Source organism: Sphingomonas sp. NIC1 (assembly GCF_001638925.1).
Classification (GTDB): domain Bacteria; phylum Pseudomonadota; class Alphaproteobacteria; order Sphingomonadales; family Sphingomonadaceae; genus Sphingomonas; species Sphingomonas aquatilis.
The window spans coordinates 340,301-397,452 of sequence record NZ_CP015521.1 but is presented as its reverse complement, the minus strand read 5'-3'; the positions used below and the strand labels follow the sequence as shown (position 1 = coordinate 397,452).

Annotated in this window: 49 protein-coding genes, 1 tRNA gene and 1 pseudogene (2 of these 51 running past the window's edge); 26 read left to right on the top strand and 25 right to left on the bottom strand. The window is 66.9% G+C overall.

The annotated features are described in order from the left end of the window. From fumC to A7E77_RS01995, 3 genes are all read left to right on the top strand, one after another. Window positions 1–967, top strand: partial view of a class II fumarate hydratase gene (gene fumC / locus A7E77_RS02005; RefSeq protein WP_063685552.1) — the 3' portion only. It extends 422 nt beyond the left edge of the window; only the last 967 of its 1,389 coding nucleotides appear in the window; the start codon falls outside the window, past its left edge; its stop codon occupies window positions 965–967. 79 nt (window positions 968–1,046) lie between these two features. Continuing rightward, window positions 1,047–1,262, top strand: coding sequence for a hypothetical protein (locus tag A7E77_RS02000; RefSeq protein WP_063685550.1), 216 nt, complete (start codon window positions 1,047–1,049; stop codon window positions 1,260–1,262). Then, window positions 1,259–1,459 carry a hypothetical protein gene (locus A7E77_RS01995; protein ID WP_017979342.1) on the top strand — a complete coding sequence of 67 codons (201 nt, stop codon included), beginning with the start codon at window positions 1,259–1,261 and terminating at the stop codon, window positions 1,457–1,459. The genes A7E77_RS02000 and A7E77_RS01995 overlap by 4 nt, the downstream gene beginning before the upstream one ends. 58 nt (window positions 1,460–1,517) lie before the next feature. Here A7E77_RS01995 and A7E77_RS01990 read toward each other — a convergent pair whose 3' ends face one another. Beyond that, on the bottom strand, window positions 1,518–2,081 hold the full coding sequence (locus A7E77_RS01990) for a DUF2585 family protein (protein WP_078462327.1): 564 nt from the start codon (window positions 2,079–2,081) through the stop codon (window positions 1,518–1,520). A gap of 37 nt (window positions 2,082–2,118) precedes the next feature. On the opposite strand from A7E77_RS01990, the gene gmk reads away from it, so the two are divergent. Continuing rightward, window positions 2,119–2,784, top strand: coding sequence for a guanylate kinase (gmk, locus tag A7E77_RS01985; protein ID WP_024310297.1), 666 nt, complete (start codon window positions 2,119–2,121; stop codon window positions 2,782–2,784). 383 nt (window positions 2,785–3,167) lie between these two features. Here the strand turns inward: gmk and A7E77_RS01980 are convergent, their stop codons facing one another. The 3 genes from A7E77_RS01980 to rplU form a co-directional block, all read right to left on the bottom strand. Beyond that, window positions 3,168–3,710 (bottom strand): GNAT family N-acetyltransferase, encoded by a 543-nt coding sequence (locus tag A7E77_RS01980; RefSeq protein WP_063685546.1) that lies wholly within the window; start codon window positions 3,708–3,710, stop codon window positions 3,168–3,170. A gap of 255 nt (window positions 3,711–3,965) precedes the next feature. After that, window positions 3,966–4,235 (bottom strand): 50S ribosomal protein L27, encoded by a 270-nt coding sequence (gene rpmA / locus A7E77_RS01975; RefSeq protein WP_018250697.1) that lies wholly within the window; start codon window positions 4,233–4,235, stop codon window positions 3,966–3,968. A 27-nt stretch (window positions 4,236–4,262) separates the two neighbouring features. Beyond that, on the bottom strand, window positions 4,263–4,559 hold the full coding sequence (gene rplU, locus A7E77_RS01970) for a 50S ribosomal protein L21 (RefSeq protein WP_017979337.1): 297 nt from the start codon (window positions 4,557–4,559) through the stop codon (window positions 4,263–4,265). Window positions 4,560–4,813: 254 nt separating this feature from the next. Between rplU and A7E77_RS01965 the strand changes: the two genes are divergently transcribed. Further along, the gene (locus A7E77_RS01965; RefSeq protein WP_063685544.1) at window positions 4,814–7,600 is read left to right on the top strand and encodes a TonB-dependent receptor plug domain-containing protein; all 2,787 of its coding nucleotides are present in this window, start codon (window positions 4,814–4,816) and stop codon (window positions 7,598–7,600) included. Window positions 7,601–7,642: 42 nt separating this feature from the next. On the opposite strand, the gene hspQ is transcribed toward A7E77_RS01965, so the two are convergent. Next, complete coding sequence (gene hspQ / locus A7E77_RS01960; RefSeq protein WP_051066254.1) at window positions 7,643–8,041, bottom strand: heat shock protein HspQ; 399 nt, start codon at window positions 8,039–8,041, stop codon at window positions 7,643–7,645. A 131-nt stretch (window positions 8,042–8,172) separates the two neighbouring features. On the opposite strand from hspQ, the gene A7E77_RS01955 reads away from it, so the two are divergent. Next, a tRNA-Ser gene (locus tag A7E77_RS01955) sits at window positions 8,173–8,262 on the top strand. A gap of 199 nt (window positions 8,263–8,461) precedes the next feature. On the opposite strand, the gene A7E77_RS01950 is transcribed toward A7E77_RS01955, so the two are convergent. Next, complete coding sequence (locus A7E77_RS01950) at window positions 8,462–9,340, bottom strand: LysR family transcriptional regulator (RefSeq protein WP_063685542.1); 879 nt, start codon at window positions 9,338–9,340, stop codon at window positions 8,462–8,464. A 203-nt stretch (window positions 9,341–9,543) separates the two neighbouring features. Between A7E77_RS01950 and A7E77_RS01945 the strand changes: the two genes are divergently transcribed. The 7 genes from A7E77_RS01945 (at window position 9,544) to A7E77_RS01915 (ending at window position 17,545) form a co-directional block, all read left to right on the top strand. Then, window positions 9,544–10,239, top strand: coding sequence for a type 1 glutamine amidotransferase domain-containing protein (locus A7E77_RS01945; RefSeq protein WP_063685540.1), 696 nt, complete (start codon window positions 9,544–9,546; stop codon window positions 10,237–10,239). Between the two features lie 73 nt (window positions 10,240–10,312). Then, window positions 10,313–11,419, top strand: a complete 1,107-nt coding sequence (locus tag A7E77_RS01940) for an NADH:flavin oxidoreductase/NADH oxidase (RefSeq protein ID WP_063685538.1) — start codon at window positions 10,313–10,315, stop codon at window positions 11,417–11,419. Next, on the top strand, window positions 11,416–12,567 hold the full coding sequence (locus A7E77_RS01935; protein WP_063685536.1) for an L-dopachrome tautomerase-related protein: 1,152 nt from the start codon (window positions 11,416–11,418) through the stop codon (window positions 12,565–12,567). Before A7E77_RS01940 ends, A7E77_RS01935 begins: the two co-directional genes overlap by 4 nt. Before the next feature lie 229 nt (window positions 12,568–12,796). After that, window positions 12,797–14,308 (top strand): TolC family protein, encoded by a 1,512-nt coding sequence (locus A7E77_RS01930; protein ID WP_063685534.1) that lies wholly within the window; start codon window positions 12,797–12,799, stop codon window positions 14,306–14,308. Then, window positions 14,305–15,309, top strand: coding sequence for an HlyD family secretion protein (locus A7E77_RS01925; RefSeq protein ID WP_063685530.1), 1,005 nt, complete (start codon window positions 14,305–14,307; stop codon window positions 15,307–15,309). Before A7E77_RS01930 ends, A7E77_RS01925 begins: the two co-directional genes overlap by 4 nt. Next, a complete protein-coding gene (locus tag A7E77_RS01920; RefSeq protein WP_063685529.1) occupies window positions 15,306–16,439 on the top strand; it encodes an ABC transporter permease in 1,134 nt (377 codons plus the stop codon). The genes A7E77_RS01925 and A7E77_RS01920 overlap by 4 nt, the downstream gene beginning before the upstream one ends. Further along, a complete protein-coding gene (locus A7E77_RS01915; protein ID WP_063685527.1) occupies window positions 16,436–17,545 on the top strand; it encodes an ABC transporter permease in 1,110 nt (369 codons plus the stop codon). Before A7E77_RS01920 ends, A7E77_RS01915 begins: the two co-directional genes overlap by 4 nt. 17 nt (window positions 17,546–17,562) lie before the next feature. Here A7E77_RS01915 and A7E77_RS01910 read toward each other — a convergent pair whose 3' ends face one another. From A7E77_RS01910 to A7E77_RS01885, 5 genes are all read right to left on the bottom strand, one after another. Beyond that, the gene (locus A7E77_RS01910; protein WP_063689641.1) at window positions 17,563–18,513 is read right to left on the bottom strand and encodes a serine hydrolase domain-containing protein; all 951 of its coding nucleotides are present in this window, start codon (window positions 18,511–18,513) and stop codon (window positions 17,563–17,565) included. 274 nt (window positions 18,514–18,787) lie between these two features. Beyond that, on the bottom strand, window positions 18,788–19,798 hold the full coding sequence (locus A7E77_RS17200) for a serine hydrolase domain-containing protein (protein WP_078462326.1): 1,011 nt from the start codon (window positions 19,796–19,798) through the stop codon (window positions 18,788–18,790). A gap of 499 nt (window positions 19,799–20,297) precedes the next feature. Beyond that, window positions 20,298–21,548 carry an aminotransferase class V-fold PLP-dependent enzyme gene (locus A7E77_RS01895; protein ID WP_063685525.1) on the bottom strand — a complete coding sequence of 417 codons (1,251 nt, stop codon included), beginning with the start codon at window positions 21,546–21,548 and terminating at the stop codon, window positions 20,298–20,300. Then, a complete protein-coding gene (locus A7E77_RS01890; protein WP_063685523.1) occupies window positions 21,548–23,947 on the bottom strand; it encodes a TonB-dependent receptor plug domain-containing protein in 2,400 nt (799 codons plus the stop codon). The genes A7E77_RS01895 and A7E77_RS01890 overlap by 1 nt, the downstream gene beginning before the upstream one ends. Before the next feature lie 404 nt (window positions 23,948–24,351). Beyond that, entirely contained in the window at window positions 24,352–24,951 is a 600-nt protein-coding gene (locus A7E77_RS01885; RefSeq protein ID WP_063685521.1) for a retroviral-like aspartic protease family protein, read from the bottom strand. 176 nt (window positions 24,952–25,127) lie between these two features. Between A7E77_RS01885 and istA the strand changes: the two genes are divergently transcribed. Together istA and istB are read left to right on the top strand one after the other, a co-directional pair. Further along, window positions 25,128–26,639 carry an IS21 family transposase gene (istA, locus tag A7E77_RS01880; protein ID WP_010487546.1) on the top strand — a complete coding sequence of 504 codons (1,512 nt, stop codon included), beginning with the start codon at window positions 25,128–25,130 and terminating at the stop codon, window positions 26,637–26,639. Then, window positions 26,626–27,354, top strand: a complete 729-nt coding sequence (istB, locus tag A7E77_RS01875) for an IS21-like element helper ATPase IstB (RefSeq protein WP_062127353.1) — start codon at window positions 26,626–26,628, stop codon at window positions 27,352–27,354. Before istA ends, istB begins: the two co-directional genes overlap by 14 nt. 358 nt (window positions 27,355–27,712) lie before the next feature. Here istB and A7E77_RS01870 read toward each other — a convergent pair whose 3' ends face one another. The 3 genes and pseudogenes from A7E77_RS01870 to A7E77_RS18170 form a co-directional block, all read right to left on the bottom strand. Then, window positions 27,713–29,446, bottom strand: a complete 1,734-nt coding sequence (locus A7E77_RS01870; RefSeq protein ID WP_063685519.1) for a flotillin family protein — start codon at window positions 29,444–29,446, stop codon at window positions 27,713–27,715. Window positions 29,447–29,476: 30 nt separating this feature from the next. After that, window positions 29,477–30,094 (bottom strand): OB-fold-containig protein, encoded by a 618-nt coding sequence (locus A7E77_RS01865; protein ID WP_063685517.1) that lies wholly within the window; start codon window positions 30,092–30,094, stop codon window positions 29,477–29,479. A gap of 619 nt (window positions 30,095–30,713) precedes the next feature. Then, window positions 30,714–30,870 (bottom strand): annotated as a pseudogene (locus tag A7E77_RS18170) (transposase); the annotation flags it as partial. 95 nt (window positions 30,871–30,965) lie between these two features. Here A7E77_RS18170 and A7E77_RS01850 point away from each other — a divergent pair. Further along, a protein-coding gene (locus tag A7E77_RS01850; RefSeq protein WP_413243585.1) for an IS3 family transposase occupies window positions 30,966–32,095 on the top strand; the annotation gives its coding sequence in 2 pieces (ribosomal slippage) (window positions 30,966–31,221 and window positions 31,221–32,095; 1,131 coding nt in all). Between the two features lie 160 nt (window positions 32,096–32,255). Here A7E77_RS01850 and A7E77_RS01845 read toward each other — a convergent pair. Genes A7E77_RS01845 through A7E77_RS01830 form a run of 4 tightly spaced genes read right to left on the bottom strand, consistent with a single transcriptional unit; the run spans window position 32,256 to window position 37,385 of the window. After that, window positions 32,256–33,497: a DUF2254 domain-containing protein gene (locus tag A7E77_RS01845; protein ID WP_226341806.1), complete on the bottom strand. Its 1,242-nt coding sequence runs from the start codon at window positions 33,495–33,497 to the stop codon at window positions 32,256–32,258. A 57-nt stretch (window positions 33,498–33,554) separates the two neighbouring features. Then, entirely contained in the window at window positions 33,555–34,754 is a 1,200-nt protein-coding gene (locus tag A7E77_RS01840; RefSeq protein ID WP_063685515.1) for a cation:proton antiporter, read from the bottom strand. A gap of 25 nt (window positions 34,755–34,779) precedes the next feature. Further along, window positions 34,780–36,339: a DUF389 domain-containing protein gene (locus A7E77_RS01835; protein ID WP_063685513.1), complete on the bottom strand. Its 1,560-nt coding sequence runs from the start codon at window positions 36,337–36,339 to the stop codon at window positions 34,780–34,782. Continuing rightward, complete coding sequence (locus A7E77_RS01830) at window positions 36,336–37,385, bottom strand: potassium channel family protein (protein WP_063685511.1); 1,050 nt, start codon at window positions 37,383–37,385, stop codon at window positions 36,336–36,338. Before A7E77_RS01830 ends, A7E77_RS01835 begins: the two co-directional genes overlap by 4 nt. A gap of 398 nt (window positions 37,386–37,783) precedes the next feature. Between A7E77_RS01830 and A7E77_RS01825 the strand changes: the two genes are divergently transcribed. The 3 genes from A7E77_RS01825 (at window position 37,784) to A7E77_RS01815 (ending at window position 40,868) form a co-directional block, all read left to right on the top strand. Further along, on the top strand, window positions 37,784–37,990 hold the full coding sequence (locus A7E77_RS01825) for a TOBE domain-containing protein (protein ID WP_063685509.1): 207 nt from the start codon (window positions 37,784–37,786) through the stop codon (window positions 37,988–37,990). A 1-nt stretch (window position 37,991) separates the two neighbouring features. After that, entirely contained in the window at window positions 37,992–38,363 is a 372-nt protein-coding gene (locus A7E77_RS01820) for a winged helix-turn-helix domain-containing protein (RefSeq protein ID WP_017979311.1), read from the top strand. A gap of 102 nt (window positions 38,364–38,465) precedes the next feature. Continuing rightward, entirely contained in the window at window positions 38,466–40,868 is a 2,403-nt protein-coding gene (locus tag A7E77_RS01815; protein WP_063685507.1) for a TonB-dependent receptor, read from the top strand. A gap of 191 nt (window positions 40,869–41,059) precedes the next feature. Here A7E77_RS01815 and A7E77_RS01810 read toward each other — a convergent pair whose 3' ends face one another. From A7E77_RS01810 to A7E77_RS01800, 3 genes are all read right to left on the bottom strand, one after another. Then, on the bottom strand, window positions 41,060–41,764 hold the full coding sequence (locus A7E77_RS01810) for a hypothetical protein (protein ID WP_192930003.1): 705 nt from the start codon (window positions 41,762–41,764) through the stop codon (window positions 41,060–41,062). Window positions 41,765–41,863: 99 nt separating this feature from the next. Further along, the gene (locus A7E77_RS01805) at window positions 41,864–42,988 is read right to left on the bottom strand and encodes a metallophosphoesterase (RefSeq protein ID WP_063685505.1); all 1,125 of its coding nucleotides are present in this window, start codon (window positions 42,986–42,988) and stop codon (window positions 41,864–41,866) included. A 16-nt stretch (window positions 42,989–43,004) separates the two neighbouring features. Then, window positions 43,005–44,273: an MFS transporter gene (locus tag A7E77_RS01800; protein ID WP_063685503.1), complete on the bottom strand. Its 1,269-nt coding sequence runs from the start codon at window positions 44,271–44,273 to the stop codon at window positions 43,005–43,007. Between the two features lie 282 nt (window positions 44,274–44,555). On the opposite strand from A7E77_RS01800, the gene A7E77_RS01795 reads away from it, so the two are divergent. From A7E77_RS01795 to A7E77_RS01770, 6 genes are all read left to right on the top strand, one after another. Further along, window positions 44,556–45,068: an RNA polymerase sigma factor gene (locus tag A7E77_RS01795; protein WP_063685501.1), complete on the top strand. Its 513-nt coding sequence runs from the start codon at window positions 44,556–44,558 to the stop codon at window positions 45,066–45,068. Between the two features lie 3 nt (window positions 45,069–45,071). Next, on the top strand, window positions 45,072–46,031 hold the full coding sequence (locus tag A7E77_RS01790; RefSeq protein ID WP_063685499.1) for a FecR family protein: 960 nt from the start codon (window positions 45,072–45,074) through the stop codon (window positions 46,029–46,031). Beyond that, window positions 45,997–48,270 (top strand): TonB-dependent receptor, encoded by a 2,274-nt coding sequence (locus A7E77_RS01785; RefSeq protein ID WP_063685497.1) that lies wholly within the window; start codon window positions 45,997–45,999, stop codon window positions 48,268–48,270. The genes A7E77_RS01790 and A7E77_RS01785 overlap by 35 nt, the downstream gene beginning before the upstream one ends. 85 nt (window positions 48,271–48,355) lie before the next feature. Continuing rightward, window positions 48,356–48,922 (top strand): outer membrane protein, encoded by a 567-nt coding sequence (locus tag A7E77_RS01780; RefSeq protein ID WP_226341805.1) that lies wholly within the window; start codon window positions 48,356–48,358, stop codon window positions 48,920–48,922. 120 nt (window positions 48,923–49,042) lie between these two features. Further along, complete coding sequence (locus A7E77_RS01775; protein WP_063685493.1) at window positions 49,043–49,912, top strand: hypothetical protein; 870 nt, start codon at window positions 49,043–49,045, stop codon at window positions 49,910–49,912. Between the two features lie 39 nt (window positions 49,913–49,951). Further along, a complete protein-coding gene (locus A7E77_RS01770; protein WP_063685491.1) occupies window positions 49,952–50,470 on the top strand; it encodes a DUF4189 domain-containing protein in 519 nt (172 codons plus the stop codon). A gap of 124 nt (window positions 50,471–50,594) precedes the next feature. On the opposite strand, the gene A7E77_RS01765 is transcribed toward A7E77_RS01770, so the two are convergent. Together A7E77_RS01765 and A7E77_RS01760 are read right to left on the bottom strand one after the other, a co-directional pair. Continuing rightward, window positions 50,595–51,968 (bottom strand): sensor histidine kinase, encoded by a 1,374-nt coding sequence (locus A7E77_RS01765; protein ID WP_063685489.1) that lies wholly within the window; start codon window positions 51,966–51,968, stop codon window positions 50,595–50,597. After that, on the bottom strand, window positions 51,965–52,684 hold the full coding sequence (locus A7E77_RS01760) for a response regulator (protein ID WP_063685487.1): 720 nt from the start codon (window positions 52,682–52,684) through the stop codon (window positions 51,965–51,967). Before A7E77_RS01760 ends, A7E77_RS01765 begins: the two co-directional genes overlap by 4 nt. A 121-nt stretch (window positions 52,685–52,805) precedes the next feature. Here A7E77_RS01760 and A7E77_RS01755 point away from each other — a divergent pair, with 121 nt between their 5' ends. Continuing rightward, complete coding sequence (locus A7E77_RS01755; protein WP_151895441.1) at window positions 52,806–55,277, top strand: TonB-dependent receptor; 2,472 nt, start codon at window positions 52,806–52,808, stop codon at window positions 55,275–55,277. A 25-nt stretch (window positions 55,278–55,302) separates the two neighbouring features. On the opposite strand, the gene A7E77_RS01750 is transcribed toward A7E77_RS01755, so the two are convergent. Both A7E77_RS01750 and A7E77_RS01745 read right to left on the bottom strand, forming a co-directional pair. Beyond that, a complete protein-coding gene (locus A7E77_RS01750) occupies window positions 55,303–56,436 on the bottom strand; it encodes a DUF2252 domain-containing protein (protein ID WP_264177012.1) in 1,134 nt (377 codons plus the stop codon). A 288-nt stretch (window positions 56,437–56,724) separates the two neighbouring features. Continuing rightward, window positions 56,725–57,152 carry the end of a PQQ-binding-like beta-propeller repeat protein gene (locus A7E77_RS01745; RefSeq protein WP_063685481.1) on the bottom strand. Its footprint extends 898 nt past the window's final position, so the window shows 428 of its 1,326 coding nt (coding positions 899–1,326); the start codon falls outside the window, past its right edge; its stop codon occupies window positions 56,725–56,727.

Here is a 57,152-nt window from a genome sequence, read left to right as displayed (position 1 = left end):
CAGCTTCCCCACCGCACTGCACGTCGCCGCCGCACTGGCGGTGACGCAGCAGCTCTACCCGGCGCTCGACCGGCTGCATGCGGCACTCGACGCCAAGGCGGTCGAATGGCGCGATCTGGTGAAGATCGGCCGCACGCATTTGCAGGACGCGACGCCGCTGACGCTGGGGCAGGAGTTTTCGGGCTATGCGCAGCAGATCGCCAATGCGCGCGACCGGATCGCCGGCACATTGGACCGCAACATCATGCCGCTGGCGCAGGGCGGCACGGCGGTCGGCACCGGCCTGAACGCGCCCGGCGGCTTTGCGGAAGAGGTGGCGGCGGAGATCGCCGGCCTCACTGGCCTGCCGTTCGTCACCGCGCCGAACAAGTTCGAGGCGCTGGCCAGCAACGACGGCCTGGTCGATCTGCACGGCGCGCTTAACGTGCTCGCGGTGGCGCTGACCAAGATCGCCAACGATATCCGGCTGCTCGGCTCCGGCCCGCGGTCGGGCCTGGGCGAGCTGGAACTGCCCGCCAACGAACCGGGCAGCTCGATCATGCCGGGCAAGGTCAATCCGACGCAGGCCGAGATGCTGACCATGGTCGCGGCGCAGGTGATGGGCAACAACGTCGCCGTCACCGTCGGCGGCCTGCAGGGCCACATGGAGCTCAATGTCTTCAAGCCGCTGATCGGCGCCAACGTGCTGCGCTCGATCGCGCTGCTCAGCGTCGGCATGACCAGCTTCGCCGAGCGGACGGTGGAGGGGATGACTGCCAATCGCGCGCGCATCGCCGAACTGCTCGACCGGTCGCTGATGCTGGTGACGGCGCTGGCGCCCGAAATCGGCTATGACAATGCCGCCAAGATCGCCAAGCACGCCCATCAGCACGGCCAGACGCTGAAAGAGGCGGGGCTGGAGTTGGGACTGGTCGATGCCGAGACGTTCGACCGGCTGGTGCGTCCGGAGACGATGATCGGTCGCTGAGCGGCCGGACGGGTCCGCCGCGGAACTTCCCCGTGGTTCGCGCGCTTGCTGGGGGCGTAACAACCACGAAGGGCATGGCGTGAGTACGACGACCACGGGCGCGCTGATCGGCGCGGCAATCGATTCGATCTCGGGCGATGACGACAGCGTCGCGGACGGCGCGATCATCGGCGCCGTCACCGCGAACGTGCTGAAGGTCGTGCTCCCGCTGGCGGTGACCTACGCGGTTGGCTGGGCGGTGCTGCGTAGCGCCGAGCAGCTGAAGGACCAGGTTTTCGGAAAGGTGGAAGCATGATCGGCAAGATTATCGGTGCATTGGTGGGTCGCGAAGTCGAGCGCCGCAACGGCGACAGCGGCCTGAAGGGTGCGGCGATCGGTGCGCTGGCGATGGGCGCGATGCGGCGCATGGGGCCGCTCGGCATGATCCTGGGCGGCGGCTATGTCGCCAAGAAGGCCTATGATCGTCGCAAGGCGGCGCGCGGCCAGATCTGATCGAGGGTTGGTGTGGCCCCGGCGATATCGCAGGGGTCACGCTTCATACGGGCTGCCGCTAACCCATCTGCCACTGCCGGATCGCCTCGACCGGCGCGATCAGCATGATGAGGTTGAGCGTCAGATTGTCGCGGATCGCGACCAGCGCCACCAATTCCAGCAGCACGACCAGTACCGCGCTCGCCCACCAGGGCAGACGCCGCGCGATGGCGAACCCCAGCATCATGCAGCCGATGTCGCTGAGCGAATTGAGGATGCTGTCGCCGCTATAACCCCAGGCCATCGTCACGCTGCGATAGCGATCGATGATGAGTGGCGAGTTTTCGAGGATTTCCCAACCCGATTCGATCGCCACGGCCAGGACGAGCCGGGCGGTCCATGGCCAGCGGCGCAGCGCCAGCCAGCCCGCCGCGTAGAAGAGCAGACCGTGGACGATATGGCTGAGGCTGTACCAATCGGCGATCTGCTGGCTGTTCTGGTCGGATTGTACCGCCCCATGCCACAGCGTGATTCGGCCGCAGGGGCAGATCGGCGAGCGGCCCATGACGAACAATGTCGTGGCGGTCAGCACCAGCACGGCGGCGATCAGCCAGCCACTTTTCGCCGCCAACCATGCGCCCACGCTTGACGCCCGGCCCGCGGCTACGCCAGTAGCGCGCATGCCGTCCTCCTCCCCCAATGATCCGCACAACTTCCGCCGCCGCGGTATGTTGTTCGTTCTGTCCTCGCCTTCGGGCGCCGGCAAGTCCACCATCGCGCGCAAATTGCTCGCGGATGAGCCCGGCCTCGAAATGTCGGTGTCGGCGACGACGCGCGGCATTCGTCCGGGTGAGACCGACGGCAAGGACTATCACTTTGTCGGCCTTGAGGAATTTCGCCGCATGGTGGCGGACGACGAATTCCTGGAATGGGCCCACGTCTTCGGTCATCGCTATGGCACGCCGCGGGCGCAGGTCGAGGCGATGCTGGCCGCGGGCAAGGACGTGCTGTTCGACATCGACTGGCAGGGCGCACAACAGCTGTTCCAGATCGCCGGCGGCGACGTGGTGCGCGTGTTCATCTTCCCACCCTCGATGGAGGAATTGCGCGCGCGGCTGACGAATCGGAACACCGATTCGGCCGAGGTGATCGACGCCCGCATGGCGCGCGCCGCCAACGAGGTGAGCCACTGGGACGGCTATGACTATGTCCTGGTCAACGACGATGTCGAGGAATGCTTCCGCGGCGTGAAGACGATCCTCGCGGCCGAACGCCTGAAGCGCTCGCGCCAGACCGGGCTGATCGGCTTTATCCGCAAGCTGACGCGGGTCGCGGAGAAGCATTGAGGGGCGGGGGCGCCTTGCGCTGTTCCGTCATTCCCGCGCAGGCGGGAATCCATAACCGCTAACGCGTCTGAGCCCCACCACCGTCAGCCAGTCTGGATTCCCGCCTGCGCGGGAATGACGCGATCGGTGAGGGCAGGCCGCTCCCACGCGGCGATGGCTGATCCTCAGCCGCCGCCTTAAGATCGCGCACATAGTCGATCGTCGGCCTTCAATCGCACCACATATCCCGTCACCCCGGACTTGATCCGGGGTCCCGCTTCTTCGTCGACGCCTGCATTTTAGCGGGACCCCGGATCAAGTCCGGGGTGACGGTGGAGGTGGGGCCAGCCGGCAGCGCATCGGCGTGACGAGGTGACGGGCCGGCGAGTCGCGGCACGCCCCCCTCACGCCGCGATACGCAGTGCCGGGTGATCCTCCTCTGCCGCGTCCAGATCGAGCGAATAGGCGACCGACGGCGCCGGTTCGGTCCGGCCCAGCGAAGGCTTGACGGCCGTCTGTCCGGTCGACCGGAAGCCGAGCTTGCGCAAGACGGCGCCCGACGCCGGATTGTCGGCGAAGTGCCAGCCGGCGATGCGCCGCAGACCCAGCGCGTGCCGCGCCATCGCGATGACGGCATGGCCTGCCTCGGTCGCATAGCCGCGGCCCCAGGCGGCGGGGGTGAGCCAGTAGCCAAGGTTGGGCTGGCCATCCATTTCCGAAATGCCAATGCCGCCGACGATGGCCGGGGCGCCATCGGGCCAGGCGAGGTCGTGGCTGACGATCAGGAAGCGCGCTTCGTCATGCGCCCGCGGACGCGTGCAGAACTCCTGCGCGTCGGACAGTGTATAGGGGTAGGGGACCCGGCTCAGCATCCGGGTAACTGCTTCGTGATCGATCGCCGCGGCCAGCTCGGCCGCATCCTCCGGCCACGCCGGCCGGAGCGTCAATCTGTTGGTTCTCGCGAACATTCCTGCTCTCTCCTTGGCCACGCCGCTGCCACGCGCCTGTGACGCGGCAGGGACAGCCGGGGTCGGGGAGCAAGAAAAAAGGGAGCCGGGGGGCTCTAAGCTTTCGATGCTCCCAGCATCGAAAGGGCTCCCCGGGGTGGGAGCCCGAGCTTAGAGCCCGTCTCCCTTGTTTGGTTGGCATCTTGTGGAAGATGCGACCGGGTCACCCTGGTGGGCAACCCGGCTGGTTGCCCGTTATTCTGCGGCTTCCGCCATAATCTGCACCGAGCAGAATTTACGGCCGAGCTTGCCTTCGTGGAACGCCACGCGGCCGTCGACGAGCGCGAACAGGGTATGGTCCTTGCCCATGCCCACGTTGGCGCCCGGATAGAACTTGGTGCCGCGCTGACGCACGAGGATGTTGCCCGCGATCGCTTCCTGACCGCCGAACTTCTTCACGCCAAGACGACGGCCGGCCGAATCACGACCGTTGCGCGACGAACCGCCTGCTTTCTTATGTGCCATGCTGCTCTACTCCTGTTCGCGCTGGGCTCAGCCGACCGAAACGATCTTGAGGATCGTGTGGTTCTGGCGATGGCCGTTCTTGCGGCGATAATTGTGACGGCGGCGCTTCTTGAAGACGATGACCTTCTCGCCCTTCGCCTGTGCGACGATCTCGGCGGCGACGGTCAGACCCTCGACGCTCTTCAGCTCCGAGCCTTCGCCCGCGAGCAGGACATCACCCAGCGTGATCGATGCGCCGGCTTCGCCGTCCAGCTTCTCGACGACGATCTTGTCTCCGGCGGCGACGCGATACTGCTTGCCGCCCGTGCGCACGACTGCGAACATGGCTCTAGTCACTTCCCAAAAAACATGTGCCCGCACAGGGAGACCCGGCGGGATGAGCGGCGGCAGCTAAGGAATGTGCAGGCTTCTGTCAACCTTTGAAGCGGGGCGCGCCGACATTCATCATGTGGCGGCGCAGCAACAGCGGTATGACAAACGTATGAAAGGTCTGTGACGATGACTTGCCCGGCCCTCAGCGCGACATAAAGTGTCGTCGATCGTGACGGTAACTAAACCGCGCGAAACAGGGGAATATCATGAAGCGCGCAATCTTGCTTGCCGGCGTCGCCGTGCCGGCATCCCTGGCGGTCTTCGCCGCACCCGCCTGGGCGCAGGCCGTGCAGTCGGCGCCCAGCCAGGAAGCGACGGCCGATACGTCGACGCAAAGCGACGAAGCGGCCAACCAGATCGTCGTCATCGGCAGCCGCGTCGCCAACCGGACCGCGATCGACAGCCCCGTGCCGATCGACGTCATTTCGGGCAGCGCGCTGCAGGCGTCAGGCACCGGCGAGCTCAACAAGACGCTGAACCAGCTGGTCCCCTCGTTCAACTTCCCGCAGCCCTCGATCGCCGACGGCTCCGACGTGACGCGGCCCGCGACCTTGCGCGGCCTCAACCCCGACCAGACGCTGGTGCTGCTCAACGGCAAGCGTCGCCACGTGTCGGCGTTGCTCAACATCAACGGCACCGTCGGGCGTGGTTCGGCGGCGGTCGACATGAACATGATCCCCGCGCTCGCGATCCAGCGGGTCGAGGTGCTGCGCGACGGCGCCTCCTCGCAATATGGCTCGGATGCGATCGCGGGCGTGATCAACGTCCAGCTCAAGACCGCGAGCGAAGGCGGCCGCGCGCAGGTGAGCTACGGCAAATATGTGACGACGCTGGACGGGGTGGCCAATTTCAACGGCCTGCTCGGCAATTCGCCGTCGCTCGACCCGACTGACTCGCGCTACCTGCAAGCGAACAGCAACGGTGAGCGCAAGGCGCGCGACGGTGCGATGCTGACCTATGGCGTCAACGTCGGCCTGCCGATCGGCAATGGCGGCTTCTTCAACTTTACCGGCGAATATCGCGACCGCGACTTCACCAACCGCCAGGGCTACGATCTGCGGCCCAATTACATCCGTCCGTCGTCGACCACGTTCGATTCGCGCGAAGCGAGCTTCAACCGCCTCGACTTCCGCTACGGCGATGCGAAGACACAGGACTTCAACTTCCTCGTCAACATGGGCCAGCCGCTGGGTTCGGCCGACTTCTACGCCTTCTTCACCTATGGTCACCGCGACGGCCTGTCGGCGGCGAATTTCCGCCAGCAGTCGGCGGCGACCAACCGCGACTTCTCAGCGATCGCGCCCGGCACGACGCCGACCAACGCCAATTTCGTCGGCCTGACCCCGGACGGCTACTTGCCCAAGATCCAGTCGAGCATCGACGATCTGTCGGCGACCAGCGGCATCCGGGCCGACGTCGCGGGCTTCAAGGGCGACTTCTCGCTCGGCTTCGGCCGCAACGAGCTGAGCTACCGCACCGAAAATAGCGTCAACGTCTCCTTCGGTCCGCAGAGCCAGCGTTCGTTCGATGCCGGCGGTCTCGCCTTCTCGCAGATCCTGGCCAACGCCGATCTGTCGCGCCAGTTCGACGTCGGGCTGGCGGGGCCGCTGACCTTCGCCTTCGGCGGCGAATATCGCCACGAGATCTTTCAGATCCGCCCCGGCGATCCTCAGTCGTACCAGACCGGCCCGTTCTTCCAGGCGACGCGGACGACGACGCCGGCGAACTGCACCACGCTGGGTGGCGTGTACGGCGGGGGCGCCGCAGCGACCGGGTCTTGCTCGTTCCCGGGCCGTACCGCGGCGGCGGGTGCGCAGGGCTTCGGCGGCCTGCCTGCCTCGGCCCGGACCAACGTCAACCGCAACAGCTATGCCGGCTATCTGGAGTTCGACGCCGACCTGTTCACCGGCTTCACCGCGACCGCGGCGGGCCGTTACGAACATTACAGCGACTTCGGCGATACGGTGAACGGCAAGCTCGCGCTGCGCTACGAACTGACCGACGGGTTCGCATTGCGCGGATCGGTGTCGAACGGCTTCCGCGCGCCGTCGCTGCACCAGCAATATTTCACCACCACCTCGACCAACTTCCTGTCGGGCGTGCCCGTCGACGTGTCGACCGTCGCGGTGAACAGCCCGGTGGCGCGCGCGCTCGGCTCGCAGCCGCTCAAGCCTGAAAAGTCGGTCAACCTGTCGGGCGGTGCGACGCTCAATCCGTTCCGCGGCTTCAACCTTACGGTCGATTATTTCCACATCAAGATTCGCGACCGCATCGTGCTGTCGGAAAATCTCGGTGCGGCGGGCGTCGGCACGGCGGCGCAGAATGCCGCGGTGCAGCAGGTGCTGGTGGCGAACGGCTTCAATACCGTCGGCGCGGCGCGCTTCTTCATCAACGGCCTGGATACGACCACGCAGGGCGTCGATGCGGTTGCGACCTATCGCGCCAATCTGGGCGGCCTGGGCGCCTGGAATTTCTCGGCGGCGTATAACTACACCAAGAACCAGATCGACAAGCGGCTGAACACGCTGGGATCGCTGGCGCAGATCCCCGGCCTCGTCCTGTTCGGACGCGTCGAAGGCTTCCGCTTCGAACGCGGCCAGCCGCGCACGAAGGTGGTGCTGGCGACCGACGGCAAGATCGCCGGTATCGGCGTGTCGGCGCGGACGACGCGCTATGGTTCGGTGATCTCGCCCGAAACGACCGCGCCGATCAGCGATGCGACCAGCCTGACGCTGCTCGGCCCGGACGATCAGGTACTGCGCCCGAAGTGGATCACCGATTTCTCGCTGAGCTACGAATATCAGGGCGTGCAGCTGACGCTGGGCGTGGACAATGCCTTCGACGTCTATCCCGATCGCCGGCCGTTCGGCCTGCGCCCGGCGAGCGTCGGCGGCAGCTATCCGACGACCTATCAGTTCCTGCCGTACAGCAACTTCTCGCCATTCGGCTTCAACGGGCGCTTCCTGTACGCGCGCGCGGCGATCAACTTCTAAGGAGACGCGGAGGGGCGCTACGGCGTCCCTCCCGCAGACCGATCAGTGACGGTGTTCGCGGCGCAGCGCGTAGCGCCCGTCGGTGAAATCGTCGAACAGGCCGGCGATCGCCGGATGGTCGACCGGCTCGTCGCTGTCGTCGACGACCAGATTCTGCTGGCTGACATAGGCGACGTAGCTCGAGTCCACATTCTCGGCGAGCAGGTGGTAGAAGGGCTGATCCTTGCGCGGGCGCACCGCTTCCGGGATTGCCTCATACCATTCTTCGGTATTGGCGAAGACCGGATCGACGTCGAAGATCACGCCGCGAAAATCGAACAGGCGGTGCCGCACGACATCGCCGATCGAGAAGCGTGCATGCGCGATCGCGGGCGCATCGATCTCGACGACATTGGGGCGCCCCTGCGCGGGCAGGGTGCCGATAGGGTCATGACGGGGCATGCCCATAATTTAATCGTCTTTCCGCGCTGCACAAGCACAACGGCGCTTGCCACCGGAAAACCGAGCCGCTAAAGGCCCGCCCTCGACCGACGGATTGCGGGTCTCAATGACCTGCCAAGGACGTCTTCTGCGGAGAGGTGGCAGAGTGGTCGATTGTACCGCACTCGAAATGCGGCGTGCCTTTACGGGCACCGAGGGTTCGAATCCCTCCCTCTCCGCCACTTTGGCCTTTTTGGGCCTTATCCGTACCATTCGAAAATTGATGTAAACTGGCAGAAATCCGCGGTTTTTGCGTCCGCTGATGTATGCGGGGATCCACGTCAATCCGCGTTCGGGGTCCATCGACGAATGTCCACGTCAATCGAGGCCGCCATCGATTGGGTTGAGAAGTGAGCCCCACGATGTCGTGTCGACTTGACCTCAAATCCTGAGCGCAGCGATCAAGGCATCGCGGGCGAGCGCAACGCGGGGGTGCCGCAGCGACGAACGCGCCCAGACGAGGTAGAAGGTGTTGCGCGGCACTCTGATCGGCGCGGGTATCTCGACGAGCGTGCAATCGGCCCGCTCGGCACGGGTCAGATAACCGGGCAGGACCGTCCAGCCGAGCCCCGCGCATAACCCAGATCGCAGCACGCGAAGGTCGGGAGCGGTCAGGGCAGGCTGACCGACCAGTGCGATCCGGTTGGCCTCAAGCCAGGCGCGCAGCAGCGGCCGGTCGAGATCGTACGCCAGATGCGGTATGCGTGTCAGCGCATCGGCCAGCGGCAGGCCCGCCATCCGCTCGATCACCGCCGGCGCGGCGACGGCGCGCAAATCCTCATCGCCGAGACGGTGAAAGGCTAGCCGGGGGTCGTCCGGTTGCGATGCCGTCACGGCCAGATGCACCTTATCTTCCAGCAACAGGCTATACAGCGCGTCCCGCCCGCCGATGTGGAGGCGCAGGTCGAGGCCCGCGTCGAGCAGCGGCCCCAGCCGGGGGGCGATCATCTCGCCCAGCAGATCCGACGGCGCGGCGATATGCACCGTCCCGGACATCCGCGAGGATCGCGCCCGCGCCGTGGCGAGGGCCGTTTCCGCCGTATCGAGGCTGTCGCCGATGGCCGCAGCCAGGTCGTCGGCGATCGCCGTGGCGCGCACACCGCGCGAATGCCGATCGAACAGGGGATGGCCGAGCTGCGCCTCGAGCGAGGCAATATGCTGCGACGCGGCGGGCTGTGTGATGCCGATCGCGCGGGCCGCGTCGCTCAGCGAGCGGCGGCGATAGACTTCGACAAAGGTGCGCAACTGCAACAGGGACATTGGGTTTCCATAACCTGTCTTATGGCGGATCGCCATTCCGCTTGGATTTGCTGATGCCGGCGAAGGCCTATCTGACTGGGCACAAGGACGGACACGAACGCCCGGTCGCCGCTGCCGGACCGCAGAGCCCTATGGCCTCGTTGTCGTGGGTGCGGCGGCGGGCACTCCGCGTTCGCGACGTCCACGCAGCAGGAGTTTTGACGATGATCCGTATCCTCATGGTGACTACGTCCGCCGATCGCATGACCCCGGGGACCGAACCGACCGGCGTCTGGCTGGAAGAGCTGACCACCCCCTATTACGTCTTCCGCGATGCCGGTGCCGACGTGACGCTCGCCTCGATCAAGGGCGGCGCGGTGCCGGTCGACCAGCGCAGCGTCAATGCGGATGGCGAGAACGATGCCTCGGTCGAACGCTATCTGAAGGACGAGGCGCTGAAGGCCGAGGTCGCCGATACGCCGGTGTTCACCAGCATCGATCCCAGCGGCTATGACGCGCTGTTCCTGCCCGGCGGCCACGGCACCATGTTCGATTATCCCGGCAGTGCGGAACTGGCGCAGCTGGTGGAGCGGTTCGACCGCGCGGGCAAGATCGTCGCTGCCGTCTGCCATGGCCCGGCGGGGCTGGTCTCGGCCAAGAAGGCGGACGGCACGCCCTTCGTCGCCGGTCGGCGTGTCGCGGGCTTCACCGATAGCGAGGAGCGCGCGGTCGGACTGGATCAGGCCGTGCCCTTCCTGCTCGAAACCCGCCTCAAGGAACTCGGCGGCCAGCATGAGGCAGGCCCGGACTTCGCCCCCTTCGCCCTGCGTGACGGCAATCTGGTGACGGGCCAGAACCCGGCGAGCGCGACCCGTACGGCGGAACTCGTGATCGAGGCCCTGAAGGGCCAGGCGGCGTGATCGTGCGGAATCTCCAGCCCATGTTGCGCGTCGCCGATCCTGCGGCGTTGCTGCCCTCCACGGGAGACGCCTGATGGCCCGACTGTTCGAGCCGCTGACGGTCGGTGGGCTCAGCCTCGCCAACCGCATCGTCATCGCGCCGATGTGCCAATATTCCGCCGAGGACGGCGCGATGACCGATTGGCACCAGATGCACTTGGGCCAGCTCGCCATGGCGGGGGCGGGCGCCCTGACGATCGAAGCCACCGCGGTCAGCCCGGAAGGGCGGATTACCTATGGCGATGTCGGTCTGTACGACGACCGTACCGAAGAGGCGATGCGGCGCGTGATCGACAGTGTGCGCCGCTGGTCGGACGTGCCTCTCGTCGTCCAGTTGGCGCACGCGGGCCGGAAGGCGAGCTGTGCCAAGCCGTGGCACGGGGGCGCGCAGATCGCGCCGGATGCGGAGAATGGCTGGCAGACGGTTGCGCCGAGCGCGGTGCCCTATGCCGCGACCGATCATGCGCCCGTCGCTCTGGACGAGGCGGGCCTAGCGCGAATCCGCGATGCCTTCGCCGATGCCGCCCTTCGGGCAGCGCGGCTTGGGATCGAGGCGATCCAGATCCATGCCGCGCATGGCTATCTGCTGCACGAATTCCTCTCGCCGCTCTCCAATCATCGCGAGGACGCCCATGGCGGCAGCCTCGCCAACCGGATGCGGTTCCCGCTCGAGGTATTCGACGCGGTGCGTGCGGCGTTTCCCGCCGACCGACCCGTCACCGTCCGCGTGTCGGGGACCGATTGGGTCGAGGGCGGCTGGACGGCGGACGAAACTGCGCAATTTGCCGAAGCGCTGGAACAGCGCGGCTGCGCCGCCATCCACGTGTCGAGCGGCGGTCTCGATCCGCGCCAGCAGATTCCGGTCGGTCCCGGCTATCAGGTGCCGCTGGCACGGACGGTCAAGGATGCGGTCACGATGCCCGTCATCGCGGTCGGCCTGATTACCGATCCGCAGCAGGCCGAGCAGATTTTGCAGTACGGGCATGCGGACGCCATCGCCATCGCGCGCACCGCCTTGTGGGATCCGCGGTGGCCCTGGCACGCCGCCGCCGCGCTCGGCGCTTCGGTCAAGGCGCCGGCGCAATATCTCCGGTCCGAGCCACATGAGGCGGGCCGTATCTTGAAGGAGATGACGCGATGACACGATCCGCCACATTGCTCCTCGCCGCCGCTGCCGTCGCCTCGATCACGGTCGGGGCGACGGCCCGCGACACGGCTCCGGCGCCCCGGATCGAGCGGGTTGCCGCCTTCGACGGCGCGATGCCGACCGGCGTGACCGTCGCGCCCAACGGCCGTATCTTCGTCAACTTCCCGCAATGGGGCGACCAGGCGCCGTTCACGGTCGCCGAGCTGGTCGACGGCACGGCGGTGCCCTATCCCGACGCCGCGACCAATCGCCCCGATCCCGCCAACCCGGCTGGTCATTTCATCTCGGTGCAGAGCGTCGTCGCCGATGGCGCAAATCGTCTGTGGGTGCTCGACACGGCTGCACCGAAGTTCTCGCCGCCCCAGGCGGGTGGCGCGAAGCTGGTAGCGATCGACCTCGCGACCAACCGGGTGGTCAAGACGATCGTCCTGCCCCCAAGCGTCGTGCTGCCGACGACCTATCTCAACGACGTCCGCTTCGACTTGCGGCAGGGGGAGCAGGGCACCGCCTATATCACCGACAGCAGCAACGCGGGCATCGGCGGCATCATTGTCGTCGACATCGCCAGCGAGCGGGCGATCCGCCGCCTGTCCGGCCACGCGACGACCAACCCGGAGCCGGGCTTTACGCCGATCGTCGACGGCGAGGTGCTGATGAACCGTCCGGCCAACGGGCCTGCGACGCCGGTCGCCATCGCCAGCGACGCGATCGCGCTGAGCGCCGATGGCAGCATGCTCTATTACGGGCCGCTGTCGGGCCGCACGCTCCATGCCGTGCCCACGGCGCTGCTGCGCGATCCATCGGTGTCCGAGGAGGCACTGGCCCGCGCGGTTCGCAGCATGGGGCGCAAAGGCGCGTCGGATGGCATTGCCGAGGATGATCGGGGCCGCGTCTTCGCCGGTGATTACGAACATAATGCGATGCGGGTGCTCGATCGCGGCCAATGGTCGACCTTGGTCAGCGATCCGCGGATCAGCTGGCCCGATACCCTGTCGATCGGCCCCGATGGCTATCTCTACTTTACCGCGAACCAGCTTCACCGCCAGCCCGGCTTTCATGGCGGCCGCGACCTGCGCCGGAAACCGTATGAACTGCTTCGCATCAAGGTCGGTAGCGGCCCGGTGCTGCTGACGCGGCGTTGACGCCGCCGCTGTCGGAATGGTCTCCCGGGCCGGTGGCGGAGAAGCCGGTCTGGCCCGCCGGATTGCGATCGTGACGCTATTGTAACCACCGTCCACTTCTGCGACATTTCGTGCTCTGTCAGGCACATGGGTGGAGGGGGATCGCATGCGGGAACCAATCCTGTCGGAGCGAGCGCCTGACGACCGGCCTGTGCGGGGTCTGTCCGCACGACGGCAAGGCAATGGTATGATGCGGCGTCCGGCGGCACGGCTGGCGCTGCTGGTATCCGTCGCCTGTGCCGCGATCGTGCAGGCGGAGGCCCAGACCTTGGCACAGCCGGATGCGGCGCCGCCGCCGCTGGGGCTCAGCTTCGATGCGGCCCTGGCCAGGCTCGACGACGCATCGCCCGGCCTTTCCGGCGAGGACCATGCCGTCCGCGCGAGCGAACTGATCGCCGACGCCACGCGCAGTCTTCGCCGCCCGGTCGTCAGCGCCTCTGCCAGCGTCATCGCTTATCAAAAGACGCTGTCCGTCGATCTGACCGGCGCGAGGGACAATGCGGCGACCGGCGCCGCCGACTTCCTGTCGCAGCTTCCGGGCAATTTCCCCGTCGGTCTGCAGCAGATCGTCGGGCAGGTGGTCCAGCGGGTCGGCGCGGCGCTGCCGACGATCTTCGGGGCCATTCCCGACACCCTCCAGTATCAGACGCGCGACACGGTGTTCCGACCCGCCGTGACCGCGGCCATGCCCCTGTACACCGGCGGAGCGATCCCGGCGGTTCAGGCTGGCGCCGATGCCGCCGTCGACGTGGCGCGCGCCAAGCAGGCCGGGGGCCGCGACCTGGCCCGCGTCGGCCTGGTTCGCAGCTATTTCGGGCGGCAGGTGGCGTCGCAGCTGACGCGCTCGACCCGCGAGACGCTGGCGGGGTTCGATCGCCATCTGTCCGACGCCCGCAAGCTCGAAAAGAACGGCGTCATCCCGCATGCCCGCGTGCTTCAGGTCCAGGTGGCCCGCGACGCCGCCGAGCGGGCCTATCTGCGCGCGCAGCTCGAGGAATCGAGTGCGGCGGATGCGTTGGCGCGGCTGCTCGATCAGCCGCAGGGCATAACGGCGCTGACGCCGCTGTTCGTCAATTCGACGCCCTTGCCGCCGGTCGACACGTTCCTCGGCGGGATCGACACCTCGCCGCGCGCGCAGGGTGCCGATGCCGCACGCGGCATCGCGCGGGCGGGCGTCGACCTGGCGAAGGCGCGATACCGTCCCCAAGCCTTTGCGTTCGGCAGCTACAATGCGAACCGCGACCATGCGCTGCCGACCGAACCCGACTGGGTCGCGGGCGTCAGCCTGCGCTACACGCTGCTGTCCAACTTCGACCGCAAGAAGTCGCTGGAGGCGGCGCGCGAGCAGGAACGCGCCGCGGCCGATGCGGCGGCACAGGCGCGCAAGGACGTCGCGGGCGAGATCGTGCGCGCCTGGAATTTGGTCGAGGCGGCGCGGCGCTCCTTCCTGCTGCTCGACAGCAACCTCGCGGCGGCGCGCGAAAATCTGCGGGTGCAGCAGCTTTCCTTTGCGGAAGGGGAGGCGCCGTCCTCGTCGCTCGTCGATGCCCGGGCGGTGCTGGCGACGACGCACAGCCAGCGGATCGCGGCGGCCTATGAATATGATCTCGCGCTCGCCGGATTGCTCGCGGCCAGCCACCGGGTCGACGACTTCACCACCTATCTGGCGCGCGCCGATCGACGTTTGGGGGACGAGCAGTGACCGACGAAGCCACCACCCCGCCGGCGCGTGGCAAGCGGCCGCTCGCGATCGTCGCGGGGCTGATCGTCGTGATCGTCATCGGGCTGGGACTGTGGCTGGCGAGCCGCCCGGCGCCCGAGCAGTTGCAGGGCATGGTCGATGCCGATGAGGTCAATGTCGGAACGAAGGCGCTCGCCCGCGTCGATCGGCTGATTGCGGAGGAGGGGCAGCGGGTCTGGCCGGGGGCGCTGCTCGCCACCTTGTCCAGCCCCGAGATCGCGGGCGGGCAGGCGCAGGCGCAAGGGGCGCTCGACGCGGCGCGCGCCATCGCCTCCGAAACCAACGAGGGTGCCCGGGCGGAGGATATCGCGTCGCTGCGTGCGACGTGGCAGGCGGCGCAGGCGGCGGCGGATCTGGCGGCGGTGACCAGCCGACGCACCGCCAACCTCTATGCCGAGGGCGTAGTCGCCGCCCAGCGCCGCGACGAAGCGGCTGCGGCGCGCGACAGCAGCGCGCGCAATGCGGAGGCCGCCCGCCAGCAATATGCCAAGGCGCTGGCGGGCGCGCGGCCGCAGAACCGGCAGGCCGCCAACGCGCAGGTCCGCATCGCCGAGGCTGCGCTGCGCACCGCCGACGCGCTCGGGCGCGAAACGCGGCTGGTGTCGCCGATCGCGGGAGAGGTCGCGCGCAAGCTGGTGCGGCCGGGCGAGGTCGTCAGCCCCGTCATCCCCGCCTATCAGGTCATCGACATCGACCACCCCTGGGTCGCGCTCAACCTGCGCGAGGACCGGTATCACGCGATCGGCATCGGATCGGTGCTGCACGGCCATATCCCCGCGCTGCAACGCGACGCCGCCTTCAGGGTCTATCTCGTCGCGCCGCGCGGCGACTTCGCAACGTGGCGCGCGACGCGCGAGGCGTCGGGCTATGACGTGCGCACCTTCGAGATTCGGCTGCGTCCCGTATCCGCGATACCCAAGCTGCGCCCGGGCATGAGCGTGCTGTTCGACTGGCCGCAATGACCGCCTTCCGCCGGGCGCTGGACCGCGAGATGCGGCACCTTCGCCGCGATCGCTGGGATCTGACGGGGATCACGCTGCTGCCCGGCATCCTGATATTCCTCGTCGCCGCGCTATTCTGGCAGGGGCCGTTTCGCCAATTGCCGCTCGGCATCGTCGACAGCGACGGCAGCGGCGCGAGCCGGGCGATCATCCGTGCGCTGGACGCATCGCCGCTCATCCGCCGCGGCGGCAGCTACCGCGACGAGGCCGCCGCAGTGCGCTCCGTCCGCACCGGCACGATCATGGGCTTCGTGCACATTCCCGCAGGGCTTGGCGAAAGCATCGCCCGGCATCGCGAGCCGGTCGTCCGCATCCTCTACAATGGCAGCTTTCTGACCGCCGGCGGGCAGGTCGCGCGCGCGGCCGGAGATGCGGTGACGGCGGCGCTCCCCACGATCGCGGCCGGCCAGTTGCCGAACCATACCGTGCCGGCCAGCCGCGTCCGGCGTCTGGAGGTGGAGGCGACGGCGCTGGGCAATGCGCCGGTCAGCTTCGAATGGTTTCTGGGGCTGCTGATCTTTCCCGCCGTCCTGCATCTGATCGCGGCCTGTGTCTGCGCGATGGCGCTCGGTCGTGAACTCGAGGACAAGTCGCTGTCGGCCTGGGCGAAGGACAGCGGCGGGGTGGGGGCGGCGATGGTGGGCAAGTTGCTGCCCTATGTCGTGGCGATTAGCGGCTGGGGGCTGGTCTGGCTCCTCTACCTCACCCTGGCGCGGGGCTGGCGTGTCGAGGGCAGTCTTGTTCTCATCGCCTGTGGTCAGACGCTGTTCTATGTCGCGACCGCCGCCATCGCCGCGTTGCTGGTGGCGGTCACGCGCGAAACGGCCACCGCGCTGTCGGCCAGCGCCGTCTATGCGGGCTCCGCGCTCGCCTATTCGGGCGCGACGCTGCCCCTGAACGGCGGCAATGCCTTTGCGCGGATCTGGAGCGAGGTGCTGCCGCTCACCCATTATATCGCGCTCCAGATGGGGCAGGTGAGCGGTCAGACGGTCGCCGCAGCGGTTTCGCCGACCCTGGCGCTCATCGCCTATGTCGTCGTGGCGGGCGGCGGCGCGCTGGCCGTCATCCGGGGGCGGGCAGGGCGGACATGACCTTCGATGCGGCCTTTATTGCGACATGGCGCGCGATCCTCACCTCGCGCACATTGCTCAGCACGATGCTGCTCGCGGTCGTCCTCTATGCCTTTTACTATCCTGCGCCCTATGCGCACGAAGCACCGCGCAAGCTGCCCGTGGTGGTGGTCGATCAGGATGCCAGTGCCCTTAGCCGCGCGATGATCCGCGACCTGGATGCGACCCGCGCGGTCCACGTAGTCGCGGTGACCGGCGACCAGCCGGCCGCGCGCGGCGACATGCGCAGCGGCAAGGCCGACGGGATCATCCTGATCTCCGATGGTCTGGAGCGCCAGTTGCGGGCCGGGACGGCCGGATCGGGGATCGCGGTCTGGGTCAACGCCACCTATCTGCTCCGCGCCAGCACGATCGGCGAGGCGGTGACCGCGGTCATTCAGGATATCGCGAAGACCCGTCTCCTGCCGGGAGGGCAGCTCGATCGCGGTGGTCCGCCGGTCACGGTCGTCGAGGAGCCGCTGTTCAACCGAACCGGCGGCTACAAGGGCTATGTCTTTCCTTCGGTCGCCGTCATCATCATCCAGCAGACGCTGCTGTTCGGCGCCGCGACCTTCATGGGCGGGCGGCGGCGGCTGGGCTGCTGGCGGATGAGGCGCGCGGAATTTGGCGGCACGCTCGCCGCCTTCGCCTCGGTCGGCATGCTGGGCTGCTATTTCCTTTTCGGTCTGATCTTCTGGGTCCAGGGGGTGCCCGTCGACGGGAATGTCCCCGGCATGATCCTGGTGGTGCCGATCTTCGCGACCGCGGTCGCTGCCCTGGGTCTGCTGGCGGGCAGCACCTTCGACCGGGCGGAGCGGGCTATATACATTCTCGGCCCGACGTCGGTGCCTTTCTTCTTTCTGACCGGTGCCACGTACCCGCTCGATCAGATGCCGCGCTTCGTCGCCGCCTTCGCGCAGCTGATACCGTCGACGGCGGGGGTGCATGCCTTCGTCCCGCTCAATCAGATGCGAGCGTCGATCGGCGAGGTCGCGAACCCGTTGCTGACGCTGGTCGTGCTGGCGGTTGGCTACGCCGCTTTCGCCTATCTGCGACTGATCGACCGATCGCCTCGGCGTCGCGGCTGACGGCGCGAGCGCTCCCGTCAGCTCATCTGGCCACGGAGGAAGGCGATCAGCTTTGGATCGCTGCCCGTGCGTTCGAGGATCGGCAGGATCACCCGCCAGCCATTGTCGCTATTGGTGAGGATGACGATACCGTCGCCACTCGCCCGGTCGATCGCGGCGAAGGTGAATGCCCCGGCATCCTTGCCAGTGTGGAGCATCGTCGTTCCACCGGGAAAGCCCAGAAGCTGCCAGCCAAGGCCAAAGCCGGTCCAGGGCGGACAGGTGTTCGCTTTCGTTCCGGTACATAGGTCGGGCGTCAGATCGGCCTGCGACCTGCTGCGTTCGGCTGCAATGACCCTGGTCAGACCGCGGTCGTTGCGGGCAGCGATTAGGAAACGCGCATAATCCCGCGCGGTGGCATGCGCCAGATCGGCGGCATTGTATCGCGTCACCCGCTCGACCGGCAGCGGCTTGCCCGCGTTGTCATGGGGCACGGCGATCGGCGCCGTCTCGCCCTGCGCCGAAACATAGCCCGAGGCGCGCATGTGAGCGGGGGCGAACAGCCAGCGCCCGGCCAGCGTCTCGAACGATTGCCCGGTGCGGTGCTCGGCATAGCGCGCCGCATATTGATATCCCTCGCCCGAATAGCCGGTGGTCGTGCCGGGATCGTGATCGAACGCCAGCCCCTTCGCATCGCGCCAGTTCGGCAAGCCGGTGCGATGGCTCAGCGCCATGCGCACCGTCAGCTGCATCCGCCGGGGATCGCGCGACAGGTCGGGATCGCTCCAGTAGCGGTCCATCGGTTCGTCCAGCGACAGCGTGCCGGCCGACACCAGCCGCAGGATGACCTCCGCCGTAAACGGCTTCGTCAGCGAGGCGAGATTATAGGGTGTGGAGACGGTCGCCGCGCGGTTGGGGCCGGCCATGCCCCAAGCCCCGGTCGAGACGATCCGCCCATCGCGGATCAAGGCGACCGAAGCGCTTTCCACGCGCTGCTCCCGCAGCGTTGTGGTCAGATCCGGCAGCGTGGTGTTCGTCCTGGCGTCCGCAATCGAAGACCAAACCACCAGCGCGACCAAACCGCGATAAACTGCCTGCTTCCGCACAAAGACTGTATTACCCATATGCAACAGCTAGCGATATTGAAGCGTGGCGGTAATGTCGCTGGTGGCGAGCAGAGCTAAGCTACGGCTCTATGTCGTTGCCAACACGAATGGATGGCCGAAAGCCGCAGGCTGTACGGAGGCGGGAGCAACCTCGACGTCACGGCTGCAACCACGTCAAGGCGTCAAACTCACGTCCGAACCGAACGCGGGCGGCTCGTTCATAGACCCGCTGCCCCCCGGCCCCGTTCGTCAGCACGACCAGTCCGTCGTTGCTGACGAGGTCGAGAAGGAACAGGTTGGCGACACCGTCATTGGCGCCCCAGTGCCAGGCGAAGCGGTCTGAGCCCGACTGCTCCAATCCCCACCCCAGGCCCCAGGCAAGACTGCCTTCGACGGCCACCGTCGGCGTATTCATGGCCGGGTAGCGGCGTGCGAAACGGGCGAAGCGGGCATAGTCGCTCGCGGTCGTCCACAGTCCCGCCGCCATGTTGGGAATCATAAAGACCGGCAGGGCCGGCTTGCCGAGCGCCTGCGCCCCCGCAACGCGATCATCCTGGGTCCACGCCTCTACGGACCGGTGGGGGCCGGCGTCCCGGCTCCTCTGGAACTGCGCGGGTCCCTTGTCCGCCATCAACGCGCCGCCGGCATCGTGCGCCCACGCCACCAGAGGCGATTGGCCGGCTGACCAGCCATAGCCGCTCCGCGTCATTCCCGCAGGCGTCAGAATTCGGGAACGGACGACCTCTGCTGCGGTCTGACCGGTGACTTTTTCGGCGAGGCGAGCAAGCAGTACGTAGCCCTCTCCCGAATAGCGAAAGTGAGAGCCTGGCTTGAACCGGCTCACCAGATCGCTGCCGGCCTCGGTCCGCCAATTCGGCAGACCACTGGAATGCGATAGCAGGTGACGAGGCGTGATAGCCTTGGTCGCGACATCCGCCGTGAAATCGATGTGCTTGGCCACAGGCTCGTCGAGATCGACGCTGCCGTCGCGGACAAGGTCGTGGATGGCAGCCGCCAGGACCGGCTTTGACAGGGAAGCGGCTTCGAACAGCGTCTCCGTCGTCGCGTTCGCCTCACCGACTTCGGCGTATCCTATCGCGGAACTGACGGGCTCCGCTTCGCCGTCGAACACGGCCCAGCTTGCCCCCGGCACGGAAGCAAGCGCCATCCATGACTGGACTGGCATCGCCGTACGCCTCTGGCTCCTGGCCAGCGCCGGCACGGAGGCACAGCCGGCAGCGACTGCGGTGCCGATCAGGATCGTTCGCCGTGTCGGGTTCATTCGGGCATTCGCGAGGACGTCATGACATTACCGATCGCTTGGTGTATTGTGCCTACAATACGGTCCGTCCTGCTATTTGCAATTGACCTTCGTGCGTTACCGGAAGGTCTGACGTACGGCGTACTCAGCTCTCGAACTGCACCAGACCGGATGACCAAACGTCCGCTTCTGCGCAGTGGCGGTGTCACGGCGAACGTTTACTTTTGGGTCAGGGCAGCGACGTCGAATTGGTACTGCCTATGTGATCCAAGCTCTGAGACATATCATCGTCAGCGCCGTCTCATGCTCAAACGTTTTACGATCGCTAAGTGCCGCGGTCATTCTTCGGCAGTGTGGCGATCAATAGCGACCTCAACAGCCCATCACATACCCGCCCCCCGTGCCTTCAATGAACGGCTGACAGAGCCTGCGCCAGATGGTCGACGTCGCTCGCCGAATTGAACAAGGACGGCGTTACCCGGACACATGCGCCATGGGCGGCTCCTGTCCGATGAACGGTGAAGATACGATGGTGCTCAAGCAGTCGCTGGGCGAGGGCGGCATTCGCCTGCGGGCTGATTACCCCTTTGAACCGGAACGAGGTGATAGCGCCATGCGACGCGGGGTCGTCCGGCGTCAGTATCTCGATGCCGGGGATCGCCCGCGCCTGCCGGACCCAGCGGTCGCGAAGCGCGCGCAGCCGAGCGGCGCGGGCGGCACGGTCGATCCGATGCTGAAAGGCGAGTGCGGCGGGGACGGTGAGCCAGGACGCATAATCGAGCGTGCCGGTGTGGATCCGGGCCAAGACGGTGTCGGGGCCGCCCGCGTCTTCGGCGGGATCCCGGTCGATGCGAGACAGCGCGCCTTTGCGGATATGGAGGATGCCGATGCCCAGCGGCGCGCCGAGCCATTTGTGGCCGTTCAGTCCGACGAAATCGCAATCGAGGTCGGGCAGCGCGAAGTCGAGCTGTTGCCAACTGTGCGCGGCATCGACGATGACGTCGATACCGCGGGCATGGGCCATCGCAGTGATCTCGCGAACCGGGATCACCAGGCCGGTCCGGTGGCTCAGGTGGGTGAGGAGGATGAGCTTCAGCCGCGGTTCTTCGGCCATCACCTGTGCATAGGCGTCGATCAGGCTGGCGCGCGTGGCGGGTTCGGGTAGCGCAATGCGACGAACGCGCACGCCACGCCGCGGCCCAAGGCTCTCCATGCACGCCTGCATGCTGTCATAGTCGAGGTCGGCATAGACGATCGCATCGCCTGCGGTCAGACGATTGTAGCCGAGGATCAGCGCCTTCAGCGCCTCGGTCGCATTGCGGGTGAAGGCGATCTCATCGGCAGGTACGCCCAGTTCCGCCGCGACGGCGGTGCGGGCGGCGCCAAGGTCGGCGAGCATGCCGCGCCGGGCGTAATAGCTGGTATCGCGGTTCACACGCGCAACGGCCTGTTCGTAGGCGGCGCGGACGGGGCGGGACATCGCGCCCCAATTGCCGTTTTCGAGCTGAATGACGTCCTGGGGCAGGTCATATTCTGCGGCGACGGTCGCCCAGAACGCCTCGTCGTCCGGGGCGGGATGCGCGGGTGCAGCGGCGCGCGCGGGCAGGGGGAGGGTGGCGGCCATCCCGCCGGCCAGAAGCGCGCGCCGATCGATCATCAGAAGCTTAACCCGAGCCGGACATCGTACCGGCCACCATCGGTATCATAGGGGGCGTTTCGCGAATAGATGAGGCCGCGATTGGCCTGATTGGTCGCCTCCGCCGGATAGGTGTCGAACAGGTTTTCGGCACCGCCACGGATCGAGATGTTCGGCGTCATGCGATAGGTGAGCGAAGCGTCGAAGAGGGCGATGCCGCCGAAGCGCTGGAACAGCTCGCCGGTCGCATTGCCCGTCACATCGGTCCAGGGTCCATAATAGCGACCGCGCAGGATCACGCCGATCGGACCGATATCGTAGCCGAGCGTGCCGGTCGCATTATGCTGGGGCAGGCGCTCCTGGAAGATGCGGCGTTGCGTGTCGTTGGCGATCGCCGCACTCGTCCCGCTACGGACGGTGGTGCGGTTGTAATTGTAAGCCAGCGTGGCGCTGGCCCGACCGCCGCCGAGCGCGCGAGCATAGCTGACGACGACATCGACACCCCGGGTCCGGGTGTTGAAATCGTTGGTAAAGTAGCTGATCGAGGTGAAGCGGTTGGGGTTGGCGAAGCCCGCCGGGATGGCGATGGTCGCCGACTGGCTGAAGCGGTCGTCGACATCGACCTGGTAGAGATCGACAGTCCCGCCCAGCCCGATATGTGTCTGCGCGACGAGGCCCGCGCTGATGTTGCGCGAGGTTTCGGGGCGTAGCGGCTTGGCGCCGAGCGCGACCGCAAGCGGGTCCGTCGGCGCGAGGCGTCCCTGATTGAAGACTTGCAACGTCCGGGTGTCGAGACCCTGGCTCACGACACGGGTGTTGAGCTGCGCCGGGGTCGGCGCGCGGAATCCGGTGGAATAGGTGCCGCGCAGCGCAAGCCATTGGACCGGCTCGACCCGGCCGGAGAATTTGTAGGTGAACTTGTCGCCGAAGCTCGAGAAGTCCTCGTAACGGCCCGCCGTGCCGAGGGTGAGCATCGTGATCGGATGCCATGTGAGGTCGACGTAACCCGCGTTGCTCGTCTGTTTGAAGTTGCCCGCCTGTTGCGGGCCGAAACCGGGGAAGCCGTTGGCGTTGGGGGCAAGACCCGTCGCGGCCCCCGCTCCGATCGCATAGGAGGCCGGATCGCCGACGCCGACCGCGTAACGCTCGATCCGCCGTTCCCCACCGAAGGCGATATTGAGCGGTTCGATGCCGCCGACGGGCAGGCGATAGACGAAGTCCGCGTTGAGGTTCGTCTCACGCTGCGTCAGGCGGCCGAGGTAGAAGCTGGTCGGGCTGGCCGGCCCCAAGGAGGCGTTGAGCGTTTCGCCGATCGTATAGTCGATACGGCTGCGGCCGGCCGAGGCGCTGAGGTCGTAGCTCAGCGCGTCCGACAGGTCGCCGCGTAGGCCGCTGACGAGTTGCAGGTCGGCGAACTGCGTGCCGAAGCGCGGGGTGAAGCCGGCCGGGTAGATGCTGCGGAAGCTGAAACCGGGGAAGACGCTGCTGGCGTTGTAGACGCTGCCGGTGTTGCTGGGATTGCGCCAGTTGAAATCGGTCAGCCCCTCGCCCTGCTGCACCGTACCGAAGGCGTAGACCTTCGCCGCATCGCTGATGTCATAGTGCATGTCGATCGCGCCGCTGATGCGCTCTTCGTCCGGCTGCCCCCAGCGCTGTACCGGGTTCGGCACCGCGAGCGTCGGATTCGCCGCCTGGAACGCGACAGCATCGGGACGCTGGCGGGTGCGCGAGGTGGCCTCCCCATGCGCGAACTGGCCGGTGAAGACGATCGCGCCCTTGTCGTCCAGCGCGATGCCCCCGCGGGCGCCGGACTGGTAGCTGTTGCCGTCCCCGGCATAATATTGGCTGAACTGGCCATAGGCTTCCATCCCCGGCTGGTCGTCGAGCATGATGTTGATGACGCCGGCGATCGCGTCGGAGCCATATTGGGCCGACGCGCCGTCGCGTAGCACCTCGATGCGCTTGATCGAGAGGGTGGGGATGCTGGCGAGATCGGGGGCCTGTGCACCGCGCGTTCCCAGCAGAGCCGAGCGATGATAGCGCTTGCCGTTGACGAGGACGAGCGTCTGGTCGGCGGACAGGCCGCGCAGCGTCGCCGGGCGCACGAACGCCTGTCCGTCGGCGGCGGGCAGGCGCTGCACGTTGAAGGACGGCAGCAACTGCGCCAGCACGGTGGTGAGATCGCTCGATACGCTGGACTGCACCAGCGCTTGCGGCAGCACATCGACCGGTGCCAGCGTATCGAATTGCGTCCGGCCGCGCTCCCGCGTGCCGGTCACGACGATGTCATCTCCACCAGCATCATTCGTCGTGGCCTGACTGACCTCCGAACCTCCCTGCGAGGCAGTGACCTGCGCCGAAACGGCAGGCGCGAGAAGAACGTGCAGCGCCGCAACGGCGCTGGCGGTAGCGAATTTCATGATGACACAGTCCCTTAAGGGCGGCTCTCTCGGCGCCTGTGGACTGCGCGCTAGAGCAGCTTTGTTGCAGTGGCGTTGTGCTTCGAATGCAAAGACGCGTCAGGCCGATGACCGTTATGTGTCACTTCCAACCGGCAGCATCAGTCGCGACGGGAGGATTGGCGCGAGCCGTTCTCCAAACGGGCCCGGTCGCCGCGAACAGCCTCGTTACTGTTCTTGCCGAAATCGAACCGAGCGTTCGGCACAGTCAGGCGCCAGAACCAACGTTGGACGTGGTCCGACACCCACAGCACGTCCCTCTTGTGGCTGCGACCACCGAGTCCTGACCTCAGTCCGATGCGAGCTGCCAGAGTCCAATCAGCCTGGCCTCCGTACGGGACAGGTATCAGAACACCGCCCGCATATCACCGGGTCCCAGCCCTCGTCTTCAGCGTGCTGCCCGGCAGCTTGATCTGCAATTCGCCGCGTGGAAAATCGACGGCATAGCCAGGGAACAGGTTGAGCAGATCGTTGCCGAGGATCAGCGAGGGCGTTGGCTCGCCATCGTCGGCGATCATGATGGGTACGTTCGACAGCGCGATTTTTCCGATCAGCACTTTGGCGATGCGGGCGGTGCGGATTTTCTGGTTGCCGGCGGAGGCGCCACGGATTTCGCCGCCGTCGCTCAGGCGCGGATCGGTATCGCTCCAGCCGAGCAGGCGAATGGCGGCGGCATTGGCGATCGTCACGGCGGCGCCCGTGTCGATCAGGGCCGGCGCCTGCACGCCATCCAGCGTGACGGGCACCGTGACGAAGCCTTCGCCGGTGCGCTGGCCCCGGATCGTCGCGAAGCCCGGCTCGGCGGGGCCGGACGGCGCGGTCGCGATCCGCGCGGTGCTGCGGTCGATCAGCAACTTGCCGCGGCCCAGCCGCTCCATGCCGATGATCCCGCGTGCGTCGGTCACGTTGGCGTTGGGCAGTTCGACGAGTGCGACGTTGCGTGCGTCGAGCAACGCATTGTGCATCCGGTCGATGGGGTACAGGCGGCTCTGCCCGCCGCCGGTCGCGCCGTTGACCTGGATACCTGTGGATCGGCGTGGAAAAGGGACCCCGTTAGCGGGGTGATCGGCGTCGAAAAGGGACCCCTCATCCTGGTGTTCTAGGCTGTTCGCTTGGCGGTGTGTCAGGCGGCGAGATCGGGATGCTGGTATTGGAGACGGTGTTGAGGATCCGGCGCGAGCACGCGTCGGGCAAGGCCATCAAGGCGATAGCGCGGGACCTGCACCTGTCGCGCAAGGTGGTGCGCAAGGCGATCCGGGCGCCGGAAGCGGACATGGGTTATCGGCGAGAGGTGCAGCCGCTGCCGAAGCTGGGGCCGTTTCAGGCGCGACTGGATGCGTTGCTGGAGGAAGATGAGGCACGGCCGCGGCGCGAGAAGCTGCGCCTCACGCGCATCCACGACCTGCTGCTACGCGAGGGGTTCGATGGCTCGTACGACGCGGTTCGCCGTTATGCGGCGCGCTGGCGGCAGGCGCAGCGTCGCGACGTGATGAATGCGCCGGCGTTCATCCCGCTGCTGTTCCGGCCGGGCGAGGCTTACCAGTTCGACTGGAGCCACGAGGACGTCGAGATCTCGGGCAAGCCGATGCGCGTGAAGGTCGCGCATGTCCGGCTGTGCGCGTCGCGGGCAATGTATGTGCGGGCCTATCCCCGCGAGACACAGGAGATGCTGTTCGACGCGCATGCACGGGCGTTTGCTTTCTTCGGAGGCGTGCCGACGCGCGGCATCTACGACAACATGAAGACGGCGGTGACGAGCGTGTTCACCGGCAAGGAGCGGGTCTTCAACCGTCGCTTCCTGGTCATGGCCAACCATTACATGGTCGAGCCGACCGCCTGCTCGCCGGCGTCGGGCTGGGAGAAAGGTCAGGTCGAGAACCAGGTGCAGACCGCACGCGGTCGCTTCTTCCAGCCGCGCCTGCGATTTACCGGCCTCGAGGAGTTGAACGGCTGGCTGGAGGCGGAGTGTCGGCGCTGGGCAGAGTTGCACCAGCATCCCGAGCAGAAGGAGCTGACAGTCGCCCAGGCATGGGCAGCAGAACGGGCGGTGCTCCAGCCTGTTGTCGCACCCTTCGACGGCTTCCACGAGAGCGAGCATGCGGTAAGCGGCACATGCCTCATCAGCTTCGAGCGCAACCGCTATTCCGTTTCTGCCAGGGTGGTGCGACGTGCCGTCCAGGTCCGCGCCTATGCCGACCGCATCGTCGTGCGCTGCGACGGTGAAGTCGTCGCCGACCATCCCCGGTTCTTCGGCCGCGACCGGACCATCTACGACCCGTGGCACTATCTGCCGGTGCTGGTGACCAAGCCGGGTGCCCTGCGCAACGGCGCACCGTTCCAGGGCTGGGAGTTGCCGCCTGCGCTGGCACGACTGCGGCGCAAGCTTGGCACCGGCGACGATGCCGACCGGCGGTTCGTGCGGGTGCTGGCAGCGGTGCTCGACGACGGGCTGGAGGCGGTAGAAGTGGCCGTGCGCGAAGCATTGCTGGCCGGCGTCGCCAGCGACGACGTCATCGTCAACATCCTGGCCCGCCGGCGCGAACCGCCGCGACCGCTGACTATTGTCACGCCAGAAGATCTGGCGCTGCGCCATCCGCCCCGTGCCGACTGCAACCGCTATGACAGCCTGCGAGGTCTCCATGCAGCGGCATGAGATGATGACGGCCATGGCCGAGTTGGGGCTGAAGGGCATGGCTGGCGCCTTCGACGAGGCGGTCACTACCGGTCTCCAGCGCAAGCGCACGACCATGGAGGTCCTGACCGACCTGCTGCGTGCCGAGGCGACGCACCGCCATGCAGCCTCGGTCCGTTACCGGATGTCGGCCGCCAGGTTACCCGCGGTGAAGGACCTCGACGCCTTCGTCTTCGGCGACACTCCCATCAACGAGGGACTGGTGCGCTCGCTGTACAGCGGCTCGTTTCTTCCGGGCCAACGCAACGTCGTGCTGGTCGGTGGAACGGGTACCGGCAAGACGCATCTCGCCACCGCCATCACTGCCAATGTGGTACGAGCCGGCGCCCGCGGACGCTACTTCAACACAGTGGACCTGGTGAACCGGCTCGAGGAGGAAACGCGCCTCGGCAAGGCCGGCACGCTGGCGGCCCAGCTTTCGCGCCTCGATCTCGTGGTGCTCGACGAGCTTGGCTACCTGCCGTTTGCACGCTCGGGCGGTCAACTGCTCTTCCACCTCGTCAGCAAGCTCTACGAGAAGACCTCGGTCATCGTCACCACCAACCTGGCCTTTGGTGAGTGGCCGACCGTCTTTGGCGACCCCAAGATGACCACCGCGCTGCTCGACCGCATTACCCACCATTGCGACATCGTCGAAACCGGCAACGACAGCTGGCGCTTCAAACATCGAAGCTGAAGCCTGGGGCACCGGCAGAGAACGCTTCGTGCTGGTTGCGCCTCCGGTCGGGCTACGCCCGCCCTACGCCGCAACCAGCACGAACAGTGCGCCCGTCATACCCGTTACGCTGCTCGACGAAGGGGGTCCCTTTTGCACGCCGATAGGGGGTCCTTTTTGGACGCCGATTGACAACGAACCGGTCGATCGAGCGCAGCAGATGATCCGCCGGCACGTGTCGCTCTAGGCTGAAGCTGTAGAACAGCGCCTCCTGCGCCACCGTCCGTTCGCCCATCATCGGCCCGTCTCCGCTCACTTGGGCAAGATTGAATCAGACCACCAACATCACTGCAAGACGGCCTTTTTCGACACAATCGGGTCAGGCTGGTCTTGAAGCAGGATCATTCTTTGTCGGGCCCACGCCGTTGAGCGGCATGGACCTCTGTGAAGGTTCAACGGCTGCGCTTGTCCCCGAGAGCATCCCGTTGAGAGAGCCTCCAGCGATGCCGAGCTCCGCCATCAATCCATCGATCAACGGACCGCCCACCCGATATCGCATCGCTGCCGAGACTGCCGCATCTGCCAAATTGACCTGACCGCCGTTGCCGCCTGGCTCGCCGGCCGGCGCCTCGCCGTGAAGGCCGCGAGCATCGACGATGCTGATCCGATCGATGTTCTCCATAGGCTTGCTGGCAGCGGCTATGATCGCGGGCAGGGCCTCTAGCATAGCCTTGCGGATCAGGAGTGCGGTCTGTGCATCGCTGAGGATGTTGGTGGCTTCGTTCAGCGAAGCTTGGCCGGCCGCATCAACCTTGAAGGCAGCCTCACGCCCTTCGGCGCGTGCCTTTTCGGCATCGGCTTCGGCTACGGCCTCCGTGCGAAGCGCACTTGCGCGGGCTTCCGCAGCCTCTTTCTCAGCAGTGGCGGCGACGGTGATCTGAACGGCCTCTTCTTGCGCGCGCTGTGTCGCTGCGATCACTGCTACGTTCTTGTTGCGATTGGCGATTTCCGTCGCCTTGGCGGTAGCGACACTTTCCTCGGCGCGGACTGCAAGCGCGCGCGCTTCGTTAGCGGCGGCCGTTGCGGTGGACTCTTCCTCAGACTTTTGCGCGGTCTGCACAGCGGTCGTGATGCGCGCGATCTCGATCGTACGGTCGCGCTCAATCGTCGCCGTCTGGATCGCGCCATCGCGCGCGATCGTGGCGGTCTTGATCACCTTGTCCGCCTCGGTCTGCGCTACGGTCTGTGCCTGGGTGGCCGTTATCCGGGCAATTTCGGCGAGGCGGGTCTGTTCCGCTTCAGCCGTCGCGATCGCGGTGGCCTGCTCGGCGCGGCGCGCGGAAAGCGTCTGTTCCTGAAGCAACCGCGCCTGTTCGGCAGCCTGAGCGATCTCGAGCGACTGGTTGTTGGCTTCCAGGTTTCGCTGCTCGATCGCCACTCGGTTGGTCGCGACGATATCGTTGCGGGTCTTCTTGCGCTCCTCAATGGTGCGCGTCAGCACCGTCAAACCTTCGGCATCGAAAGCGTTGTTTTCGTTGAAATGCTCGAAGGCAGTCTGGTCGAAATGCGTGATCGACACCGACTCCAAGTGGAATCCGTTCATATCGAGATCGGTGAGTAGCGCCTCCTGTACCTTCTGGATGAAGTCCGCGCGATTGGCGTGGAGGTGCTCCATCGTCATCGTCGCGGCTACCGACCGTAACGCCGAGACCAGCTTGCCATCGAGCAGCGACTTGACCGCATCCGGATTGTTCACCGAATCGCCCAGCGTCTGTGCGGCAGCTGCGATTGACTCCGCGTCGGGCTTGACCTTGATATGGAACAGGCCGACGACATCGACCCGTAGCTTGTCGAGCGTGATCAGCGCATCCTTGTTGAGCCGCGACACCTCCAGCTTCACTGTCGTCAGGCGGACCTGCATCAGCTCGTGAAGAACGGGGATGACCATGATGCCGCCGTTCAGCACCACCTTTTCGCCGCCAAAACCCGTTCGGATCAGCGCGACATCTTTGGTCGCACGGCGGTAAAGACGGGTCAGGATGATGCCGATGACCAGGAAGGCAAACAGCACGATGCCTGCGTAGATCAGGACGTTCAGTAGCGATGCAGGCATGTGTTTCCCCCCTCTTATTCGTCACATGTATCAGATCGATCGAAGAAGAGAATCATCTTCGGCCAGGGCGAAAAATATCTGCCCCTCGCGGCGGACTAGTAACGCACGCTCACCCGTCCTGATGACGGCCGTATCGTCGTGTGGCTCAACCATGATGATATGGGCCTGTCCGTGCTGGTCGACGACTTTCGCCCGGGCAGGGGCCCCGCGCCGCGCGGCGCCTTCCAGAATGGTGCTACGCCGTCTCAATAGATCGTCAGTCGAGATCACGCTGCTCTCAAAGCCCGGCATGATCCGGGCAAGGCCATGAGCAGCGCCGATGTTGAGGAGGCCACCGCCGATCAGCGCACCGATACAAGCCAGCGGCCATGGCATCGGTGCACCGGAAAAAGAGGAAGCCCCCTGCTGAATGGCAACCCCGGTCAGGGTGAAGCATCCAAGTAGAGAGGTCAGCCAGATCAGGACTGGCAATTCGCCGCTCAGTCCCAGCCAGTCTAGCACACCGTGATGTCCATCGACACCGACGTCAGCACTCAGGTCGAGATGGCCAAGCCCCAGCCCGACAGCCTCGATCAGGCCAATTCCGATCATGACGAAGAACGCTATCGCGAACGGTAGATAGGCCGGCGTTAGAAAGTTGGCTAGCATCCGTCGAGACTATCATGATGGCGTACCGATACCACCCGCTACGTGACTGTATTACCCGGCTGCGAATCGCCATCGATGACCTCTGAAGCCGCCAGCTGGCTCCGCTGCCTATCCTTTTTGGGAGAACGAACGGCAGAAGTCGAAAACATCGAACCGGCCTGTGAATGGCCGTTTTGGGGTCCTGCCCTTGGCAGGTGTCGGCCACTAGCGAACATTGCGTAAGCCGTAGTCTGCCAGCGATGATCGATCTTGCCGGGTAAACCTTCCCGGACAACCGGGCGTCAGTCGTATGCACCTACGTTTGTGACGAGTAGCCGGTGCGGCTATTCGTTCATAAAAGGGATTGTGAAATTCAGTTTTACTGTGATGAGGAAAGCCGCTTCGGGGCCGATGCGTTGGTGTTGGGCTTGGGCTTGGGAGAGGTAAGAAGTCATCTAGACCTGATGCTGGACATCCCGACCGTAAGGCCAAGTTATTATGCGGAGCGGCCCCGCCTTGGTGAGACTTGGACCTCTCATCGGATTGAGAAATAAACGTCAGATGCGACCTGCTCCCCGTTTTAGGCCGTTAATAAAATAGCTTGCTTGTCCTCACGCCCGTGGCTGGGACGGTTCGCGAACTCGGCGGGTGCCATGCCGCCGAACTTCGCCTTCCACGCATAGTAGGTCGCGCTCGACTTCCCGTGCTTGCGGCACAGCTCCATCACCACCGCACCTGCCAGGAGCCTCCTTCAGGATGCCGATGATCTGCTCTTCCGAAAACTGCTTCCGCCTCATTCCGTCCGTCCCTTCGTGACGTCCTCCCTATTTTTTCATCCAAGCTGAGTGAGAGTTTTCCGGCCCTTTGAAGCCTGCGGGCAAGGAGCTGGGACATGAAGAAGTCGAGATACACGGAAGAGCAGATTGCGTTTGCGCTGAAGCAGGCGGAGACGGGCACGCCGGTGGCGGAGGTCATCCGCCGTATGGGCGTATCGGAGCAGACCTTTTATCGCTGGAAGAAGGTGTATGGCGGGCTGGGCGTCGGCGAGCTGCGGCGGGTCAAGCAACTCGAGGACGAGAACCGCAAGCTGAAGCAGCTCGTCGCGGATCTGAGCCTGGACAAGCATATCCTGCAGGATGTCCTAGCAAAAAAGCTCTGACGCCTGGGCGACGGCGCGAGATCGTCGCGTACGTCCAGGCGTCCCACGGCGTCAGCGAGCGGCGCAGTTGCCTCGCGCTCGGCGTCGACCGCTCATCGGTGCGCTACGTGTCGCACAAGCCGGACCAGGCGCCGCTGCGGCTGCGCATCCACGATCTGGCGGCAGCACGGGTGCGCTATGGCTATTTTCGGATCTACATCCTGCTGCGCAGGGAGGGCTGGCTGGTGAATCACAAGCGGGTTTACCGGCTATATCGGGAGGATGGATTGAGCCTTCGGCTCAAGCGTCCCCGTCGCAACGTCAGCGCGGCGAACCGCGAACGCCAGCCTGCGGCCTCGGCGCCCAACGAGATGTGGTCGATGGACTTTGTCTCGGATGCCTTGTTCGATGGCCGGCGGCTGCGGGCACTGACGGTGGTCGATGCGTTCACCCGCGAGGCGCTGGCGATCGACGTCGATCAGGGCATCAAGGGCGAGCAGGTTGTCGCGGCGGTGACGCGGATCGCGTCAGTACGTGGTGCACCGAAGACCATTCGGGTGGACAATGGCCCGGAGTTCATCTCGAAGGCGCTCGACCGATGGGCGTATGAGAACGGCGTCACGCTCGATTTCTCGCGGCCGGGCAAACCGACCGACAACGCCTTCGTCGAGAGCTTCAACGGCCGGCTTCGCGACGAGTGCCTGAACAGCCACTGGTTCCTGTCGCTGGCGGACGCTCGTGCCAAGATCGAGGCCTGGCGGCGGGACTATAACGAGAGCCGTCCTCACACGGCGCTTGGCTGGCTCACGCCAGCCGAATATGCTGCATCCGTCGGGGTTAACCCCGACGGATGCAAACCGGAAACTCGCATCATGCCCGGATGAGAAACCGGGGGACCGTCATTCGAGGGCCGGTCTCTAGTTCCAGATGGATGAAGAAACGGGGGGCACGTCAGAACTAATCCATCCGAAATGGCCGCCCTCAGCGTCCAGGAGCAGCTCGCTTGGGGAACACGGACATCGCCGCTAAACGACTGTTTGTGGGTCAACCCTGACCGAAACAGGACGCATACGCCCGCTCGATTGCCGCCCGGTCAGCGCCGCTCGTCAATGCCGCCTTTGCGCGCTCAACGGCATCCTGCGCCTCCCGTCGGATGAGGGGACGGGCGTCCTCGGCATGCCCGGCTAGCGCACCGAGAGCCTTTTGCAGACGTATGCCGACTTCGATCGTGGCGGCACCGTCGCGTGCGATAGGGCGGCACCAATCGTCGAGCAGGTCGGCGAGGTGGATGGCAGGAACATGCACCCGAGCGGGCAAAGACGGCACATCGGCCTGATGATCGACGATCCGCCGCAGGACGCGGGCACCCGCCTCGATCACCGCAATCGCCGTGCCCGGATCGTTGACCGCGGGGGACAGCGCCCGCGACGCGATTTCGGACAGAACGATCAGACCGAATCGCGGGTCATGGTCGAAGGCCCGGTGATGCGACAGGGTGAAGGCCGAGCGGATACGCGCAATACGGTCATCGTCGCACGCACGGGCGACGAGCGCTATTGGCAGTTCGGGTTCCACCAGCTTACCGGGCAGGGCGAGAATGTGGATGTCGGCATCGACGGCCTTGGCGATTTCACCCAGCAGGGCGATATCGACATGAGTGACCCGCGCGACCGTCTCCGGGCAAATCGCGATCATGCCGCGAGGGGGCAAGCCGTCGGGCCGTGCATCCAGGGCCAACGGCATGGCGATCGTGTCGACCGCGGCCAGCGCCGCGCGCTCCACCCGATCGATCGTATCCGCGACGCGGCCAAACCGCGCGATATGTTCGATCCAACGCAGCAACGTGAAGACGATGAATAGGATGACGACGATCGTGCCGAAGAACAGGATCACGCGCCCCGTCTCGCCGTACAGCCCTGTCGATAGCGCGATGATGCCGACGATCGCGAACAGGAAGCTGCCAAGGAAGGTCGCAAGCGTATTCTGCGCGGTACTGTCGTCGATCAGCAGTTGCACGGCCCGCGGGGTGAGCGTGCTCGTTGCGCCCGAATAGGTCGAGACCATCGCGGTCAGCGAGAAGGTCGTCACGGCGAGCATGCTCGAGGCCAGGATGGTGAGGATGTTGTCGACCGACTTCGAGCCGATCTTCGCGGCGAAGTCGTACGAAATCGTATGCCCCACCAACGCGCCCGCCAGCGCAAGGGCGCCGCCGAAGGCGCACACCAATGCCGCCCTGAACCACATCTTGCGGCTGAGCAGGCGGATAAGCCACTGCCATCGGGTCAACGTCGTCCCCTTCCTTGCGCGTTCAAGCGCCGGGATCGATCCGGGGTTCCGGGGGCGTCAATGGTCCGCGTCGGTCGATCCGGTCAGGCGCCAACGGCGCAGCAGCCACGGCATCGTCAGACCTTGCGCAAAGATCGAGAAGGCGACGACGCCGAACGTGACGACGACGATCTGCCCGCGCTCCGCAACGGTGGCCGGCACCGCCAGCGCCAGCGCCAGCCCGACCGCGCCCCGCAACCCGCCCCAGACGAGGACATGCTGATAGGTCGCCGGCAATCGCAGCCCCGACCGCGCGAAGGGCAACGCCAGCGGATAGACCGCCGCCGCGCGACCGATCAGCGTCAGGACGATGGCGATCCCAAGCGGCAGCGACACGAGTGCGATGGGCTGGTGCGCCTCATGACTGCCGATCAGCAGGAACAGGCACGAATTGGCGAGGAAGGCGGCATAGGCCCAGAAATCCTGAACATGCTGGCGGCCGGCGACCGAGATCGACCCGCGCGGGCCGAGGTTGCCGACGATCAGCCCGGCTGCCAGCGCTGCGAACACGCCCGAGGCATGGATGTGTTCGGCGAGCAGGAACGATCCCCAGGCGACGACGGTGGTCAGCGTCACCTCGACCAGATGATCCTCGGTGCGGCCCGCGACGGTCAGCACGACGAAGCCGATGACAGCGCCGATGGCAAGGCCGCCCGCCACCGTCCACAACAGGGCGAGCGCGGCGCCAGAGGCGGTCAGCGCCTCGCCGTTCGCGATGCCGATCAGGATCGCGAAGCCGACCGCGGCGACGCCGTCGTTGAGCAGGCTTTCGGACTCCACGACCATGCTCAACCGGGGTTCGGCCCGCATCTCCTTGAATGCGGCGATGACCGACACCGGGTCGGTGGCGGCGATCAGGACGCCGAAGAACGCCGCGCCCAGCACGCTCCAGCCGAGCAGCAGATGCATGCCGCCCGCGACGACGGCGGCGCTGATCGCGACGCCCAGAAAGGCGAGCACGACGGTCAGCGGCATCTCCGTTCGAAAGCGCGACCAGCGCAGTTGCATCGCCGCTTCGAAGATCAGCGGCGGCAGGAAGACGTTGAAGATCAGCTCGCGCGACAACGGCAGGTCGGCACCGACCGGAACATAGGCAAGGCCGATGCCCGCCAGCACGAGGCCCGCTGTATAAGGCAGGCCGATCCGCCGCGATACCATAGCCACCAGCGAGGCGACGATCAGCATCGTTCCCAATTCGGTCAGTCCGATCTCTGCCATCAATAGTCCTTCGATCGTCTGGGGATCATGGGGCGGGTGTTGCGGCGGGAGTCAGGGCGAACCGGCGACCCGCAGCCGGTGCAGGGGTTGCGGCTACGCCCTGCTGGCGCAATGCGGCGGCAATCGCCAATGCCCGCCGCGTATCGAGGTCCGGATTGGCGGGCGGTGCGCCGGCAGGCAGACCCGGCACGGCCAGGGTCGATACGTTCCAGCGTCGCGCCGCCCAAGCCGAAGTCGCGACGGCGTCACCGGCGTCGGCGTCGAGCGTGTCGGAGCCGTCGGCGAAGACGACCTCCGGCAACGGCCCCTGCGGCGGCACGATCGCCACGTCCCAATCCTCGCTCTGCTGCGCGGCGCGGCGCTCCAGCATGCGATAGGTCGCGACGGTGGCGCCGGGTAGCGGAGCGGCGGGTGCGATGGCGCGATGGTGGTCCCGGTCGATCGTCACTGCATCGGGCGCGACGCCGGTGATGAGCGCGATACTGTTCGCCAGATCGGTAACATGCTGCGCCGCCGTGTTGGTCGCTTCCCCCGCCTGGCGCAGTTCTTCGCGCTGGGCGGCGAGCGCGTCGGCGCCTGCGCCGAGCAGGATCTGGTCGAGGTTCAGCCGCACCGGCCGGGACAGCTGCTGTGCCAGCGCGGCCTGGATCGCGCGCGTCTTCTGCATCGAACGGCGCGGCGTGATGACGACCGCACGCACCACGATGGGCCGGGCGGTGAAATCGATGTCGAGTTGCGTCACGCGCGCGTCCGCGCCGAACCGGTCGGACAACAAAGATCGCGTCTGCGCGGTGGCGAGTGCTTCCCGTCCGATCCGGTTGAGCGAGATGCCGAGCGGGATCGCCATGACGATGAAGACCAATGTCAGCAGGCCGGTCTGCACCCAGCTCTGCCGTCGCGACAGATGATGGCCGAACCCGTAGAAGCGCGCCATCACCGTGGCGGACAGGGCGATGGTGATGAAGTTGGTGGCGAACAGCGCGAAGGCGCCCATGCCGACCGGCGCATTGCGGGTCGCGATGCCGTAGCCGACCACCGCGAGCGGCGGCATCAATGCGGTCGCGATGGCGACGCCGACGATCGTGTCGCCACGCCCACGGATGATCGCGAAGGTGCCGGCGAGCGCGGCGAACAGTGCGACCGCCAGGTCGAACAGGTTGGGCCGCGTCCGCGCGACGATCTCGGCGGTTGGTGCCTGCAACGGCGATACGAGCACCAGTAGCGCGGTGAAGGCGATCGCTGCGACCGACCCGATCACCAGCGCCTTCAGCGATCGCCGCAACTCGCGAAAGTCGAACAGCGCCAGGCTGAAGCCGAAGCCCAGAATCGGGTTCATCAGCGGCGAAATCAGCATCGCGCCGATCACCACCGCCGGCGACGACAGCAGCAACCCGAGCACCGCGATCCCTGCCGACATCATCGTCATGAAGGCGAAGCGCGGGCTCCATCCGCTTTCCTCGATGACGCGCGCCAGCACCGCCTCGTGATCGACGCGCCCGACCACCGATCGTCGCCACCAGCGGTACAGAGCGATCCGGCCGAGCCGCCCGGCGGGGTCGGGGCGATCCGATGCGGCGGCGGTCATGGCAGGCGCTCCGTGGGGACGATCTCGACGATTCGGTCGCCGATCTCCAGCCGCTGCGCCTGCGGTTCCCAGAAGCCGATCGCAGTGCCGCCGCGATGCAGGCGAACGCCAAGGCCGGTGGTGAGGGCGGACAGCGGCCGGCCCACCTCCGCCGGTGCGACGTCGCGTTCGTGCAGCGCGACGCGGCCGCCGTGCGCGGCGAGATCGGCGATGTAATCGGCCAGATGCTCGCCATGCGTCGAGCCGGCGAGCAGCAGCCCGGCAAAGCTGGCCGGGTTGATGACCGTCGTCGCGCCGGCCTGCCGGGCGAGCGGTTCGTTGTCCTCCGACCGGATCACCACGCTGAGCGGTACGCCGGGCGCCAGCCCGCGCGCGGTCAGCACGATCAGGATCGACGTATCGTCGCGCCCCGCGGAGACGATCACCGCCTTCGCGCGGGCGATCTGCACCGCGTCCAGCGTCGCGTTGCGGCTGGCATCACCCTGCATGACGTTGACACCCAGCCGCTCGGCCATCTCGATAGCGGCCGCACGTTCGTCGATGACGACGATGCTCGCGGGATCCGCGCCGCGCCGGATCAGCTCCGCCACGGCCTCGCTGCCCGATGTGCCGAAGCCAGTGACGATGGTGTGGCCGCTGAGCCGCTGCTGGATCACGCGCATCCGCCACCCGTCCCACACACGTCGAAGGAGAAAGTCATAGGCGGTTCCCAAGAAGATGAGCCACACGAAGAGCCGGATCGGTGTGACCACGAACGTATCGAACAGCCGGGCCTGCTGCGTCACCGGCACGATGTCGCCGTAACCCACGGTCGTGACGGTGATCATCGTGAAGTACAGAACATCGGCGAAGCTGATGTGGCCGTCGATATTGTCGCGCAGGCCGGCACGATCCAGCCAATGGCCCGCCAGTGCGATCCCGAGCAGCGCGAGGACCAGCCCGACCCTCCACAGCAGCGACAGCCAGACCGGCGTGCGCCGTCGCCGTCGCAACGCACCGGTGGTGGTGGCGTCGCCATGTGTCGGGCGATGGCCGCGTCCTATCATGCGGCTCCCGTGCGCAGACCCGCGCGGCGGCATCGATGCCGTGAGGTGCAAAGGGCAGGCGCGGGACGGCGCGCGCGATCGGTCATGTCCGGCCTTCCGTCACGGTCATCGGCGCTGGCGGCCCGACCAGCGCAACATGCCTGCACCCCTGGTAAAGGCGCACCCACGCAGGGCTATCGCAGCCACGGTTCGTTAGGACAAGACAGGTGCGGCATTCGCCGGTGCGGTGGAGGGCGACTGTCCCGCAGATATCCCGACGCGCGATCCGTCATGCTTCATCGCGACGCGTACCGTCGGCCTTCCTGCCGACGGATGTCCCCTCGTCCCGTTCTCCGGACAATATAGGCTATGGCGGCCAGTGAGGTTAGAACCGATGGTCATCCAACCGAAGGGTCATCATGAAGCTCAGCGCACGTAACCAGATCTCCGGCACGATCGTCTCGATTGCGCCGGGCACCGTGAACGGTTCGATCAAGGTCGACATTGGCGGCGGGAATGTCGTCACCGCCAGCATCACCGAAGAAGCGATCGCCGAACTCGGTCTGGCGAAGGGTGACGCCGTCACGGTGATCATCAAGGCCAGCGACGTGATGATCGGCAAGTAAGATGAAGCTCGGGCCCCTCTGGCTGAAGATTCAGATCGCCTGCGGCGACGCACTGGCTATGGGGCCGGGCAAGGCCGATCTGCTGGAGGCGATCATCGAACATGGCTCGATCAGCGCGGCCGGGCGGGCGCTCGGCATGAGCTATCGTCGCGCCTGGCTGTTGGTCGACGAGATGAACCGCTGTTTCGATCCGGTCGTGGTCGAGACGATCAAGGGCGGCGGACGGGAACGGGGCGCACGGGTGTCGCCGACGGGCATCGCCGTCCTCGAAGCCTATCGCGACATGGAGCGGGAGGCCTCAGCCATCGCCGACCGCCCGGCCTATGCGCAGCTACGCCAATATCTGCGGCAGGAGCCGGTAGCGCCCGATTGATCGCCTCGGGGCCGGTAAATCTCTGTATACGGCTGAATACACTATCGATATACGACCGGATATAGAGCGGCGGGAACGGCCGCTCCAAACGGGGTATTGTCGATGTCGAAGCGGCTCGCAGGTCTTCTGTGTGCGACGGTCATGCCGACGTTCAGCGCACCGGCCTTGGCGCAAACGACCCACAGCACAACCGCGAGCGACCGGGATCGGGAAGGGGGCCTGCCCGACGTCATCGTCACGGCGCGCCGCCGGGCGGAGGATGCGCAGCGCGTGCCCGCAGCTTTGTCGGTGGTGGGCGGCGACCTCATCGACCAGAGCTACACGGTCAACACGCAGGGGCTGACGACGCTGATCCCCACGCTGAACTACAGCTCGGCCAACCCGCGCAACACCGCTTTCACCATCCGCGGGCTGGGATCGAGCGTCGTCGCTGTCAGCCAGGCCAATGACGGGCTGGAGCCGGGCGTCGGTTTCTATGTCGATCAGGTCTATCATGCGCGTCCCGCGACCGCCGCGTTCGACTTCGCCGACATCGAGCAGGTCGAGGAACTGCGTGGGCCGCAGGGCACGCTGTTCGGCAAGAACACGACCGCTGGTGCACTGAACATCACCACACGCGCGCCGACTTTCACCCACGAGGGCTTCGCTGAACTGTCCTATGGCGACTATAATTTCGTCCAGGCCAAGGGCTGGGCTTCGGGGCCGATCACTGACACCATCGCCTATCGGATCTCGGGCGTGTCGACCCGGCGTGACGGCGTGCTCGACAATGTCCGCACCGGCCGCGCCGCCAACACGATCGGCACGCAGGCAGTGCGTGGGCAGTTGCTGTTCAAGCCTGATGACACGATTCAGATGCGCGTCATCGCCGACTTCACCAACTTTCAGGCCTATTGCTGCGGGCAGGTGTATCTGCGCACCGGCACCAGCTTGCGCGCCGCCAACCGCCAGTTCGGTGGGCCGAACGGTCTGGCCGCGCAATTCGGCTATGCTCCCCCGAGCACCAATGTCTACGATCGCAAGACCGACATCGATGGGCCGCTTGGCGTCGATACCAACGAAGGCGGCGTCAGCGCGATCACCGACTGGAACCTTGGGCCGGTCACGCTGACGTCGGTCAGCGCGTGGCGCTTCTGGAATTGGGATGCGGAGAACGACCGCGACTATACCGGCTTGCCCGTCCAGCTCTCGCAGCACATTCCGTCGCGACAGGACCAGTATAGCCAGGAACTGCGCCTCGCCTCGAACGGCACCGGGCCGCTGTCCTATGTCGTCGGCCTCTACGGCTTCCGCCAGCGCCTGACCGGGCGACCGATCAGCATCTATGGTCCTGCCGCCGCAGGCTATCTGATCGGCACGAGTGTCGTCACCGGCACTGCACCGAACCAGGTGACGACGGCGGTGCCGTCCAACCTGCTCGACGGTTACGGGCAGGACGGTCGCACGGACTTCCGTAGCCTGAGCTATGCCGCGTTCGGCGAGGTCAACTACCGCGTCTTCGACCGCCTGACCGCGACGGTTGGCTTGCGCTACACGCAGGAGGAGAAGGACGGCTACTACAACACCACGGTCTCGGGTGGCCCTTCGACGACCAACAGCGCGCTCGTCAACGCCCGCCTCGGGGTGTTGCGCCCGCAAACTTACGAGGCGCATGACAGCGACGGTAGCCTGTCGGGCCGCGGCAACCTGGCGTGGCAGGTCACCGACACGACGATGGCCTATGCGAGCTATGCGCGCGGCTTCAAGTCGGGCGGGATCAACATGTCGGGCCTGCCGCTCGACAGCAACAACCGGCCGGTGCTGGCGACGGCCGTGGTGCGGCCCGAGCGCAACGAGACATACGAGATCGGCCTGAAAAACACGCTGTTCGACGACCGCCTGATCTACAACGTCGACGGCTTCTACACCAAGGTCCGCGACTTCCAGGCGACGGTCGTCGAGAACTCGCTGACGCAGACGGTGCAGCTACGCGGCTACCTGTCGAACATCCCGCAGGTGACGGTAAAGGGGATCGAGGCGAACGTGACCGCGCTCATCCTACCGGGCCTTAGCGCACGCACCAGCTTCGCCTATTCGGACGGGAAATATACCGACTATCCCGCCGGCCCATGTCCGCTGGAGGTGCAGACCGCTTCCACCACGCGGTGCAGCCTCACCGGCCGTCGCCTCGCGTCGCTACCGCGCTTCGCGATCACCGCGGGGCTGGATTATCAGCGACCGGTGGGTGACGGACAGGTCTTCGTCCATATCGATACCGCCTCCCGCAGCGGCTTCAACGGCGACCCCAGCCTGTCGCGCTTCACCTATATCCGCGGCTACAACCTGACCAACGCAAACATCGGCTACCGCTTCGCCGATGGGCTGGAACTGATCGTCTGGGCACGCAACCTGCTCGACGCCGATTACATCCAGAACCTGACGATCCAGGCAGGCAACTCCGGCCTGATCGTCGGGACACCGAGCGACCCGCGCACCATCGGCGGTACGATTCGCTTCCGGATGTAAGTTTTGCCGGGCTGATTCACGAACGGCAGAGGTTGGAAATCCGGAAGCGGGTCGCGAACGTTTGAATGTGGACGCCCTAGCGGCTGATACACCGGTCGCGACGTGGTCTATCTTCACTGCTTACCGCGCCGATTATCCTTACGACACCCACGGCCCCCCTCCAACGTCTTCGGACGATCGCGCCCACGTCGTCATCGATCTGCCGGTACGTCGGTAAGATCGAGAAATGGCCCGCCCCAGTTGGGCACCGCCCGCTCGCGGTTCGTCGTCGCAACAATGACCGAATAGGCGAAACCGCGCCAGCCGGGCCCGGGGTATGCGGCAGCCAGATGCTCCGCCTCTCTCACCTCACCCAGGCGGGCCAACTGGTGGATGAGACGAACACGCATTCTTGCCGCACCCGCACGCTCGAATACGCTTCCTGAGGTCAGAGACGCAGGGTCCGCCGCGGCGGTGCGTGCCAAGGATCGAGCGCCTTTCATATCGCCTGCCGACAAGCGCCGTGCGATAATTTCCGACTGGGTCCGGGCAAGGACCAACGGCTTTTCAGAGGCGGCAGCCGAATTCAGCGCTTTCGCATCGTTCCCAGCCTTGAGCCAGACAGCTGCAGCATTCTCGGCACCCAATCCATTCGGGCAAAGCCGCGCCATCGCCCCGGTCGTCTGAAGTCGCGCCAAATAGGCAGCCAGCACCGTACTATCCAGCTCCGGGAGCCATTCCAGAACCCCCGACAGACCGTCATCGACCGTTGCACAATCCGTGGAGGGGGGCAGCATGTTCGTCACCATAAGGGCGCGGTCGGGATCGCGGGCCATCAGAAAATCGTAGATCAGTCCGCGCGCTTGCATGCCCGGCTCATCTGCCAGGCTGGCGATCGGAGTGGTATTACTCGTCAAACGCCGGCGAACGCGTGCTATCGCGTCAGCTGGCCTCCCTTCGATGAGATCGACCGACGTGGTATCCAGCCGCCCATTGGCTATTGGTAGACAGCCACCTCATTCCGGTGGTCCGCCGTTCTTGTTCGGGCCCAGCTGCAATCCGTCGATGCCGGCGATCGGCCAGGCGCCGATGGCGTGGGCGTCGGTGCCGAGGCCTGCGTGGAGGCGGCGTTTGGGGATGTCCTGTTCGCCGCGGACGAGGACGTCGATCCGGTCGTGCGCGTCGCCGCACGTCACGGTGACGGCATGCGCGCCGGCCTGTTCGACTGAGACGGTCGCCTGCCATAGTCCGTCGTCGGCGCGATGCATGGGGGTGGGGGCATCGTCGTTGATGCGCACCTCGACCGTCGCATCCGCCGTTGCGCCCAGTATGCGCGCGACGATGGTGACGGCGCCGGGGCGTGGCACCTGATGCGGATCGGCGGGGCGCGTTACCAGACGGGCGTCGCATGGGCTGACGATCTGGACATGCGGCCAGGCGGCGTCGAGACGACGGAAGCGCCAGCTGGGCACGCGGCCATGGACGCAGACGATCGCAAAGCCGACGCGGCCGGCGTCTTCCTCGATCTGCGCGGTCGAACGCGTCGCGCCGTAGATGACGCGGCCATCGTTCAGCAGTTCGTTGTAATGCGTGTGGCCGGTATCGACGAAGGCGACGCGCGCGTCGGCGAAGGTGCGGGCGATGCTGTCGCCATCGGCGGCGAGGTCGCCGGGATAGGCGTGCATGAAGACCAGCGGCACCTGATCGGCCGCCTCGGCCCGCGCGAGCTCTTCGGCCAGCCGGTTGCGGTGGTGCATGGTCACGCGAAAGTCGGGGCCGCCCGCCCCTGCCGATATGATGTCGAGGAACAGGCAGCGATAGCCCGCGATCGTCTCCGCCTCCGGGCGATTGGCGGCGGGGATGGCGGCGTCGTAATGGGCCAGATCGCCGGGTTCGAAATCATGGTCGCCCGGAATGATCCGCCACGGTGTCTGGAGCGGGGCCAGCGCGGCCATCATCCGCGCATATTGGTCGGGTGTACCGTGGTTGGCATTGTCGCCGGGGACGAAGACGAAGTCGATCCCGTCGGCGACGCGATTGATCTGATCGACGATGGCCTCCAGTCGGCCGAGGCCCTGCCAGTCGTCGGCCTCGTCGAGGTGCAGGTCGCCGATATGCGCCCAGCAGATTGAAGTGCCCATCGGATCGTCCTTTCGCCTAGTCCTGATCGGTGCCGGCGCAGGCCGGGCGCAGCGTGGCAGCAAAGCCGATCCACAGCGCTAGACTGGCGATCGCGAAGCTGCCGAGAATGAAGAAGCAGGCGCGATAGCCGAAGGCCTGCGCGATCCACCCGCCGATCGCGGGGGACAGGCTGGCGCCGACGCCCTGAACCGTCATCACCGCGCCTTGGCCGACGTTGACGCGCCCCGTGCCTTTGAGAAGGCAGGCGACGAGGCCGGGCACCGCCACACTCTGTAGCCCTGCGCCGATGCCGTCGAGCGCCTGCACGGGCCAGACGCCCCAATGCTGGATGATCGTGCCCGCGAGGAACCCGCGCAGCGGCAGCGCCGCAAACGAAATCAGCAGCACCAGCCAATAGCCGCGCCCCGCCGCGACCTTCATCGCGACGATGCTGGCGGCAATCATTACGGCCTGCGCGACGACGACCGTGGTCGCGGTGAACAGTGCCGGATTGCCCTGGCCCGCGCCGACGACTGCCAGCGTGTACAGTGGCAGCATCCCGCCGTTACCGAGATGGAAGCAGGCGAGCGCCAGCGCCAGGATCAGCATCGGCTTGTTGCGCATCAGCACCTTGAAGCCTTCGGCTTTGCCGCCGTCTTGGCCTTCGTCGCCCTTTTCCAGGCCACGTGCCGCCTGATGGTCGATCGCCCGTTCGGGGATCGAGAGGACGGAGATGATCGCGAGTACGCCAAAGGCGGCCGACAGATAGAAGATGGCGGGCATGCCGAACTTCCACCCCAGCCACCCCGACAGGCCGGCGCCGATCATGTTGCCGGCGTGGTTGAAGGCCTGGTTGCGCCCGTTCTGTGCGTTAAAGCCCTTTTGTCGGACGACACCCAGCGTCATCCCCGCCACCGCCGGGCCGATCGCGGCGCCGGCGATCGCGGTCGCCACCTGGCTGACCGTCACCACCGCCCAGGCCTGCGACCACAGGATCAGGAAGGACGCAAGCACGGTACAGATGCCGGTGACGACGACGACCAGCCGCTTCTTCGTCGTATGATCGATGAACGCGCCCGCCGGCGCGGTGAACAGCATGCCAGCGACGCCGCCGGCGGTCATGACGGTGCCGATTGGCCCGGACTGCCAGCCGCGTTGTTGCAGAAAGACGCCGAGGAACGGGCCGATGCCCGCCTGCATGTCCGCCATGAAGAAATTGAGGGCCGCCAGCGCGCCCGTCGCCCGCTTGCGATCGGCTGTGCCGTCAGTGGAGGGCGTCGTGATCGTACCTGCCGCCGTTGCCATCGCCGCCTCCAGATCGTGCGGCCCAAACACAGCAACACTTTGAAATATCCGTGTCGGACATGATTTCGATCAAATAAGCCCGACGAAAGAGGGGCGGCGGTAAAGGCCGCGGGATGCCGCGCTGTCATGATCCCATCGGCTGTCGCGGTGCCGGGTGGGGCGGTCCGCCACCGAGCCACAGGGTTGCATAGCGTCGCTGGTGCGGCGAAGAACGGCGCCATTGCTGCGGATCACGGTGATCCATGCCCGTCGCGGCACAATCGCAACGAAGATGGTATCGGCTTGCTTCCCAGTTCCGGGCTACTCCACGTCTATACGTCGCTTCGGCCCGAGGTGCTGCGTTTCCTGACGGCTCGCTTGGGCGAACCGGCGCTGGCGGAGGACGCGATGCAGGAGTTGTGGTTGCGACTGGAGAGTGGCGCGACCGGCCCCATCGCCAATCCCCGCGCCTATCTGTACCGCGCAGCCCAGAACGTCGCGCTCGACATGATCCGCACACGGCGGCGGCGCGTCGTGCGCGATGGTGCGTGGGCGGTCGAGCGGGGCGGCGCGGGCGACGAGCCGGTCGACCCTACCCCCGGCGCGGACCAGCAGATCGTCGAGCGGGAAGAGACGGCGCGGCTCGCTGCGGCGATCGCCGCGCTGCCCGAGGCGGCGGGGCGGGCCTTTCGGATGCACAAGTTCGACGGGCTGAGCCATGCGGAGATCGCCGCGCGGCTGGGGATCAGCCGGAGCGGGGTCGAAAAACACATTGCGGTGGCGATGGTGCATTTGCGCCGCGCCCTGAAGGACTGAGGAATGGTGGACGGGCGGCGTCTGAACGACATGAGCGCGGACATCGACGAAGCGGCGGCGCGTTGGCATCTGGCGCAGGCCGATGACGATATGGACTGGGCGGCCTTCACCGACTGGCTGGAGGCCGATCCGCGCCATCGCGATGCCTATGACGCCATGGCCCTGCTCGACGATCGCATCGATGCGGCGGGACCGGCGCTGCATCCTCGAGCCGCGAATCCGGTGCCTGGGCGGCGTAGTCCGCGCTGGGGCGCCTGGAGCGCGATCGCCGCCGCCGTGATCGCAGCGGTGCTGGGCCTGCTGTATCAGGGGCGGCGAACTGGCGAACCGGCGGTCATCGCCTATCGCACCGCTCCCGGACAGGTGCGGACGATCCGTCTGGCCGATGGGTCGCGTGCCATCCTGGCGCCCGGCAGCGTGCTTGGCGTCCCGTCCTCGCGCGAACAGGCGCTGACGCTGGACGGAGCCGCGTTCTTCGATGTGCGCCATGATGCCGGCCGGCCGCTGACCGTCCAAGCCGGCCGCTACACGATCCGCGACGTCGGCACGCGGTTCGATATCGCGATGGCTGAGGGAATGGTGCGGGTCGCGGTCGCGGAGGGAGAGGTGGCGGTCTCGTCGCCCGATCGCCGTGACGCGATGGCGGTGGTGGCGGGCCGCGCGCTGACGATCCAGGGTCAGGATCGCGGCGTGCTACGATCGATCGACATAAGCACGGTCGGCGGATGGCGGAGCGGGCCGCTGGTGTATGACGACGTTCCGCTGGGCCTCGTCGTCGCGGATATCGCGCGGGCGAGCGGAACGGCGGTGACGGTCGACCACGCCGTGGCGGAGCGCCGCTTTTCGGGGATGATCGCACAAGGCGACGGGCCAAGGATGGCGCGATCTCTCGCTGCGCTGACCGGGCTGGCACTGCGGGTGGACGGTGATGCGATACATCTGGTCGATCGCACCGCTCGTTAGCCTCGCCGCAGCGCCGGTAGCGGCGGAGAGCGGACGCTATCGGCTGAATATCGACGCGCGCGATCTGACCGGCGCGCTGGCGCAGCTGTCGGCGCAGGCGCATATCTCGATCGCGCGGGATGGCGCCTTGCCACGGCTGGCGCCGGTGCGGTTACGCGGCAGGATGACCGCAGAGGACGCGTTGGCGCGGTTGCTCGATCCGCTCGGGTGGGAAGCGGTGCGCGTCGCGCCGCAGGCCTATCGCTTGCGCCCCCGCGTAGTGCCGGTCGCCACGGCGTCCGTCGAGGATGCGCCGCCGCTCGACATCGTCGTCACCGGCCGCAAGCGCGACGAGGTCATGTCCACCATCCCGGCCCCGGTCGCGATCCTGCGCCCGGCCATGGTGGGGGGCGGAGCGATCGGCACGACGCGTGACGTCGCGCGGGCGGTGGACGGCCTTACGCTGACCGGGGCGGGGCCGGGCGCGGACCGGCTGTTCCTGCGCGGTATCGCCGACAGCGTCTTCAACGGCTTCAGCCAGTCGCCGGTCAGCGTCCAGCTCGACGATGCGCGCATCGCCTTCGATGGCGCCGATCCCGCCCTGCGGCTGGTCGATGTCGCGCGCGTCGAGATACTGAAGGGGCCGCAGGGGCCCTTATATGGGACGGGCGCGCTGGGCGGCGTGTATCGGATCGTCACGAACCGGCCAGTGCTTGATCGGGTGGAGGCGGATATGGGCGTCGGCCTATCCGGAGTCGCGGGCGGCGGCATCGGGCCGTCTGGGCACGGCGTCGTCAACGTGCCGCTGATCCACGATCGGCTGGGGCTGCGCGTCGTCGGCTATGACGCGGTCGATCCCGGCTGGATCGACGATGACGATGGTCGCCGCAATCTCAACCGGACGGTGACCCGCGGCGCGCGGATCGCGGTTCGCGCCGCACCCATCGGGTCATGGTTGGTCGACGTCAGTGCGGTGCGGCAGGCGATCGATACCCGCGACACGTCCTATGTCGATCGCGCCGACGCCTATCGCCGCAGCGTTCCGACCGCCGAGCCGTATCAGGCGCGCCTGTCGCATTACCAGGGATCGATAACGGGTCCGATCGGGGCGCTGCGGCTGACCGTCGCGACCGGGCTGACGACGCAGAGCCAAAGCCAGCGCTACGATGGCGGCGTCCTCACCCCCGGTGTGCCCATCGCCATCTACAACGATCGGATGCTGCGCGTGGTGGACCAGGAAATCCGCGTCAGTTCGGCGGAGGGCGGGGGGCTCGTCTGGGTGGCGGGTGCCGCGTTCCTGTCGACGCGGACCGAGGGCGATCTGGTCGGGCTGGCGCGCAACGGGATCGTCACGCGTCGCGGGGCCGCCAGTCGCGCGGTGACGGAGGCGGCGGTATTCGCCGACGGGTCGGCGGCGCTGACGGCGCATTGGCGATTGGGGCTTGGTCTCCGGGTCTTTCGCGCGGGAACACGCAACGACAGCTTCGGGATCGATCGCGCGATCGGCCGCGCGCCGGCTGAGATCGGGGTGACGCCCAACGTCTCGCTATCCTACACCCCCGATCCGGGGCGGATCGTCTATGCCCGCATCGCCACGGCCTATCGCCCAGGCGGATTGAATACCGACGACGGCGTGACGCGACGCTACGCGTCCGATCGGGTGCGCGCGATCGACCTCGGCGGCCGGATGCAAATGCTCGGCGGGCGGCTGGGCATCGACGGCAATCTGTTCCTCACCCGGTGGAGCGATATCCAGTCTGACTATCTGCGTCCCGAGGGCTGGATCGGGACGCGCAACGCCGGGCGCGCCAGCATCGTCGGCGTGGACGCGAGCATCGACTGGCAGGCCACGGAAGGCTGGCGGATCGCGGCGGGTGGGGTGGCGCAGCGCCCGCGGCGTCGCGATGGGCCCTCACGCTATCTGCCGCTGGTCCCCGATCTGTCGGCGCGGCTGGCGGTGTCTCGGGTGCAGGCGCTGGGCGGGTGGCAGGTCGTACCGCGCCTGTCCGCCGAGTTGATCTGCGCCACGCATCTGGGGCTGGATTACCCCGCCGATCGGCGGATGCCGGCCCGCGTCATCGGGCGGTTCGGTGTGGTCGGCCAGTCTCGCCAACTGACGTTGGCGCTCGACGTCGACAACCTGACCGGGGTGCGCACCGATACCCTAGCCTTCGGCAATCCCTTCGCCGCGACGACCGCCCGCTACTACACGCCGTATCGTCCGCGCAGCCTGACCCTCTCGGCCACCCGACGCTTCTAGAAAAAAGTTCGCGGCCCGGACTGCGGTTCCTCCGTGTCAGCACGTCGATGCGATCGTGCGAGACGATCAACACGAAGGAATGACGATGCGATGGACTGCCGCCCTTTCGATTCTGGCCCTGATCGGCGCGACGCCTGCCGCCGCCCAGGATCGCGTGGCCCGGCCTTTCGAGGGGGGCAGCGTTACGCTGATCGTCGGCGTCGACGGCGCCAACCGCTTCAGCGACTGGAGCGCCGGCGCGACCTATGGCGGGCAGATCGGCTATGACTGGCAGCGGAACGGTCTGGTCGTCGGCGTCGAGGGCGAATTGACCGGCTCGTCGAACCGCCAGTGCAGCGTCCGCTATTCGACGAGCGGCGGCAATAGCAGCCTGTGCGTGACGACGGGGCGGGACGCTTATGTCGGGGGCCGTATCGGAACGCCGATCGGCGATGCGACGCTGCTGTATGGCAAGGCGGGCTATACCAACGTCGAGCAGACGTTCTCCGCGCGCCAGACGACCAGCGGTACGGTCGACGGGTTTCGTCTTGGCGCAGGGATCGAGCATCGCGTCAGCGATCGCTCGACGCTGAAGGCCGAATATCGCTACGCGAATTACGACGGTAGCTATGACCGGCATCAGGCGGTGGTCGGCCTCGGCTTCCGGTTCTGACCCCGTTCCGTCCGGCGCGCAGACGCGCCGCGCAGGACCCACATTGCGGGTTGATCTGCATCAATCTGTCCTATACGGGCAACACAGTCATTTGGTCCATTCCTGACGCAGGAGATCACAATGCGGTTCATTCCCATCGCGCTCGTTCTGGCCGCAACGGCCTCCACTGCCTGGGCGGATCGGCCCGGTGAGGACCATCCGCTGTTGCCGCGTTATGCCGGCGCCGCGATCAAGAACTACCGGCCGCCGGCGGAGGATCAGGTGGTCCTGCCGATCGCCCGCATCGATGATGCGACGACGACGCGGGCTGTGCGGACGCTCGAGGGGCGGGTCACGCATATCGACTATGCGACGCCCACGGCGGTTCCGACGCTGGCGGTGGGCCGCTATTACACCGGGCTGTTGCAGCGCGCCGGCTATCGCACCGTGTTCGACTGCACGGGCAGCGTGGCGTGCGGCAAGGACATGGGGCGGCTGATCTTCCTGACCGATCGCGTCGCGCCGGACGGGTTCGCCGATGGGCTGTTCGGCAACCGGATGCGCGTCATCGTCGCGCAGCGCGGAGACGATTGGGTGTTGCTCCATCTGTTCGAGGGGCCGGACCGCACGACGATCTACGAAGTGACGGTCGACAAGGGCGCGGCGGGGGCGGCGACGGGCGAGGCGACCGCGTCCGCCGCCGGCGGGACGGGACCCAAGGTCCACACCTCCAAGGCGCGCGACGTCACCGACTGTTCCAAGACGGTCAACGGCGGCATGAAGGCGGCCTATGGCATGGCTCTGGGCGGGCTGCTCGGCAGCAAGATCGGCGGCGGCGGGCAGGGGGCCGTGGCCGCCAGCGCCGCCGGTGGCGCCGTGGGGGCCGAACTGGACAAGCAGCATCGCTGCGGTCCCGGCGCCCAGATCGAAAGCAACGCCGCCACCGACACGCCGCCCGAGAAGCCGAAGAAGCGGAGCCTTGGCGGCCTGCGCAACGCGCTGGGGCTGTAGGACATGCTGGCCAAACGCCGTGCTGTGCTTTGGGGGACGATGGCCCTGGCGGTGCCGGCGATCGCCCTCGGTCTGTCGCGGATATCACGGGTCGACGCGCAGGTGCGGCCGCCCTTCATCTGCAACGGTGTCCCCCAGGGCAGTCCGAATTGCGGACCGCCCGTACCGCGCCTGCAAGGCTTCCACCGGATCGAGCGGGCCTTCGGCGCCATCGCCTATGACAAGGGCAAGGGCGTGTGGTTCGGCAGCTATCAATATCCCTCGAAGCGCGAGGCGCAGGACGGGGTGCTGACCAATTGCCGGCAGAATGGCGGGACGGCATGTCAGCTGATGCTGTCCTACACCAACCAGTGCGCGGCGGTCGCCCGCGCGGTGGAGGCCGGCCGGCCGGTGGTGGGGCATGACAGCGTCGATACCGGCAGCACGCAGGACGAAGCGATCGCCCATGTTCGCCATTCGTGCGAAAGCGACTGGAACACGAAGCAATGCACGGTCCAGCTGGTCAATTGCAGCCACCACAATGTCGTCAAATGGTCCGAGTGGGTCTATGACGATTGAGCGTGGGAGCGTGGCCACTGCAGGTTAGGGCCTTGGGGCGAGCGCTATACGACGTCTGATGCCCCGCATGGCCTCCTCTCTCGCTGCGATCGGGGTGTCGAGCTCGGGTGGTTCCCGGCACCGCTCAGGCGGACGGCAGTCGCAGCGTCGCGATCGTGCCGCCGTCGGGGCCCGCGTCCAGCGTAAAGGTGCCGCGGTGCTGCGCGGCGAAGTCGTGTACGATGCTGAGGCCGAGGCCCGCCCCGCCCGTGCCGCGATTGCGCGAGGCCTCGCCGCGTTCGAAGGGCAGCAGCAGGCGCTCGCGATCCGCGGCGGGAATGCCGGGGCCTGTGTCCGTGACTGACACGAGCACGGCGGCGCCATCCTGCCGCACCGCGACGTCGCCGCCGCCCGCATAATCGGCCGCGTTGCGCACCAGATTTTCGACCGCCCGGCGAAAGGCCGGTTCGGGTAGCCGCACCCACGCATCCTCGCCGGGCAGCAGGCGGATGCTGGCCCCGGCGTCATGTGCGCCCGCGACGATCGCGGCGACCAGCGAGCGCACCTCGACGATCGCGGCGGGGGCGGCGGCGTCGCGGGCGAAGGCCAGCACCTCGCCGATCATCGCCTGCATGCGGTCGATATCGGCGACCATGCGCGATCGCTGTGGTTCAGGCGCGGTCTCGACACGCAGGCGCAGGCCGGTGAGGGGGGTCCGCAGGTCGTGCGCGATCGCGGTCAGCATGCGCGCGCGCTCGGCCGCTTCGATGGCAAGCCGGTTGCGCATCGAGGCGATCGCCGCCGCCGCCTCGCGCAACTCGCGCGGGCCGCCGGGCAGGCCTGCGACCGTATCGTCACGATCGATCGCACGGGCCAATATCCGGAACGGGCGGGTCATTCGCCGGGCGAAAATCCAGGCGAGGGGGGCGAGCAGCAGCAGGCTGACGCCCAACGCAATCAGGATGTTCCGCTGCCAGCCACCCAGCAGCGGCTGCGTCGCCGATACGGTCAGCCAGCGTCCGTCGGGCTGGCGCACGCTTGCCGCAAAGGCCGTCATCGGCACGCCGATCAGCGCGGCGCGGATCGCTCCGCCGGCCGCCTCGGGCCTCACCATGTCGAACCGCGTGCCGCCCCGCCGCATCAGGACGATGGACGGCGGTATCGTCGTCGCCCCGGGCGGGGGGACATGGGTGACGGTCGTGCGCTGGACCTTGATGTTCGATCGGCGGGTCCCATCGGGCCAAGTCACCCGGATATCGCCCGGCGATCGGCCGAGGGCGCCGGCGATCAAGCCTTCCAGCATGGGCACGCGCGTGCCCGATGGCGGATCGGTACGCCAGCGTCGGTCGAAGCCGGGCATGGGCCGGCGCAAGGCGGCAACCGCCTCGGCCGCGCTGAACCGCGGTGCAGGCGGTTGCGGCGCCAGGATGACGATCGCCGCGGTCGTCGCGACGCTCAGCGTCGCCACGGCGACGCCGAACCCGCCGATGGCGACGAGCGCGCTGAGCGGTCGCCTCACGCCGGCCGCACCGTGGGCAGAAAGCGGTAGCCGACGCCGCGTACCGTTTCGATAAGGGGTGCGGGATCGGCGTCCCCCAGCTTGCGGCGCAAGCGGCTGACCGCAATGTCGATCGCGCGATCGTAGGAGGCCGCATCGAGACCACGGGCTAGGTCCAGCAGTGCATCGCGCGTCAGGATGCGGCCGGGACGGCGGACGAAGGCCGCCAACAAGGCATGCTCGCCCTCGCTGAGCGCCAGCGGGCGTCCGGCCGGGTCGCGCAGTCGCCGCTGCTCCATGTCCAGCCACCAGCCGGCGAAGCTGACACCGTCCTTCGTACCGGGATCGGCGCGCTCCGCGCCGGGGCGGCGCAGTAGCGCGCGCACTCGGGCCAGCAGTTCGCGCGGCTCGAACGGCTTGGTCAGATAGTCCCACGCGCCCACCTCCAGCCCGACGATCCGGTCGGTGACCGCGTCCAGCGCGCTGAGCATCAGGATCGCCGTTCCCGCCGGGGCAAGGCGGCGGCAGAGCGACAGGCCGTCCTCGCCCGGCATCATCACGTCGAGCACGATCAGGTCGACGGGCGCCTGGGCCAATTCGTGATCGCAGGCCGCGGCATTGCGTGCGGTGCGCACCGCATAGCCGTGGCCGCCCAGAAAGTCGGCGATCGCATCGCGAATGCTGGCGTCGTCATCGACGACGAGGATCGTACTGGGGGCGATGGCCGCGGACTCCATGCCGACCCTCCTAGCAGCGCTGTGTAGCATTTGCGTATCAGCCACGGCTACCGGCGCGCCATCGCCACGCTACCCACCTGCGCTTCCATGTCCATCGAGATACCAGCGAGGGAGGAACGGTGTGACGGTTCGGCATGGATGGGCGGTGATGCTGCTGACGGGGGGTGCGGCAAGCGGTGTCGCGGCACAGGAGGCGCCGACGCCGCCCGTACCCGCGCAAGAGGCGAAGCCCGTGGCCAAGGCGGCGCCGCGGATTGAGTTTCGCGGCGCGGACGGCAAGCCGCTTCCGCCGGAGATTCAGCGGGAGTTGGAGGAACGGTTTCGCAAGAATCCTCCGCCCGGGTTCGGCAAAGCGCCGGCGCACACGCCGGACGATATCGTCGTCGCCGCGCAAAAGCCGCGGGGCTCCGTGGTCGGCAACCTGCCCCCGGAGCGCGTGTTCAGCCCGGTCGATCTGCGGGCCTATGGCGCCGACTCGATCGGTGCGCTGCTGGAGGCGCTGGGGCCGCAGGTTACGAGCAACCGCGGGCGTGGTGACGGCACGCCGGTGACGCTGCTCAACGGCCGGCGCATTTCCGACTTTTCGGAAATCGCGCGCATTCCCACCGAGGCGATCGAACGGATGGAGGTATTCCCCGAGGAGCTCGCGCTGCAATATGGCTATCGCGCCGACCAGAAGGTCGTGAACATCGTAACCTTCGCGAACTTCCGGTCGCGCGTCGGGCAGCTCGGCTATGTCGCGCCGACCGAGGGTGGCCGGGATAGCACGATCGGCAGTGCCGACTATCTGGCGCTGCGCGGCGATACGCGCGTCAGCCTGGGGGCGACGTACAGTCGCGCGGCGGTGCTGCGTGAAAGCGATCGGGGCATCGCCCAGATCGGTGGCGTGTCCGACCTGGGTCGGCTGCGGACCCTGCTGCCCCAGACCGAACAGATCGCGGTCAACGGCCTGATCAGCGGCCGGATGTCGGGCGATTCGACCGCGACGCTGAACGGCCGTTTCGAATCGAACCAGAGCCACAGCCTGTTGGGACGGGTCGGTGACGAGGTGCTGCGGCGGGATGGCGAGCGATCGGTCGCACATCTCGGCACGACGCTCGGCGGTCGGGAAGGGCAGTGGCAGTGGACGGTTACCGGCACCTATGATCGCATCGGCAGCATCCTGCGCACTGATGTCTCGAGCGGCCTGGGGCGGCGCGATTCGGCGCGGTTCGTCGATACGCTCGCCGGGGCCGACCTGCTGCTGAACGGTCCGATCGCAGAATTGCCGGCCGGGCCGCTGTCGGCGAGCGTGCAGGCGGGCGTCGCCTTCCGGGGGCTCGACAGCCGGTCGTCGATCGGCGGCGTCACGCAGATCGGCGACCTCGCGCGCAACCGGGGGGCGGCGCAGATCGACATCGCTTTGCCGATCCTCAGCCGCAAGCCTGGTTCGCCGTCGCCCTTCGGCACGCTCAGCCTCAACGCCAATGTCGCGCTGGAGCGCCTGTCGGACGTCGGGACGCTGCGGACGTTCGGTTACGGCCTCGCGTGGTCACCCGTGCCTGCGGTCAGCGTGATCGCATCCGCGACGCATGAGGAAGGCGCGCCCACGCTGGAGCAACTCGGCGGGCCGACGCTCGTCACGCCCAACGTCCGGACGTTCGACCTCGCGCGGCGGGAGGTGGTGGACGTCACCCGCGTGTCCGGCGGCAATCCCGGCCTGCGCAGCGACGACCGCCATGTCGTCCGGCTGGGCGTCAACGTCCGCCCGCTGGCGCAGAAGGATCTGACCCTCAGCGTGGATTATGTCGCGACGCGGATCGATCGCCCCATCGCCGCCTTTCCGATCGTGACGCCCGACATCGAGGCGGCCTTTCCCGGACGATTCACCCGCGACGATCGCGGCCGGCTGACGGGGATCGACGGGCGGCCGCTCAATTTCACCGAATCCCGCCAACAGCAGTTGCGCTGGGGGATCAATTTCACACGCTCGCTCGGCGCGGTGCCCCCCGGATTCCAGGCGGCGCGGATGCGCGTGTACAGCAGCGAAGCGGAGGCGATGCGGGCGAACCCGGGGGCCATCATGACGCGCGCGGAGCCGGGCAGCGCCATGGCGCGCGCCGGAGACAATCTACGCAGCCGGCTGTTCGTCAGCCTGTACCACAATTGGTATCTGCAGGACGCGATTGTGCTGAACGACCGGCTGCCAACGCTCGACCTGCTGGATGGCGGCGCGATCGACTTGCGCGGCGGGCGCCGCCGCCACGAAATCGAAGCACAGGCGGGGGTGTTCAAGCGGGGGCTGGGCGCGCGGGTCACGACGACGTGGCAGAGCGGCACGACATTGCAGGGGGCGGGCAGCGCGGGCGACCTGCGGTTTACGAGCTTCGCCACGGTGAACGTCAACCTGTTCGCCAATCTCGCCGATCGATTCGGTGGGAAGACTGCGCCTGTATGGCTGAAGGGGACGCGCGCCTCGCTGGGTGTGACGAACCTGCTCAACACCCGGCCACAAGTTCGCGACCGGCTGGGCGCGACGCCGCTCAGCTATCAGCCCGCCTATTTCGATCCGCTGGGGCGGACGATCAGCTTCACGCTGCGCAAGACGGCGTAGGGCAAGACGGTGTAGCCACGATCGCCTACGCCGCCAGCGCATACCGCCGGCAGTGATCGAGATAGCCTGCCTCATGGCTACCGGACAGTGAGACGACGCTTTCCCACAGCCATGAGGGGGCATCAAGCTGCCCGTGCCGGCCCGATTCGAGCTGGTCGATCCAGTCCGCGCGCGCGGCGGCGTCCATCTGGCGGGCGTGCGCCGTGCCGACGACGAAGGCGAGATGGCGGGCGGCGCGGATCGCCTCGCCGCGGCTGAACTGCTCGACCTCCAGCTTCAGGTCGTGTGGGGTCAGCTCGCGGATGAACAGCGACCGCTCGAGCATCCGGACCGGCATCATCCGCGCACCGAGATAGGGCGAGAGGTGACGGGCGGCCGTGGCGACCCGCTCGCCAGGATCGCGCGGCATAGCCGCACCGCGTGCCGCCGGTGCGACGGGGGCGGTCGCTTCCTTCAGGTCGACCAGCGCATAGGACCAATTGCCCTTGCGCGTCCGGAGCGCGACGATCGCCGCATAGCGCAGCAGGCCCAGCGAACTGCACCCCTTCATCCAATAGGCGGCATCGACCAGCCGGACCTCGCGATCCTTCGGCTTGCCCTTCAGCGACAGAATCATCGCCGCGACGCGCTCGTCGGCGAACAGCGTGGTCAGCGCTTCCCGTTCCTCAGGCGCCAGTTCCCAGAACTTCTTGCCGAGCGGGATGCGCGGTTCCACCGCATCAAGCCGTTCCTTGGCCAGATGGCGCCAGCGCCGGCCCAGCGCCTCGCGTTCGACGCTGCGGACGGTGTCGGATTCGACGCCGGGGTCGCCGCTGGTGGGATCGTGGATCGCTGCGGCATAGCCATCGACCATCGCTTCCATCATCCGCATCGTGACGACGCCCGGCAGGTCCGAGCCGCGGGCGGCCGTGGCCAGCGACAGGCCCAGCCGGATGAGGTCGTGCGCGGGGTTGCCGATGACCGCCTGGTCGAGATCGCGGATCTGGATAGCGACGGACCCGTTGCCGCTGGCGATCGGCCCCAGATTGCCGAGGTGGCAGTCGCCGCAGATCCACACCGACGGCCCCACCGGCACACGCCGTGCCGCGTCGGACGCCGCCAGCCACTCGTAGAATTTCGCCGTATTGCCCCGCACATAGGCATGGGCCGATCGCGCCATCTTCAACGTCCGTCGGGATTCGAGAACGGCAAGACGATCAGAGGGATGCGGCATGGACGGACAGGACCTCGACAGGAAAGACCCCATCACAACGCCGGGCGCGCCCGAAAGTGACGAAAGATTGCTGGCCCGATATGGTACTTTTAGTAGGTTATGAGGCGAATGCCGCGCTGATGGCGACGTTCCGGCGCATCCGATCTGGTTTCGCTAGATACACAAAGGACGCCGGGCCTGTGGCGGCCGCGGCGTCCCTGTCGTTCCATGCTCCCGTCGCCGGGGAGGCGCGGCTTATTTGAACGCCGTCACCTTGCCCGACTGGCCGACCGTGTAGAGCGTGCCGTTCGCCACCACCGGCGGCAGCGCGAAGCTGTCCTTCGTGTCGATCGTGTTCACGATGCTGCCGTCGGTCGGCGAGGTGAAGACGATCTGGCCCAGCGAGTTGGTCAGGATCAGGCGGTTGCCGGCCAGCACCGGGCCGAACCAGATGACCTGCGGGCCCTTCTGCTTCTTGGTGTTCTTGAACCGCTGCAATTGCGCGATCCAGCGCGCCTTGCCGTTCGAGCGGGCAAGGCAGACGAGGCGGCCGTTGTCGGTGACGACGAACAGCCAGTCGCCCGCGATCCACGGCGTCGAAATGCCGGCGAAATTCTGTTCCCACAGCCGCTGGCCGGTCGCGAGATCGAGGCTGACCATACGGCCACCTTGGCCAACCGCGA

What these genes read in the sequence shown, in the direction of transcription:
- A7E77_RS01995 (WP_017979342.1), top strand. Translation starts at nt 1,259, where the DNA reads ATGATCGGCAAGATTATCGGTGCATTGGTGGGTCGCGAAGTCGAGCGC.
- gmk (WP_024310297.1), top strand. Translation starts at nt 2,119, where the DNA reads ATGCCGTCCTCCTCCCCCAATGATCCGCACAACTTCCGCCGCCGCGGT.
- rpmA (WP_018250697.1), bottom strand. Translation starts at nt 4,235, where the DNA reads ATGGCACATAAGAAAGCAGGCGGTTCGTCGCGCAACGGTCGTGATTCG.
- rplU (WP_017979337.1), bottom strand. Translation starts at nt 4,559, where the DNA reads ATGTTCGCAGTCGTGCGCACGGGCGGCAAGCAGTATCGCGTCGCCGCC.
- A7E77_RS01965 (WP_063685544.1), top strand. Translation starts at nt 4,814, where the DNA reads ATGAAGCGCGCAATCTTGCTTGCCGGCGTCGCCGTGCCGGCATCCCTG.
- hspQ (WP_051066254.1), bottom strand. Translation starts at nt 8,041, where the DNA reads ATGCCCCGTCATGACCCTATCGGCACCCTGCCCGCGCAGGGGCGCCCC.
- A7E77_RS01950 (WP_063685542.1), bottom strand. Translation starts at nt 9,340, where the DNA reads ATGTCCCTGTTGCAGTTGCGCACCTTTGTCGAAGTCTATCGCCGCCGC.
- A7E77_RS01945 (WP_063685540.1), top strand. Translation starts at nt 9,544, where the DNA reads ATGATCCGTATCCTCATGGTGACTACGTCCGCCGATCGCATGACCCCG.
- A7E77_RS01940 (WP_063685538.1), top strand. Translation starts at nt 10,313, where the DNA reads ATGGCCCGACTGTTCGAGCCGCTGACGGTCGGTGGGCTCAGCCTCGCC.
- A7E77_RS01935 (WP_063685536.1), top strand. Translation starts at nt 11,416, where the DNA reads ATGACACGATCCGCCACATTGCTCCTCGCCGCCGCTGCCGTCGCCTCG.
- A7E77_RS01930 (WP_063685534.1), top strand. Translation starts at nt 12,797, where the DNA reads ATGCGGCGTCCGGCGGCACGGCTGGCGCTGCTGGTATCCGTCGCCTGT.
- A7E77_RS01920 (WP_063685529.1), top strand. Translation starts at nt 15,306, where the DNA reads ATGACCGCCTTCCGCCGGGCGCTGGACCGCGAGATGCGGCACCTTCGC.
- A7E77_RS01915 (WP_063685527.1), top strand. Translation starts at nt 16,436, where the DNA reads ATGACCTTCGATGCGGCCTTTATTGCGACATGGCGCGCGATCCTCACC.
- A7E77_RS17200 (WP_078462326.1), bottom strand. Translation starts at nt 19,798, where the DNA reads ATGGCGCTTGCTTCCGTGCCGGGGGCAAGCTGGGCCGTGTTCGACGGC.
- A7E77_RS01895 (WP_063685525.1), bottom strand. Translation starts at nt 21,548, where the DNA reads ATGATCGATCGGCGCGCGCTTCTGGCCGGCGGGATGGCCGCCACCCTC.
- A7E77_RS01890 (WP_063685523.1), bottom strand. Translation starts at nt 23,947, where the DNA reads ATGAAATTCGCTACCGCCAGCGCCGTTGCGGCGCTGCACGTTCTTCTC.
- A7E77_RS01885 (WP_063685521.1), bottom strand. Translation starts at nt 24,951, where the DNA reads ATGCACAATGCGTTGCTCGACGCACGCAACGTCGCACTCGTCGAACTG.
- istA (WP_010487546.1), top strand. Translation starts at nt 25,128, where the DNA reads ATGCTGGTATTGGAGACGGTGTTGAGGATCCGGCGCGAGCACGCGTCG.
- istB (WP_062127353.1), top strand. Translation starts at nt 26,626, where the DNA reads ATGCAGCGGCATGAGATGATGACGGCCATGGCCGAGTTGGGGCTGAAG.
- A7E77_RS01870 (WP_063685519.1), bottom strand. Translation starts at nt 29,446, where the DNA reads ATGCCTGCATCGCTACTGAACGTCCTGATCTACGCAGGCATCGTGCTG.
- A7E77_RS01865 (WP_063685517.1), bottom strand. Translation starts at nt 30,094, where the DNA reads ATGCTAGCCAACTTTCTAACGCCGGCCTATCTACCGTTCGCGATAGCG.
- A7E77_RS01840 (WP_063685515.1), bottom strand. Translation starts at nt 34,754, where the DNA reads ATGGCAGAGATCGGACTGACCGAATTGGGAACGATGCTGATCGTCGCC.
- A7E77_RS01835 (WP_063685513.1), bottom strand. Translation starts at nt 36,339, where the DNA reads ATGACCGCCGCCGCATCGGATCGCCCCGACCCCGCCGGGCGGCTCGGC.
- A7E77_RS01830 (WP_063685511.1), bottom strand. Translation starts at nt 37,385, where the DNA reads ATGATAGGACGCGGCCATCGCCCGACACATGGCGACGCCACCACCACC.
- A7E77_RS01825 (WP_063685509.1), top strand. Translation starts at nt 37,784, where the DNA reads ATGAAGCTCAGCGCACGTAACCAGATCTCCGGCACGATCGTCTCGATT.
- A7E77_RS01820 (WP_017979311.1), top strand. Translation starts at nt 37,992, where the DNA reads ATGAAGCTCGGGCCCCTCTGGCTGAAGATTCAGATCGCCTGCGGCGAC.
- A7E77_RS01815 (WP_063685507.1), top strand. Translation starts at nt 38,466, where the DNA reads ATGTCGAAGCGGCTCGCAGGTCTTCTGTGTGCGACGGTCATGCCGACG.
- A7E77_RS01805 (WP_063685505.1), bottom strand. Translation starts at nt 42,988, where the DNA reads ATGGGCACTTCAATCTGCTGGGCGCATATCGGCGACCTGCACCTCGAC.
- A7E77_RS01800 (WP_063685503.1), bottom strand. Translation starts at nt 44,273, where the DNA reads ATGGCAACGGCGGCAGGTACGATCACGACGCCCTCCACTGACGGCACA.
- A7E77_RS01790 (WP_063685499.1), top strand. Translation starts at nt 45,072, where the DNA reads ATGGTGGACGGGCGGCGTCTGAACGACATGAGCGCGGACATCGACGAA.
- A7E77_RS01785 (WP_063685497.1), top strand. Translation starts at nt 45,997, where the DNA reads ATGCGATACATCTGGTCGATCGCACCGCTCGTTAGCCTCGCCGCAGCG.
- A7E77_RS01780 (WP_226341805.1), top strand. Translation starts at nt 48,356, where the DNA reads ATGCGATGGACTGCCGCCCTTTCGATTCTGGCCCTGATCGGCGCGACG.
- A7E77_RS01775 (WP_063685493.1), top strand. Translation starts at nt 49,043, where the DNA reads ATGCGGTTCATTCCCATCGCGCTCGTTCTGGCCGCAACGGCCTCCACT.
- A7E77_RS01770 (WP_063685491.1), top strand. Translation starts at nt 49,952, where the DNA reads ATGGCCCTGGCGGTGCCGGCGATCGCCCTCGGTCTGTCGCGGATATCA.
- A7E77_RS01760 (WP_063685487.1), bottom strand. Translation starts at nt 52,684, where the DNA reads ATGGAGTCCGCGGCCATCGCCCCCAGTACGATCCTCGTCGTCGATGAC.
- A7E77_RS01750 (WP_264177012.1), bottom strand. Translation starts at nt 56,436, where the DNA reads ATGGCGCGATCGGCCCATGCCTATGTGCGGGGCAATACGGCGAAATTC.